Origin of the sequence: Blautia acetica (assembly GCF_038739805.1) — a bacterium.
Classification (GTDB): Bacteria; Bacillota; Clostridia; order Lachnospirales; family Lachnospiraceae; genus Blautia.
In genome coordinates this window covers 1-57671 of the sequence record NZ_JBBEWO010000010.1, presented here as the reverse complement: position 1 = coordinate 57671, position 57671 = coordinate 1, and the positions used below count along the sequence as shown (strand labels likewise).

58 protein-coding genes (1 of these 58 running past the window's edge) are annotated in these 57671 nt (G+C 44.5%); 46 read left to right on the top strand and 12 right to left on the bottom strand.

All coding sequences use genetic code 11. The features are described 5' to 3' along the window. Together WBS51_RS08430 and WBS51_RS08425 are read right to left on the bottom strand one after the other, a co-directional pair. On the bottom strand, positions 1-58 hold the 5' portion of the coding sequence (locus WBS51_RS08430; RefSeq protein ID WP_173749590.1) for a chorion class high-cysteine HCB protein 13. Its footprint begins 176 nt before the window's first position; the window shows 58 of its 234 coding nt (coding positions 1-58); the start codon lies at positions 56-58; its stop codon lies beyond the left edge, outside the window. Positions 59-134: 76 nt separating this feature from the next. Beyond that, the gene (locus WBS51_RS08425) at positions 135-1829 is read right to left on the bottom strand and encodes a S8 family peptidase (RefSeq protein WP_291683243.1); all 1695 of its coding nucleotides are present in this window, start codon (positions 1827-1829) and stop codon (positions 135-137) included. A 133-nt stretch (positions 1830-1962) separates the two neighbouring features. On the opposite strand from WBS51_RS08425, the gene WBS51_RS08420 reads away from it, so the two are divergent. From WBS51_RS08420 to WBS51_RS08405, 4 genes are all read left to right on the top strand, one after another. Continuing rightward, on the top strand, positions 1963-2799 hold the full coding sequence (locus tag WBS51_RS08420; RefSeq protein ID WP_294461118.1) for a S8 family peptidase: 837 nt from the start codon (positions 1963-1965) through the stop codon (positions 2797-2799). 94 nt (positions 2800-2893) lie between these two features. Further along, positions 2894-4282 (top strand): beta/alpha barrel domain-containing protein, encoded by a 1389-nt coding sequence (locus WBS51_RS08415; protein WP_291683244.1) that lies wholly within the window; start codon positions 2894-2896, stop codon positions 4280-4282. A gap of 19 nt (positions 4283-4301) precedes the next feature. Beyond that, entirely contained in the window at positions 4302-4967 is a 666-nt protein-coding gene (locus WBS51_RS08410) for a GntR family transcriptional regulator (protein WP_173749586.1), read from the top strand. A 21-nt stretch (positions 4968-4988) separates the two neighbouring features. After that, positions 4989-6197 carry an NADP-dependent isocitrate dehydrogenase gene (locus WBS51_RS08405; RefSeq protein ID WP_173749585.1) on the top strand — a complete coding sequence of 403 codons (1209 nt, stop codon included), beginning with the start codon at positions 4989-4991 and terminating at the stop codon, positions 6195-6197. Between the two features lie 43 nt (positions 6198-6240). Here WBS51_RS08405 and abc-f read toward each other — a convergent pair whose 3' ends face one another. Continuing rightward, positions 6241-8151 (bottom strand): ribosomal protection-like ABC-F family protein, encoded by a 1911-nt coding sequence (gene abc-f / locus WBS51_RS08400; RefSeq protein ID WP_173749584.1) that lies wholly within the window; start codon positions 8149-8151, stop codon positions 6241-6243. Between the two features lie 164 nt (positions 8152-8315). On the opposite strand from abc-f, the gene WBS51_RS08395 reads away from it, so the two are divergent. From WBS51_RS08395 to WBS51_RS08270, 26 genes are all read left to right on the top strand, one after another. Next, positions 8316-8963, top strand: coding sequence for a redox-sensing transcriptional repressor Rex (locus tag WBS51_RS08395; RefSeq protein WP_173749583.1), 648 nt, complete (start codon positions 8316-8318; stop codon positions 8961-8963). An 83-nt stretch (positions 8964-9046) separates the two neighbouring features. After that, positions 9047-10525 (top strand): NAD(P)H-hydrate dehydratase, encoded by a 1479-nt coding sequence (locus tag WBS51_RS08390; RefSeq protein ID WP_291683245.1) that lies wholly within the window; start codon positions 9047-9049, stop codon positions 10523-10525. An 18-nt stretch (positions 10526-10543) separates the two neighbouring features. Then, positions 10544-11692, top strand: coding sequence for an alanine racemase (alr, locus tag WBS51_RS08385; RefSeq protein WP_173749581.1), 1149 nt, complete (start codon positions 10544-10546; stop codon positions 11690-11692). A 41-nt stretch (positions 11693-11733) separates the two neighbouring features. Then, positions 11734-12123 (top strand): type II toxin-antitoxin system PemK/MazF family toxin, encoded by a 390-nt coding sequence (locus WBS51_RS08380; RefSeq protein WP_180211134.1) that lies wholly within the window; start codon positions 11734-11736, stop codon positions 12121-12123. A gap of 123 nt (positions 12124-12246) precedes the next feature. After that, positions 12247-13638 (top strand): hemolysin family protein, encoded by a 1392-nt coding sequence (locus WBS51_RS08375; protein ID WP_173749580.1) that lies wholly within the window; start codon positions 12247-12249, stop codon positions 13636-13638. Further along, positions 13608-14336 carry a YebC/PmpR family DNA-binding transcriptional regulator gene (locus WBS51_RS08370; protein WP_173749579.1) on the top strand — a complete coding sequence of 243 codons (729 nt, stop codon included), beginning with the start codon at positions 13608-13610 and terminating at the stop codon, positions 14334-14336. Before WBS51_RS08375 ends, WBS51_RS08370 begins: the two co-directional genes overlap by 31 nt. A gap of 54 nt (positions 14337-14390) precedes the next feature. Next, on the top strand, positions 14391-15092 hold the full coding sequence (locus WBS51_RS08365; protein WP_173749578.1) for a ClpP family protease: 702 nt from the start codon (positions 14391-14393) through the stop codon (positions 15090-15092). A 106-nt stretch (positions 15093-15198) separates the two neighbouring features. After that, positions 15199-16071 carry an undecaprenyl-diphosphate phosphatase gene (locus WBS51_RS08360; RefSeq protein WP_173749577.1) on the top strand — a complete coding sequence of 291 codons (873 nt, stop codon included), beginning with the start codon at positions 15199-15201 and terminating at the stop codon, positions 16069-16071. Between the two features lie 19 nt (positions 16072-16090). Then, positions 16091-18646, top strand: coding sequence for an FtsK/SpoIIIE family DNA translocase (locus tag WBS51_RS08355; RefSeq protein ID WP_173749576.1), 2556 nt, complete (start codon positions 16091-16093; stop codon positions 18644-18646). A gap of 19 nt (positions 18647-18665) precedes the next feature. Beyond that, a complete protein-coding gene (locus WBS51_RS08350) occupies positions 18666-19796 on the top strand; it encodes a chitobiase/beta-hexosaminidase C-terminal domain-containing protein (RefSeq protein WP_291683603.1) in 1131 nt (376 codons plus the stop codon). A 194-nt stretch (positions 19797-19990) separates the two neighbouring features. Next, complete coding sequence (locus tag WBS51_RS08345) at positions 19991-20878, top strand: sulfide/dihydroorotate dehydrogenase-like FAD/NAD-binding protein (RefSeq protein WP_173749574.1); 888 nt, start codon at positions 19991-19993, stop codon at positions 20876-20878. Beyond that, positions 20878-22272 (top strand): NADPH-dependent glutamate synthase, encoded by a 1395-nt coding sequence (gltA, locus tag WBS51_RS08340; protein ID WP_173749573.1) that lies wholly within the window; start codon positions 20878-20880, stop codon positions 22270-22272. The genes WBS51_RS08345 and gltA overlap by 1 nt, the downstream gene beginning before the upstream one ends. A gap of 94 nt (positions 22273-22366) precedes the next feature. Further along, positions 22367-23080 (top strand): DNA alkylation repair protein, encoded by a 714-nt coding sequence (locus WBS51_RS08335; protein WP_173749572.1) that lies wholly within the window; start codon positions 22367-22369, stop codon positions 23078-23080. Positions 23081-23096: 16 nt separating this feature from the next. Beyond that, complete coding sequence (locus tag WBS51_RS08330; RefSeq protein WP_173749571.1) at positions 23097-23642, top strand: DsrE family protein; 546 nt, start codon at positions 23097-23099, stop codon at positions 23640-23642. A 13-nt stretch (positions 23643-23655) separates the two neighbouring features. Next, positions 23656-24135, top strand: coding sequence for a 23S rRNA (pseudouridine(1915)-N(3))-methyltransferase RlmH (rlmH, locus tag WBS51_RS08325; RefSeq protein ID WP_173749570.1), 480 nt, complete (start codon positions 23656-23658; stop codon positions 24133-24135). Positions 24136-24415: 280 nt separating this feature from the next. Continuing rightward, complete coding sequence (locus WBS51_RS08320; protein ID WP_302702776.1) at positions 24416-24778, top strand: PD-(D/E)XK nuclease domain-containing protein; 363 nt, start codon at positions 24416-24418, stop codon at positions 24776-24778. A gap of 29 nt (positions 24779-24807) precedes the next feature. Then, positions 24808-25827 carry a sugar kinase gene (locus WBS51_RS08315; protein WP_173749569.1) on the top strand — a complete coding sequence of 340 codons (1020 nt, stop codon included), beginning with the start codon at positions 24808-24810 and terminating at the stop codon, positions 25825-25827. A gap of 26 nt (positions 25828-25853) precedes the next feature. Continuing rightward, complete coding sequence (rsmH, locus tag WBS51_RS08310; RefSeq protein ID WP_173749568.1) at positions 25854-26903, top strand: 16S rRNA (cytosine(1402)-N(4))-methyltransferase RsmH; 1050 nt, start codon at positions 25854-25856, stop codon at positions 26901-26903. Between the two features lie 24 nt (positions 26904-26927). Further along, entirely contained in the window at positions 26928-27536 is a 609-nt protein-coding gene (locus WBS51_RS08305; protein WP_173749567.1) for a peptidylprolyl isomerase, read from the top strand. A gap of 89 nt (positions 27537-27625) precedes the next feature. After that, positions 27626-28687, top strand: a complete 1062-nt coding sequence (locus WBS51_RS08300; RefSeq protein ID WP_173749566.1) for an FUSC family protein — start codon at positions 27626-27628, stop codon at positions 28685-28687. 82 nt (positions 28688-28769) lie between these two features. Beyond that, on the top strand, positions 28770-29069 hold the full coding sequence (locus WBS51_RS08295) for a Dabb family protein (protein WP_173749565.1): 300 nt from the start codon (positions 28770-28772) through the stop codon (positions 29067-29069). A gap of 33 nt (positions 29070-29102) precedes the next feature. Beyond that, positions 29103-30116: an aldo/keto reductase gene (locus tag WBS51_RS08290; protein ID WP_173749564.1), complete on the top strand. Its 1014-nt coding sequence runs from the start codon at positions 29103-29105 to the stop codon at positions 30114-30116. 187 nt (positions 30117-30303) lie between these two features. Next, entirely contained in the window at positions 30304-31476 is a 1173-nt protein-coding gene (locus tag WBS51_RS08285; RefSeq protein WP_173749563.1) for an MFS transporter, read from the top strand. A 14-nt stretch (positions 31477-31490) separates the two neighbouring features. After that, the gene (locus WBS51_RS08280) at positions 31491-33509 is read left to right on the top strand and encodes a HelD family protein (protein WP_294462016.1); all 2019 of its coding nucleotides are present in this window, start codon (positions 31491-31493) and stop codon (positions 33507-33509) included. A gap of 27 nt (positions 33510-33536) precedes the next feature. Further along, positions 33537-34007 carry a hypothetical protein gene (locus WBS51_RS08275; RefSeq protein WP_173749561.1) on the top strand — a complete coding sequence of 157 codons (471 nt, stop codon included), beginning with the start codon at positions 33537-33539 and terminating at the stop codon, positions 34005-34007. Positions 34008-34034: 27 nt separating this feature from the next. Continuing rightward, positions 34035-34697 (top strand): YkgJ family cysteine cluster protein, encoded by a 663-nt coding sequence (locus WBS51_RS08270; RefSeq protein ID WP_291683608.1) that lies wholly within the window; start codon positions 34035-34037, stop codon positions 34695-34697. Between the two features lie 249 nt (positions 34698-34946). Here WBS51_RS08270 and WBS51_RS08265 read toward each other — a convergent pair whose 3' ends face one another. Continuing rightward, entirely contained in the window at positions 34947-35696 is a 750-nt protein-coding gene (locus WBS51_RS08265; RefSeq protein WP_173749559.1) for a prolipoprotein diacylglyceryl transferase, read from the bottom strand. A 168-nt stretch (positions 35697-35864) separates the two neighbouring features. Between WBS51_RS08265 and WBS51_RS08260 the strand changes: the two genes are divergently transcribed. Both WBS51_RS08260 and WBS51_RS08255 read left to right on the top strand, forming a co-directional pair. Further along, positions 35865-37106, top strand: coding sequence for a metallophosphoesterase family protein (locus WBS51_RS08260; RefSeq protein ID WP_173749558.1), 1242 nt, complete (start codon positions 35865-35867; stop codon positions 37104-37106). Continuing rightward, the gene (locus tag WBS51_RS08255) at positions 37072-40545 is read left to right on the top strand and encodes an SbcC/MukB-like Walker B domain-containing protein (RefSeq protein WP_294580913.1); all 3474 of its coding nucleotides are present in this window, start codon (positions 37072-37074) and stop codon (positions 40543-40545) included. The genes WBS51_RS08260 and WBS51_RS08255 overlap by 35 nt, the downstream gene beginning before the upstream one ends. Here the strand turns inward: WBS51_RS08255 and WBS51_RS08250 are convergent. Next, the gene (locus WBS51_RS08250) at positions 40542-40889 is read right to left on the bottom strand and encodes a nucleotidyltransferase family protein (protein ID WP_294462009.1); all 348 of its coding nucleotides are present in this window, start codon (positions 40887-40889) and stop codon (positions 40542-40544) included. The two genes, WBS51_RS08255 and WBS51_RS08250, sit on opposite strands and share 4 nt — an antisense overlap. Positions 40890-40936: 47 nt before the next feature. Here WBS51_RS08250 and WBS51_RS08245 point away from each other — a divergent pair, with 47 nt between their 5' ends. Then, entirely contained in the window at positions 40937-41185 is a 249-nt protein-coding gene (locus WBS51_RS08245; RefSeq protein ID WP_302702774.1) for a hypothetical protein, read from the top strand. A gap of 89 nt (positions 41186-41274) precedes the next feature. Here the strand turns inward: WBS51_RS08245 and WBS51_RS08240 are convergent, their stop codons facing one another. Further along, positions 41275-41727 (bottom strand): DUF2726 domain-containing protein, encoded by a 453-nt coding sequence (locus WBS51_RS08240; protein WP_291683802.1) that lies wholly within the window; start codon positions 41725-41727, stop codon positions 41275-41277. A gap of 99 nt (positions 41728-41826) precedes the next feature. Between WBS51_RS08240 and WBS51_RS08235 the strand changes: the two genes are divergently transcribed. The 11 genes from WBS51_RS08235 to miaB all read left to right on the top strand — a co-directional run bounded on the left by WBS51_RS08235 (position 41827) and on the right by miaB (position 50051). Continuing rightward, positions 41827-42366: a DUF2284 domain-containing protein gene (locus WBS51_RS08235; protein ID WP_173749554.1), complete on the top strand. Its 540-nt coding sequence runs from the start codon at positions 41827-41829 to the stop codon at positions 42364-42366. A gap of 33 nt (positions 42367-42399) precedes the next feature. Further along, positions 42400-42681 carry a YabP/YqfC family sporulation protein gene (locus WBS51_RS08230; protein ID WP_180211132.1) on the top strand — a complete coding sequence of 94 codons (282 nt, stop codon included), beginning with the start codon at positions 42400-42402 and terminating at the stop codon, positions 42679-42681. Positions 42682-42694: 13 nt separating this feature from the next. After that, a complete protein-coding gene (locus tag WBS51_RS08225; protein ID WP_173749552.1) occupies positions 42695-43924 on the top strand; it encodes a sporulation protein YqfD in 1230 nt (409 codons plus the stop codon). Beyond that, positions 43917-44936, top strand: a complete 1020-nt coding sequence (locus tag WBS51_RS08220) for a PhoH family protein (protein WP_173749551.1) — start codon at positions 43917-43919, stop codon at positions 44934-44936. The genes WBS51_RS08225 and WBS51_RS08220 overlap by 8 nt, the downstream gene beginning before the upstream one ends. A 2-nt stretch (positions 44937-44938) precedes the next feature. After that, entirely contained in the window at positions 44939-45433 is a 495-nt protein-coding gene (gene ybeY / locus WBS51_RS08215) for an rRNA maturation RNase YbeY (RefSeq protein WP_173749550.1), read from the top strand. An 82-nt stretch (positions 45434-45515) separates the two neighbouring features. Next, a complete protein-coding gene (locus WBS51_RS08210) occupies positions 45516-46004 on the top strand; it encodes a hypothetical protein (protein ID WP_173749549.1) in 489 nt (162 codons plus the stop codon). An 81-nt stretch (positions 46005-46085) separates the two neighbouring features. After that, positions 46086-46940 (top strand): glutamate 5-kinase, encoded by an 855-nt coding sequence (gene proB, locus WBS51_RS08205; protein WP_173749548.1) that lies wholly within the window; start codon positions 46086-46088, stop codon positions 46938-46940. 15 nt (positions 46941-46955) lie between these two features. Further along, complete coding sequence (locus WBS51_RS08200; RefSeq protein ID WP_173749547.1) at positions 46956-47177, top strand: DUF896 domain-containing protein; 222 nt, start codon at positions 46956-46958, stop codon at positions 47175-47177. Between the two features lie 43 nt (positions 47178-47220). Then, positions 47221-47706: a 5-formyltetrahydrofolate cyclo-ligase gene (locus tag WBS51_RS08195; protein WP_342694066.1), complete on the top strand. Its 486-nt coding sequence runs from the start codon at positions 47221-47223 to the stop codon at positions 47704-47706. Positions 47707-48051: 345 nt separating this feature from the next. Continuing rightward, positions 48052-48498, top strand: a complete 447-nt coding sequence (locus WBS51_RS08190) for a GNAT family N-acetyltransferase (RefSeq protein WP_173749545.1) — start codon at positions 48052-48054, stop codon at positions 48496-48498. 77 nt (positions 48499-48575) lie between these two features. Continuing rightward, the gene (gene miaB / locus WBS51_RS08185; RefSeq protein ID WP_173749544.1) at positions 48576-50051 is read left to right on the top strand and encodes a tRNA (N6-isopentenyl adenosine(37)-C2)-methylthiotransferase MiaB; all 1476 of its coding nucleotides are present in this window, start codon (positions 48576-48578) and stop codon (positions 50049-50051) included. Between the two features lie 161 nt (positions 50052-50212). On the opposite strand, the gene WBS51_RS08180 is transcribed toward miaB, so the two are convergent. The 6 genes from WBS51_RS08180 to WBS51_RS08155 all read right to left on the bottom strand — a co-directional run bounded on the left by WBS51_RS08180 (position 50213) and on the right by WBS51_RS08155 (position 56189). Beyond that, on the bottom strand, positions 50213-50926 hold the full coding sequence (locus tag WBS51_RS08180) for a DUF4368 domain-containing protein (protein WP_294461985.1): 714 nt from the start codon (positions 50924-50926) through the stop codon (positions 50213-50215). A 407-nt stretch (positions 50927-51333) separates the two neighbouring features. Then, entirely contained in the window at positions 51334-52197 is an 864-nt protein-coding gene (locus WBS51_RS08175; RefSeq protein WP_294461982.1) for a helix-turn-helix domain-containing protein, read from the bottom strand. A 142-nt stretch (positions 52198-52339) separates the two neighbouring features. Beyond that, positions 52340-53131: a tyrosine-type recombinase/integrase gene (locus WBS51_RS08170; protein WP_294461979.1), complete on the bottom strand. Its 792-nt coding sequence runs from the start codon at positions 53129-53131 to the stop codon at positions 52340-52342. Further along, positions 53121-54074, bottom strand: coding sequence for a tyrosine-type recombinase/integrase (locus WBS51_RS08165; RefSeq protein WP_294461972.1), 954 nt, complete (start codon positions 54072-54074; stop codon positions 53121-53123). Before WBS51_RS08165 ends, WBS51_RS08170 begins: the two co-directional genes overlap by 11 nt. Then, complete coding sequence (locus tag WBS51_RS08160; protein WP_294461969.1) at positions 54071-55348, bottom strand: site-specific integrase; 1278 nt, start codon at positions 55346-55348, stop codon at positions 54071-54073. Before WBS51_RS08160 ends, WBS51_RS08165 begins: the two co-directional genes overlap by 4 nt. A gap of 112 nt (positions 55349-55460) precedes the next feature. Continuing rightward, complete coding sequence (locus tag WBS51_RS08155; protein WP_342694065.1) at positions 55461-56189, bottom strand: transposase; 729 nt, start codon at positions 56187-56189, stop codon at positions 55461-55463. 179 nt (positions 56190-56368) lie between these two features. Between WBS51_RS08155 and WBS51_RS08150 the strand changes: the two genes are divergently transcribed. Together WBS51_RS08150 and WBS51_RS08145 are read left to right on the top strand one after the other, a co-directional pair. Further along, on the top strand, positions 56369-56581 hold the full coding sequence (locus WBS51_RS08150) for a hypothetical protein (protein WP_298059699.1): 213 nt from the start codon (positions 56369-56371) through the stop codon (positions 56579-56581). Positions 56582-56675: 94 nt separating this feature from the next. Further along, positions 56676-57575 (top strand): DNA cytosine methyltransferase, encoded by a 900-nt coding sequence (locus WBS51_RS08145; RefSeq protein WP_302702772.1) that lies wholly within the window; start codon positions 56676-56678, stop codon positions 57573-57575. Positions 57576-57671 lie beyond the last annotated feature (96 nt).

The window sequence follows — 57671 nt, the reverse complement described above, 5'->3', positions numbered from 1 at the left end:
TACCTCCGCAGTTGTCATCACATCCGCAGCCACAGTTTGTAGCAGCCAAATCACTCATGTTTGTTCCTCCAAATATTTTGTTTACAATTTCATACTATGCCGGGAATAAAAAATGGTGCTGAAAAATTTTATTTTCAGGAAAGAATAAAGGAGGAGAACACCTGATAGATATTTAAAGTTCCATATCCCCATTCCCGGTTGGGGTAGAGTTTGTCGCCGGTTCGTCCGGCGCCTCGTATGAGCAGGGCCTTTAGTTCTGAGTTGTTGAAAATTCTGGGCGGCGTCCGTCCCATGCCCCATTCGATAAGCAGGGCACAGCCTCCGGCTGTGATGGCAGCAGCAGCAGAGGTTCCGGTGATGGTGGAGTAGCGGTCTTTCGGAGCAGGAGCCAGAATATTTACGCCGGGGGCTGTGATATCCGGTTTAATCTGTCCGGTACGGGTAAAGCCTCTGCTGGAATTTAAAAGCAGGCTGTTGTTGTAGGCGTTGTAAGCCGCTGTGGTAATCACGGAAGAGGCTGCAGCAGGGACAGTAAGAGTGGTATCCGGATTGGGACGCAGAAATTTCACATCGGGATTGGAAAAGCCGGTAATGGGCAGCCACATATGGTAATCTCCGCTGTTGAAGCTGCTGGTGTAGACACGGATTTTCCAGGGGCCGGGGGTAGGATTGGAAAACCGAATAAAAATCAGCTGCTGTCCGGAAAGCGTCTGTACAATCTCAGAGGTGACAAAAATCCTGGTTTCTTCCAGAATAAAAGAAATCTTTTCACTGTAGCTGATACGGGGAGGGATTTTGGGTATGACTTCGCCAAGGGGTGATTCAAAGCCAACTGCATATAATTCCGGCGGCTGTCCCCACAATTCTACACAGAATCCCTGGGTATCCGGTTCCACCAGAATCTCAACAGCGTCGAATTGGTCAGAGCTTACGGCAGTACCGTAGTAATGATGGCCCTTCCCAGCCTCGTTTCCTGCTGCCACTACTGCATGAAGTCCACGGTAATTGTCTGTAATGGACAGCATGAAATCCAGCGGAGAGGTGCCGGAATGGGAACCTTGATTGGACCCCACTCCAATGCAGATAACCACCGGTTTTTTCAGTTCGTCTGCCAGCCGCACCAGATAGCGGATACCCATCATAATATCCGAGGACTGGTAGGCCGGTGCCTCTCCTGTAACATAGAACAGTTCTTTTAAATAATTCTTCGCTTCTTTTAACTTCACCATGGCAATCATGGCTTCCGGAGCCGCGCCGATAAAATCGTCTTCTGCCAGTTCACTGCCGGCTGCAATACCTGCCAGTTGGGTTCCATGTCCGTTTTCATCCTGGCTTGGTACAATCTGGAAAGGGTTCTGAGCTTTCAGGGCCTGTTCAATATCTTCTCTGGTGTAACCGCTTCCGTACTGCAAATCATAAGGCGGCGTACCGCTTTGGATGGTCTGATCCCAGATACCGTAAATCCGGCTGGAGCCGTCTTTTTGGCGAAAGGCCTTATGCGTGTAGGATATCCCGGTGTCGATAAAACCCAGCAGCACATCCCGGCCTTTCAGATTCAGTACCGGCTGATTTTGTACTGCAGTAATACCGGAAGCATCCAGAGACACGCTGTTTAGAAGTGTAAACAATTTGGGAACCGTATTATAAAAGAAGCCGTAATCATAATAATTCTGAAAAAATTCTTCAGCCAGAGGGTAGTGGATGATGCCGTAATATTCGTTGAAGATTCTTGCCCCATATTCCTTATAGTCTTCCAGAAACCCCGTATACACCGGCAAAATCAGGTCTGCATATTCCTCTGACAGAATCATCTCTTTTACAGAAGGCATAAAAACTCCTGAAATTCGTTTTTCTTAAATCTATGAAAAAGAAAAGAAAAACTTGACTGGAATCTGTGCACAGTATCACTGGTTTACCGACATAGAATAAGATAATAAAAAGGAAAAAGGCAGGTGAAAGAAAATGGCATATGTGCTTCCTACCGGAAGGGGTGTAACGGCAGCAGTGCTGGATACCGGCGCCTGCCCTCACAGGGATTTTGACAGCCGGATTCTGGCTTTTGAGGATTTCGTCCATGGCCGTTCTCTTCCCTATGATGATAATGGACACGGCACACATGTACTGGGGATTCTGGGCGGCAGCGGGAGAGCGTCCAACGGAAAATTCCGCGGCGCAGCCCCCGGCTGCGGTCTGATTCCTCTAAAGGTACTGGATAAAAATGGAAACGGAAGTCAGGAAACCGTTATCGAAGCCATGCAGTGGATTTTAAAATACCGTGAAAAATATCATATCCGCATTGTAAATATTTCTGTGGGAACTACCCGCAGGGAGGGGCATGAACAACTGATTGAGGCTGTGGAGGAGGCTTGGGACGCGGGATTGATTGTGGTGGCAGCAGCAGGAAATCAGGGACCGGGGCAGGGCAGTGTCACCGCCCCCGGCTGCAGCCGGAAGATTATTACGGTAGGCTCCTCGGATATGATAGTCCATAATCTGGGACTTTCCGGACGGGGACCTACCAAAGACTGTGTAAGCAAACCGGATATTGTAGCGCCAGGCAATGCAGTAACCTCTTGTGCTAATTTCCCTGCAGCCTTTCCCTATACAGTAAAAAGTGGCACCTCCATGTCCACGCCTCTGGTTTCCGGCGGGATTGCCCTCTTTTTGGAACTGCACCCGGAATCTACCAATCTGGACATCAAAAAACGGCTCAGAAGCACTGCCATAGATTTGGGCTACCCTCACAACCTGCAGGGATGGGGACTTTTCCGACTGAAAAATTTTCTGGAGGGAAAATGAAAAACAGACTTGACATTCCGATTGTGATTGTATACAATGATACAAATGCTTTATTAATGCATAGTATTAAGTCGATAAACAAGGAGTGAGTACCATGATAAACAGAGCTGTCAGAATGAATTATCACACAAATTTACTGGAACTGGAAGAACACATGTATCCCCTGGTGGATGTAGAAACTCCCAATGTGTTCCATAACCTGTTTCCCTATTCTGAAGTTCCCAAAATTGCGTTCAATGACCGTATTGTTCCCCATCATATGCCGGATGATATCTGGATTACAGATACGACCTTCCGGGACGGTCAGCAGTCCAGAGCTCCCTATACCGCAGAGCAGATTGTGCGCATTTACGAGTATCTTCATCGTCTGGGCGGTCCGAACGGAAAAATCCGCCAGAGTGAATTTTTTCTTTACAGTAAAAAAGACCGGGACGCGGTAGATAAATGTATGGAAAAAGGGTATTCATTCCCGGAAATTACCGGCTGGATTCGGGCCAGTAAAAAGGATTTTGAACTGGTAAAAGAACTGGGATTAAAGGAATGTGGAATTCTGGTGAGCTGTTCAGACTACCATATTTTTTACAAAATGAAAATGACACGGCGAGAGGCCATGGAACATTACCTCAGTGTTATCCGGGACTGTCTGGAAATTGGTATCAGCCCCAGATGCCACCTGGAAGATATTACGAGGGCTGATATCTACGGCTATGTAATTCCTTTCTGCATGGAGCTGACGAGACTTATGGAAGAATATTCCATTCCCATTAAGGTTCGCTGCTGTGATACCATGGGCTACGGGGTCAATTATCCCGGCGCTGTGATACCGCGTTCTATTCCCGGTATCATTTACGGAATTATGACGCATGCCGGTTTTCCTTCGGAACTCATTGAGTTTCATGGGCACAATGACTTTTACAAAGCCGTGAGCAATTCCACTACAGCCTGGCTGTACGGCGCCAGCGGAGTAAACTGTTCTCTTTTTGGCATCGGGGAGCGGACAGGAAATACGCCGCTTGAGGCCATGGTTTTTGAGTATGCCCAGTTAAAAGGTACTTTAGACGGCATGGACACCACCGTCATTACCGAACTGGCTGAATATTACGAAAAGGAATTGGGATACCACATTCCGCCTCAGACACCTTTTGTAGGTTCTTCCTTTAATGTGACGAGAGCCGGAATTCATGCAGATGGCCTCTTGAAAAATGAAGAGATTTATAATATCTTTGATACAGAGAAATTTTTAAAGAAAGCACCTCAGGTAGCTGTTTCCAATACTTCCGGCCTGGCTGGCATTGCCCACTGGATAAACAACCATTTCCACCTGACCGGAGAAAAGCAGATTGACAAAAACAGTGAACTGGCTGTGATGGTAAAGGCCTGGGTGGATAAACAATATGAAGAAGGAAGAGTCACAGTTCTTACAGACGAAGAACTTCTGGCAGTGATCGCCGAAAGCTGCAACTGTCTGCAGATGGAACTGTGATAAGAAGGTGTAAAGCAATATGGCAGCAATATCTTTAAGAGGAAAAGTATTTGACAAAATCCGGGAGGATATTTTAAAAGGCAGGTATAAAAAGGGCGACGAGCTGGTGGAATGTACCATTGGAAAGGAACTGGGGGTCAGCCGTACGCCTGTCCGGGAGGCTATCCGCCAGCTGGAACTGGAAGGACTGGTACAGCTGATACCAAATAAAGGAGCCTTTGTCACCGGAATTTCCTCAAAAGACGTTATGGATATGTATCAAATCCGGGCAAAGCTGGAAGGACTGTGTGCAGCCATGGCGGCAGAGAACATTACCAAAGAACAGTTGGAAGAAATGGAAGAGGCGGTATATCTATCAGATTTCCACGCAGACAAGGGCAATTACGAACAGGTCTGCCAGCAGGACGGCAGGTTTCATCAGCTTTTATATCAGGCATCAGGAAGCCGGATTCTGGCGCATACCCTTTCCGATTTTCACGAATATCTGCAGAGAGTCCGAATGGCTTCTGTGAAGTTCCGTATGCGCGCCCGCCCTTCAAACAGCGAACACAAAACCATTTTAGAAGCCATTCGGACAAAAGATACAAAAAGGGCCGAGGAGGCTGCTTATCTGCATATCCGCAACACCATGGAAAACCTGAAGAATTTTGATATGGAAAAAGTTTTAAGGGAAGAAATCAAATAAGAGAAAAGGAGCGTAACCACTATGGGAAAAATAGCAATGACCACACCTTTGGTAGAAATGGATGGAGATGAAATGACCCGAATCCTCTGGAAAATCATCAAAGAGGAATTACTGGAGCCTTTTGTGGATTTGAAAACCGAGTATTATGACTTGGGCCTTACATACCGCAATGAAACCAATGACGCGGTAACAGTAGACGCAGCAAACGCAGTGAAAAAATACAAGGTTGGGGTAAAATGCGCGACGATTACCCCTAATGCAGCCCGTATGGAAGAATATCACTTAAAAGAAATGTACAAAAGTCCCAACGGAACCATTCGTTCTATGCTGGACGGCACTGTGTTCCGCGCGCCCATCGTTGTAAAAGGCATTGAACCCTGTGTGAAAAACTGGAAGAAGCCTATTACCCTGGCCAGACATGCCTATGGGGATGTGTACAAGAATACAGAAATGCGGATACCGGGCCCCGGCAAGGCAGAACTGGTCTTTACTGCTCAGGACGGCACCGAAACCCGGCAGATGATTCACGAATTTAAGGGCGCAGGTGTGCTGCAGGGTATGCACAATCTGGACGAGTCTATCGAAAGTTTTGCCAGAAGTTGTTTCTCTTATGCCCTGGATACTCAGCAGGATTTGTGGTTTGCCACTAAGGATACCATTTCCAAACAGTATGACCACACCTTTAAAGATATTTTCCAGGAAATCTATGATACTGAATATAAAGAAGCCTTTGAAAAAACAGGACTGACTTATTTCTATACCCTCATAGACGACGCAGTAGCCAGAGTGATGAAAGCAGAAGGCGGTTTTATCTGGGCCTGCAAAAATTATGACGGAGATGTTATGAGTGACATGGTTTCCTCTGCCTTTGGTTCTCTGGCTATGATGACTTCTGTGCTGGTATCGCCCAAGGGATATTTTGAATATGAGGCAGCGCACGGCACAGTACAGCGCCATTATTACAGACACTTAAAAGGGGAAGAAACCTCTACCAACTCGGTGGCAACGATTTTTGCCTGGAGCGGAGCTCTTAGAAAAAGAGGAGAACTGGATGACAACACGAAACTGCAGCATTTTGCAGACAAACTGGAAGCAGCTACAGTAAACGTCATTGAAAGCGGAAGAATGACCAAAGATTTGGCGCTGATTACCAGTATTCCTGCCCCTACGGTTTTGAACAGCCGGGACTTTATCTGTGAAATCCGAAAAGAGCTGGAAGCTGCACTTTAAATCTGCCTCTTTACGAAAAATTTTGAAAAATGGGAAGAGCCGCTTATTCAGCCAGCTCTTCCCATTTTTCATACAGCTTTTCCAGTTTTTCGGCAATTTCTGCCTTTTCTTTGGAAAGGCGGACACATTCTGCCACATTAGTGGCCACCTCCGGATTTGCCATTTCCTCATCAATTTCACTGTCTCTTTGCTCCAGTTCTTCAATGGCCTTTTCCGTTTTCTTTAAATCATTTTCCCGTTTCCGAAGACGGGCCTGCTCCTCTTTTTGCTGCTTCCAATCCATTTTCGTGGCAGATACGGTTTCTGTGTAAACTTCTTCCCGGACTTCGGGGGCATAGATGTCAGTCAGTTCTTCCTTTTTTTCCAGATAATAATCGTAATTGCCGATATAGTTTACCAGTTTGTGATTGGTCAAGTCCAGAATCCTGGTGGCTGTTTTATTGATAAAATAACGGTCATGGGACACATAGAGCACGGTACCTTCATAGTTATTTAAGGCTTCCTCCAGGATTTCTTTGGAAGTAATATCCAGATGGTTGGTAGGCTCATCCAGAATCAGGAAGTTGGCCTGGGAAAGCATAAGTTTGGCTAAAGACACACGCCCCCGTTCCCCGCCGCTTAAAGCAGAAATCGGCTTAAACACATCATCTCCGGTAAAGAGAAAGGCGGCCAGCAGGTTGCGGATTTCCGTATTCGTCAGCTTTGGATAATCATCGGAAATTTCCTCAAAAATGGTTTTCTCCATGTGGAGTACATGGTGTTCCTGGTCGTAGTATCCGATATGTACTTTGCTGCCCAGGCGGAAGCTGCCGTTGTCCGCAGGAATCACCTGATTTAAAATTTTTAAAATCGTGGTTTTTCCCGTCCCGTTGCTTCCGATAATAGCCACCCGCTCACCCCGCTTAATCTGAAAGTTTAAATCCTCAAAAAGCGGGAGAGAGGGAAAGGACTTGGTAAGGTGTTCTACAGTCAGCACATCGTTGCCGCTTATCACCCGAGGCTTTAAAGTAATCCGCATGGAATCGTCCACTTCCACAGGCTTTTCCAATACTTCTATTTTATCCAGCATTTTTTCCCGGCTTTCTGCCCGCCGTATGGATTTTTCCCGGTTAAAAGACTTTAATTTGGCAATGACGGCTTCCTGGTGTTTGATTTCCTGCTGCTGGTTTAAGTAAGCCTGATACGCGGCTCTTCGAAGCATAGCCTTTTTTTCACTGTAGGCGCTGTAGTTTCCTGTAAAAGACGTAACTTTTGTATTGTCAATTTCCACAATTTTCGTGGCGACCTTATCCAGGAAATAGCGGTCATGGGATACAATAAAGACAGCCCCCGGATAGTTCAAAAGATAGGTTTCCAGCCACGCAATGGAATCCATGTCCAAATGGTTGGTAGGCTCGTCCAGAAGGATGATATCCGGCTTGGATAAAAGAAGACGGCCAAGGGCCACACGGGTTTTCTGTCCCCCGGAAAGTGTGGAAATCATTTTGCCGAAATCTTCCTCTGCAAAGCCAAGTCCCTTTAAGACTCCGGTCAGTTCACTTTTGTAGGCATACCCGTTTTCCAGTTCAAACTCATGGGTCAGACGGGAATAGGCCTCCATAATCTTGTTCAATTCTTCTCCCTGGGTGTATTTCATCTCTTTCTCCAGCTGACGCATACGCACCTCCATATCCAGAATGTGCTGCTTTACCTGCAAAAGAGCGTCATAAATAGACAAGTCGCTGGTCAGCTCCTGGTGCTGAGCCAGATAGCCCATGGTTTTCCCTTTGGCTAAAATAACCTGCCCGCTGTCCGGGGGAAGTTCCCCCACAATGATTTTAAAAAGCGTGGATTTTCCTGCCCCGTTAATGCCCACCAAAGCGGCTTTTTCCCGCTCTTCAATATGGAAGCTGGCGTCTGCCAGCAGGGTAACGCCATCAAAAGATTTTTCTATATTCTGACATGCAAGTATCATGATAATTATCTCCTTTAAACTCCGTACAGCTACGAAAGCTGTCCTATTTATTATATCGAAAAATACAGGTTTGACAACAGAGAAACGAAAATTAATTGACTTTAATTTAACAATACACTATAATGGAGCGTAGAAATGTGTATTTTGAATACAGGAGGGTTGTTATGGAGGGAAAATCCATTTCAAAGGCAGTAATTAAAAGACTACCCCGATATTACAGATACTTAGGTGAGCTTATAGAAGAAGGCGTAGAACGAATATCCTCCAATGAGTTAAGCGAAAAGATGCGGGTAACCGCGTCTCAGATTCGTCAGGATTTGAATAATTTCGGCGGCTTCGGGCAACAGGGCTATGGATATAATGTTCCCTATTTATATGATGAAATCGGAAAAATTTTGGGACTGGACAAGACGTACCACATGATTATCATTGGTGCCGGCAATCTTGGACAGGCACTTGCCAACTATGTAAAATTTGAAAAAAGAGGCTTTAAAATTGTAGGTATCTTTGATGTGAATCCGGTACTGAAAGGAATTTCCATCAGAGGAAATGAAATCCGTATGATGGACGAGCTTCCAGAGTTTTTAAAAGAGCAGAATGTGGATATAGCCACGCTGACCCTGCCGAAAAACAACGCGGCAGAGACAGCTGATTTACTGGTAAAAAACGGAATTCGGGCTATCTGGAATTTTGCACATCTGGATTTGGATGTACCAGAGGATGTTATCGTAGAAAATGTACATCTTTCCGAAAGTTTAATGCGTCTGTCTTATAATCTGAATTGTTATGAAAACGAACATCCAAAAAAATAACAACGTAAAAAGCTGCTGTAAAATGTAAAAGAGATTTTGCGGCAGCCTTTTCGCTTTACGCAAGGAAAAAGGACGGGTGAAACATGGAGGAGATTGTAACCGGAAAGCAGATGAAGGAACTGGATGCCTACACCATAGAAACCATGGGAGTACCTTCTCTGGTACTTATGGAGCGGGCGGGACTGCAGGTCTTTGAGAGTATGAAAAAAGAGGGGCTTCCCCTTTCAAAAGTGCTGGTGCTGTGCGGTTCCGGAAATAACGGGGCGGACGGTGTGGTCATTGCCCGGCTTTTGTTTCTGGCAGGATATCAGGTACATGTCTGTATTTTGGGAAATCCGGAACATTTTACAAAAGAAATGAAAACGCAGATAGAAATTGGCAGAAATTATGGAATTTCCTTTGTCAAGACTTTCTGTGTACATGAATATACTACTATCGTGGATGCTCTTTTGGGTGTAGGGCTTTCCAGGGAAGTTTCGGGTCTTTACCGGGAAACCATAGAAAAACTACAGGATTTTTCAGGGAAAATCGCAGCCGTGGACATCCCTTCCGGTATTGACGCAGATACAGGAGCGGTATGGGGCTGTGCCGTCAGGGCAGACCTTACCGTTACCTTTGCCTATAAGAAAGCAGGGCTCTGCCTGTATCCCGGTGCAGCCTATGCCGGAAAACTGCTTACGGCAGATGTGGGCATTTACCGCAAAGACAAAAGGTCTCCAGAGCTTTTTGCCTGTACGGACAGGGAACTTAAAAAACTCACCAGAAAACCGGACGGCAATAAGGGCAGCTTCGGCAAGGTCTTTCTGGCCGCAGGCAGCCGGGAAATTTTCGGCGCAGCGTATCTTAGCGGACAGGCTGCTCTGCGAAGCGGCGCAGGTATGCTGAAACTCTGTACGCCAAAAGAAAACAGGGGGTTGTTTACTTGCTTCCCTGAAGCCATGCTGGCACTTTATGAGGACGCTGCGGATATGGAAAACCTGGTGAGAGAAAACCTATGCTGGGCTGATGTGGCCGGCATTGGTCCCGGTCTTGGTACTTCTCCTCAGGCGGAAAGACTTTTAGAGACTCTTTTGAAATACGCAGACAAACCGCTGGTTATTGACGCAGATGGCCTGAATCTGCTAAAGGGTAAGGAAAAGCTTTTAAAAAGCTGTAAAGCTCCGGTGATACTGACCCCTCATCTGGGAGAATTTGCCCGCATGACGGGAATCTCTGTAAAAGAATGGAAGAAAAATCCTCTGACGATTACCAAAGAAACGGCAAAGAAACTGGGTGTCCTGCTGGTGTGCAAAGATGCCAGAACGATTATCAGCCGGGGAACAGAGGAAACCTGTATCAATCTGTGCGGCAATGACGGTATGGCGACAGCCGGAAGCGGAGATGTGCTCACCGGACTGATTCTGGGGCTTCTGGCTCAGGGACTTTCTCCATGGGAGGCAGCCTGCACAGGTGTTTATCTCCATGGAAAGGCAGGAGATTTGGCAGCAGAGAAAAAGGGCAGAGCCGCTATGCTGGCGGGTGATATTTTAGAAGCTGCAGGAGAGATTCTGAAGGAACTTTAACAGGAAAGAAGGACAATTATGAAGATACAGAAAAGAATCCAGGCAAACATCAACCTGGACGCCATTGCATATAATCTGGAAAACATAAAGAAAAACCTGCAAAAAGACACACAGATTATAGCTGTGCTGAAAGCGGATGGCTATGGGCACGGTGCCATACCCCTGGCAAAAGAAATCGAATCTTATCCCTATATCTGGGGAATTGCGGTTGCGACTGTGGACGAGGGTATGGAGCTGCGCCGGGCAGGGATTCAAAAGCCCATTCTTATTTTAGGCTATACTTACGAAGAAGATTACGACCGGATTGTACAGGAGGACTTCCGTCCCACAGTATTTAAGCTGTCTATGGCCGAAAAACTGTCACAGGCTGCAAAAAAAGCCGGAAAAACTTTGAAAATACATATTAAAATTGATACCGGCATGACTCGTATCGGGTATCGCAGTCCGCAGGAGGACATTCCGGAGATTGTAAAGATTTCCAAACTTCCCGGACTTGAAGCAGAGGGAATTTTTACTCATTTTGCCAGGGCAGATGAAAACGATGTTTCTCCGGCAGCCCGCCAGTTGGAAAAGTTTCTGGCATTTCTGACAGGACTTGAAAAGGCCGGAGTCACGTTTCCTCTGCGCCACTGTTCCAACAGTGCAGGCATTATCCGGATGCCGGACGCAAATCTGGACGCGGTCCGGGCCGGAGTCATCCTCTATGGCCTGTATCCTTCTGAGGAAGTAGAGAAAGAGCCGGTGCCTTTAAAAGCGGTCATGGAGTTAAAAAGCCATATTGCATACATAAAAACCGTAGAACCGGGAGTAGAAATCAGTTATGGCGGTACTTTTACCACAACAGAGCCCACAAAAGTGGCAACCATTCCCGTAGGATATGCAGACGGATATTCCAGAGGCCTGTCAAACAAAGGCAGTGTCCTTATCCGGGGCAGACGGGCGCCTATTTTGGGCAGAGTCTGTATGGACCAGTTTATGGTGGATGTAACCCATATTCCGGAGGCAGAAGAACTGGATGAGGTAACCCTTCTGGGAAAAGACGGAGAGGATTGTATTACCATGGAAGAACTGGGGAACCTTTCCGGCAGATTCAACTATGAATTTGCCTGCTGTATCAGCAAACGTGTTCCGAGAGTTTATTATAAAAACGGACAGGTACAGGAATAAGTTTAGATAATACATGAATACACACAAAGAAACTGGGAAGAATGATAAGCAGATATGAGAAAACAAATCGGAGTGTGAAATGTGTGGTTATCAAACGCGGAGATATTTATTATGCCGACCTGCGGCCTGTAGTAGGCAGCGAACAGGGCGGAATCAGACCGGTTCTGATTATACAGAATGATATCGGAAATAAACACAGCCCCACGGTTATATGTGCGGCGATTACTTCCAGAATGAACAAGGCCAAGCTGCCTACGCATATTGAAATTGACGCAGCTTCCTATGCCATTGTCAAAGATTCCGTTATCCTGCTGGAGCAGCTTAGAACCATTGACAAAAGGCGGTTAAAAGATAAGGTATGCCACCTGGATGCGGAGATTTTGCAGAAAGTAAATCATGCTCTCTGTATCAGCCTGGAGCTTCCTACATAGCCGGACCCCTGGTTTTTATGTGCGGAAATCTTGACTAACGAAAGGGAAAATGGTATTTTATTCATGGCACGGTTAAAACATCCGTGAGAAAACGGAAGAAGAAAGAAGGAATGAAAGAGATTTATGGACGATGGGGGCAGCCCTATATGGGCTCTTACAGTTTTTATTTTATTTATTATGATAAACGGAATCCTGTACGGCTTTGGTGCGGCAGTACAGAAAATCAGTGAAAATGAATTGGAAAAGCGGACCAAAGAAGAGGGAGACAAAAAAGCACAGTGGATTTTAAAAATTATGGAAAATCCCAGCCCGATTATCCATACCATACTCACCATTGCAACGCTGCTCAGTATTATGACGGGATATACAGCTATCCATTCTATTACCCCTTATGTGTTTCGATGGCTTACGGAACTGGAGGCTTTTTGGGGAGCGGGTGTGCCGAACTGGATTTTGAAAGATACGGCGCTGATTCTGGTTGTGATTTTTTCTCTGATTGTGCTGTTGTCTTTTGGTGTGATTTCTGCCAAGAAAGTATTTAACAGCAATCCCGACGCCTGGGTATACCGAACAGCCGGAATTGTAAAATTTCTGGTGACGCTTTTTAAACCTGTGACTTTTCTGATTATGAAATTGTCCAACGTGATTGTGCGCCTTTTCGGTGTGGACCCGCATAAGCAGGAGGATGATGTGACCGAGGAAGAGATTATTTCCATGGTAGATGACGCCCACGAACAGGGCATCATCGAAGAGAGCGAAGCGGAAATGATTCAGAATATCATGGAGTTTTCTGAAACGGAGGCTCAGGATATTATGACCCATCGAAAGAATATCCATGCCATAGAGGAGAATGTTCTGTTAAAAGACGCTCTGCTTTATATGCTGGAAAACAGCAATTCCCGGTATCCCGTATACCGGGAGGACATTGACGATATTGTGGGAATCCTGCATTTAAAGGACGCTATGAAGCAGGTGACTCTGGGGCATTGTGAGTCTATGCCAATCTGTACCATCCCCAATCTCATTCGGGAGGCTGCGTATATTCCGGAAACCAGAAATATCAGTGATTTATTCCAGCGTATGCAGGCAAAAAAAATGCACATGGTGATAGTTGTGGATGAATATGGACAAACCTCCGGTATTGTTACCATGGAAGACATTCTGGAGGAAATCGTGGGAAACATTCTGGATGAATATGATGAAGAAGAACATTTTATCCAGGTGCAGACCGATGATTCTCTCGTTATGGAGGGACGCACACCCTTGGAACAGGTAGATGAGGTGCTGGATTCCGATTTTGATGAGGAAGAGTTTGATACCTTAAACGGCTTTCTGACCTCTGTGCTGGGACACGTACCCAATATGGCCGAGGACAAGGAAATCAGAACAAACGGATATTTATTTACTATCCTTGGGGTAGAAAATAATACAATACAAAAAGTTCGGGTGGAAAAGCTGCCCGAAGAAGAAAAAGGAGAAAAGAAATGTCAGGACATTCAAAATTTGCAAACATAAAGCATAAGAAAGAAAAAAATGATGCCAAAAAGGGTAAAATCTTTACTGTTATCGGAAGAGAAATCGTGGTTGCCGTAAAAGAGGGCGGCCCGGACCCGGCCAACAACAGCAAGCTGCGTGATGTTATCGCAAAGGCAAAAGCCAACAATATGCCAAACGATACCATTGAACGAGGAATTAAAAAGGCAGCCGGAGACGCTAATGCGGATAACTTTGAAGTGCTTACATACGAAGGTTACGGCCCAAGCGGTGTGGCTATTATTGTACAGACACTGACTGACAATAAAAACCGTACAGCCGGAAATGTAAGAAGCGCTTTCACAAAGGGCAGCGGAAATATCGGAACCCCCGGCTCTGTATCTTTTATGTTTGACAAAAAAGGTCAGATTATCATTGATAAAGAAGAATGCGAAATGGACGCAGACGACCTGATGATGATTGCTCTGGACGCCGGTGCGGAAGATTTTGCAGAAGAGGAAGACAGCTTTGAAGTGCTGACAGACCCGGATGAATTCAGCACAGTAAGAGAAGCCCTGGAAAAAGAAGGAATTCCTATGCTGGAAGCACAGGTTGCCATGATTCCTCAGAATTATGTCACACTGTCTGACGAACAGGATGTAAAGAATCTGCAGAAAACCCTGGATTTGCTTGATGACGATGACGATGTGACCGACGTGTGGCACAACTGGGAAGAATAAAATTTAACAAGATACACATAATACCTCCAGAAAAGAAAACTGGAGGTATTCTTAATGTCTGAGGAGAAAAAAGAAAAGCTGGAAACCGCAGAAAAGCAAAATGAGCAGATAGAAAACCTGGGAGAAGTCCTTCTGGATGAGAATCAGAAGCAGTATCATATTCAGCTTTTGTCCATTATCGGAGAGGTGGAAGGGCATGAATGTCTCCCTAATAACAGCAAAACCACAAAGTATGAGCACGTTTTGCCAAAACTGGCCATGATAGAGGACAGTCAGGAAACAGACGGCCTCTTAATCCTTTTGAACACGGTAGGCGGAGATGTGGAAGCAGGACTTGCCATTGCGGAGATGATTGCTTCCTTAAGCAAACCTACGGTTTCCCTGGTTCTGGGAGGCGGCCATTCCATCGGGGTTCCCATGGCTGTTTCTGCGGACTATTCCTTTATTGTGCCAAGCGCCACCATGGTGATTCATCCGGTGCGCAGCAGCGGTATGTTTATCGGTGTAATGCAGACTTACCGGAACATGGAAAAGATACAGGACCGTATCACAGGATTTATTGCGGCCCACTCAAAAATGAAGCAGGAGCGTATAGAAGAACTAATGCTGAATACGTCCCAGCTTGTGAAAGATGTGGGAACCATGCTGGAGGGAGAAGATGCAGTGAAAGAAGGATTGATTGATGAGACCGGAGGGATTCGGGAGGCCTTGAAAAAGCTGTATGAAATGATTGAACGTAAAAGACAAATTTCTTAATCAGAAAACTCCGAAGATTTTAAAGTTGTATGATATCCGGATTTATGGTAAAATAAACATTTGATAATATGATAAATTACGAAAGACAAAGGAAGAGGTTGAAGACATGTCATTGATAGAGGCACTGTTACTCGGACTGGTACAGGGACTTACTGAATTTTTGCCTGTAAGCAGTTCTGGTCATCTGGCCATTTTAAAAAATCTGCTGCAGATAAAAGAAACAGGAATTATCTTTTCCGTACTTTTGCATACAGGCACCCTTGCGGTACTTCTTGCGGCTTTTCGCCAGGACGTGAAAAAACTATTGTTGGAGGGTTGCAAGACCATCTACGATTTTGCGGGGAATTTTAAAATTTATTTTAAAAACCGACACGAACAGGAAGCTATCCGCTATAAAAAACTGATTTCAAATAATTACCGAAAACTGTTTTTACTCTTGCTGGTTTCCACACTTCCCACGGCTGTGGAAGGGATACTTCTTGAAGACTTGGTACTGCAGGCAGAGAGTAATCTGCTGGCACCGGCAATAGGACTGTTTATCACAGGTATTTTTCTGCTGGTGATTGATTTCTTTCCGGCAGGAAAAAAAATTCCAAAAGATGTAGGTTATGGTACGGCATTTTTCATTGGTATTTTTCAGGGAATTGCCGTATTTCCAGGAATTTCCAGGCTTGGTATTACTTTGGCCGTCTGTCTGATGTGCGGCTTTAACCGGAAATTTGCAATAAAATACGCTTTTCTGACCGCAATACCGGCTGTGCTGGGTGCAGCATTCTGGGAACTGATACAGGTTCCCGGTTCCGGAATTTCAGCGGGAACCTTTGGTATCTATCTGGCGGCAGCTGTTGTTGCGGGAATCACAGGCTATTTCTGTATCCGGCTTATGCTGCGGCTTATTCGGAAAAAGAAATTTTCTTTTTTTGCAGGATACTGTTTTCTGCTGGGTACAGCAGCGGCAGTCTGCAATTTTGTATTATAAGTAAGGGGAGAACATGATTATGGCGGCAGCGAGAAAAAGAAGCACCGGAAGCAGAAATACTTCCGCAAAGACTTCCAGCAGCAGAAAAAAGAATACGAAAACACAGGCAAAGAGGGGGGCAACTGAGCATACATCCAGTTCTGTAGAGTCTGAAATTACTCTGTGGATTGTACTGACAATCTCCATTGTCCTTCTAGTCAGCAACTTTGGTGTAGGCGGGGCTGTAGGAAATGCCATCAGCAGTTTCTTTTTTGGACTGGTAGGTCTGATTTGCTATCCTCTGCCCATCTTTCTGTTCCTGGGAGTGGCCTTTGTCATATCTAATAGCCGAAATCCCAGAGCTTACCGAAAAATGGTGGGATTTTTACTTTTATTCATTGCCATGTGTATGTTTATGCAGCTTCTGACAGAAGGGGCAGTATATGAAGATTCCATACTGACTTATTATCAGGTTTCAGCAGAATACAAGACCGGAGGAGGGATTCTGGGCGGTCTTTTGTGCAGGCTCTGTGTACAGGCCTTTGGAACAGTAGGTACCTATGCCATTACCGTTGCTGCTATTATGATTTCCTTGGTACTGATTACCCAAAAATCCATGTTTGACATGATTCGCAAATGCAGCCGATGGGCTTACCGTCACGCAGCGCAAAGCCGTGCCCGGAGAATCGAAGCAGCCAGAATCCGTCAGGAACAGGCAGAAGCTTTGCAGGCGGAGGCCGAAGAAGAACACTCTTCCCGCCGAAAAGAGCGCCGGGAGGAAAAACAGCAACAGCCGCATCATCAAAAACAGGGCAGGGAAATTCCTACTTTCTTCACTGCAGAACCGCCCAAAGAGGAACCTGCAAAAGAAAATCCTGTAGACGAGCCTTTTGTACCGGAAAAAGCTTTCCCTATTCAGAGGGCAGACCATCTGGTGCAGGATATTGAGGAAATTGCCGTCTTAGAGGACGGAGTCGAAGATACAGCTGAAGAAATACCGGCAAAAGAACAAAAATCAGAAAAAACGGAGGGCAGCCACGGGAAAAATCCTCGCTCTTCTAAGGAAGAGATTCAAAAAGGTGTGGATGATGTCAAAAACGAAATTGCCGCAAAGGAAGTACAAGAGAAAAAGGAATATACCTTCCCTCCGGTTTCCCTTTTGAAAAAAGGCACAAAAAGCAATGGGGATTCCAATGCACACCTGCGGGAAACAGCAGGAAAGCTCCAGGAAACCCTACATAACTTCGGTGTAAACGTTACGATTACGAATGTCAGCTGCGGCCCTACAGTTACCAGATATGAACTGCAGCCGGAACAAGGAGTAAAGGTCAGCAAAATTGTCAGTCTTACCGATGATATCAAGCTGAATCTGGCGGCGACAGACATTCGTATTGAAGCACCGATTCCCGGTAAAGCGGCTGTGGGAATTGAGGTTCCAAATGCCAACAACAGTACGGTTATGCTTCGGGAACTGATTCAGTCTGACGCATTTCAGAAAAGCGAATCCAGACTGGCTTTTGCAGCAGGAAAAGATATTGCCGGAAAACCGGTTATTGCCGACATTGCGAAAATGCCCCATTTACTCATCGCAGGTGCCACTGGTTCCGGTAAATCAGTATGTATCAACACACTGATTATGAGTATTCTATATAAATCCTCACCGGAAGAAGTGAAATTGATTATGATTGACCCCAAGGTGGTGGAACTGAGCGTTTACAATGGCATTCCGCACCTGTTTATTCCGGTGGTGACAGACCCGAAAAAAGCGGCTGGAGCCTTAAACTGGGCTGTAGCGGAAATGACCGAGCGATATAACAAATTTGCCCAGTACAATGTGCGGGATATCAAAGGATACAACGCAAAAGTGGATGCCCTGACGGATATCGAAGCAGACAAAAAACCGCCAAGGCTGCCGCAGATTGTCATTATTGTGGACGAGCTTGCAGACCTTATGATGGTGGCGCCGGGAGAGGTGGAAGATTCCATTTGCCGCCTGGCCCAGCTTGCAAGAGCGGCTGGAATTCACCTGATTATTGCTACTCAGCGTCCTTCCGTAAATGTTATTACAGGTCTGATTAAAGCAAATATGCCTTCCAGAATTGCTTTTTCTGTATCCTCTGGTGTGGATTCCAGAACCATTCTGGACATGAACGGTGCAGAGAAACTGCTTGGAAAGGGCGATATGCTCTTTTATCCCCAAGGCTATCAGAAACCGGCCAGGGTACAGGGCGCTTTCGTCAGCGATCAGGAGGTCAGCGCAGTAGTAGAATTTCTTGCAAGCCAGAATCCTTCGGCTGCTTACAGTCAGGAAATCCAGGAGAAAATCGAGGCAGTAAAAGAAGCTTCTTCATCAGCGACAGATACTGCCAACGAGCGAGACGCTTACTTTAAAGATGCGGGAAAATTTATTATTGAGAAAGACAAAGCTTCTATCGGCATGCTGCAGAGAATGTTTAAAATCGGTTTTAACCGGGCGGCCAGAATCATGGACCAACTGTGCGAAGCCGGAGTTGTAGGCGAAGAAGAAGGGACAAAGCCTAGAAAAGTCCTGATGTCTATGGAAGAATTCGAGCAGTTTATTGATGAGTATTTATAGAAAATGAGGATGAAAATACATGAAATGTAGAAACTGTGGAGCAGAGTATGAAGAAGGCACTCTGTTTTGTCCAAAATGCGGCAAAGAGATTCAATGGGTACCGGAATACAATACCTTAGAAACCCTGATACGGCAGAAGGAACTCCAGGAACAGGAGCAGCGAAAGAAAGAACTGGAAGCACATAAAGAGAGAGAACGTCTTCAACGAAAGGCCGAACAGGAGCGGAGAAAAAAAAGGAAAAAGAGAATGATTCTGGCAGGTACTGCAGCAGCGGTGGCAGTAGTCGTAGGTGCAGGTCTGTTTTTTGTGTATCAGACCCAAATAAATTCCTTTGATTTCCAGATGGCCCAGGCGGAAACAGAATTCAGCAATAAAGCTTACAGCGAAGCACTGAAATATGTAGAGCGGGCGCTGTCTTTAAATCCCGACAGCGCAGAGGCCAACATTCTGGAAGCGAAGATTTATCTGAAAGAGGGAAACGAGGAAGCGGCTCTTTCCATTCTCTTATCCGTTGTGGAAAACCACCCGGACAGCACCAATGCCTACGGTGAAGTGCTTCGTCTGTATGAAAAAAATAAGGAATATGATAAAATACGTGATTTGATGAGCACGGCGACAGACAGCATGAAGTCAAAATATCAGAGCTATGTCTGTGAACTTCCTTCCGTTTCTCCCGCAGGTGGCAGTTACAGTGAAGAAGTAAAAATACAGATGGGTACTCTGTCTTCGGGCACAAAAGTGTATTACACCCTGGATGGCACAGACCCGGACAGCAGTAGCCAGGAATATAACGGTTCGATTCTTCTGGACGAAGAAGGAGACTTCACTTTGAAATACATTGCCTATAACGAAAAGGGTATTTCCAGCGAAGTAGGAAAAGAGACTTACCACCTGACCTTTAAAGCACCGGAAAAGCCTCAGATTTCGCCACCTTCTGACAAATATGAGTATGCGGCAGAAATTATTGTAACAGCTCCTGACGGCTGTGATATTTATTATGCCTTCGACGCAGAACCCACCACAGAAAGCGAAAAGTACACCGGTCCCATTACGATGCCCGAAGGAGAACACACCTTTTCCGCGATTGCTGTAGATTCCAGAGGTAAGGTCAGCCAGATCAGCAGCGCCATCTATGTATTTTATGGATAAATCCGTAAAAATAATTAAATAATACAGCAATCTGCACAAATTCTGTGCGGTACTAAGAAATCGGATTGAATTTTCAGTCCGATTGTCTTATACTGGAGAATAGTAATCATAACAATATATCGACAAAAGATGCACCCACTGGGAAATGCAAAGCCAGAAAGCCGGTATTTTGGATGAAATATGAGGAGGACATTATGTATAAGATTCTAAAAGCAGAAAAGCTGAATGAGATTGTATATCTCATGGAAGTCGAAGCACCAATGGTCGCAAAACACTGCGAGCCGGGTCAGTTTATCATTGTGAAATTAGATGATGCGGGAGAGAGAATTCCCCTGACCATCTGTGATTATGACAGAGAGGCAGGCACAGTTACCATTGTATTTCAGCCGATTGGCGCCTCTACAGAAAAATTTGCAAAATTACAGGCAAAAGATGCATTTGAGGACTTTGTAGGTCCCCTGGGCTGTCCATCTGAATTTGTACATGAAGATTTAGAAGAGTTAAAGAAAGAAAAAATTCTGTTCGTTGCAGGCGGTGTAGGTACTGCACCTGTTTACCCGCAGGTAAAATGGCTGCATGAACACGGCATTGACGCAGACGTTATCGTAGGTGCCAAGACAAAAGACTTAATCATTCTGGAAAAAGAAATGGAAGCGGTTGCAGGAAACCTGTATATCACCACAGATGACGGTTCCTACGGACGCAGCGGTATGGTTACGAAGGTGATTGACGACCTGGTTGCGGAAGGTAAGAAATACACTCGCTGTGTAGCCATCGGACCTATGATTATGATGAAATTTTGCTGCCTGACCACAAAGAAATACGAAATTCCTACTATCGTATCCATGAACCCGATTATGGTAGACGGTACTGGTATGTGCGGTGCCTGTCGTGTCATCGTAGGCGGAGAAGTGAAATTTGCCTGCGTAGACGGTCCGGAATTTGACGGTCACTTAATTGACTGGGATTTGGCTATGAAAAGACAGCAGATGTACAAGACAGAAGAAGGAAGAGCATTGTTAAAAGAACGTGAAGGAGAGACTCATCACGGCGGATGCGGAAACTGCGGAGGTGACGAATAATGGGCAGCGTATTAGAAAAAGTTCCTGTAAGAGAACAGGACCCAAAGGTAAGAGCAACAAATTTTGAAGAAGTTTGTCTGGGATATAACAAAGAAGAAGCAATGGAAGAAGCAGCCCGCTGCTTGAACTGCAAGAATGCCAAATGTGTGAAAGGATGTCCGGTATCCATCAACATTCCTGCATTTATTCACGAAGTAAAAGAGGGCAACTTCGCAGAGGCATACAAAATCATCGGTCAGTCCAGCGCACTGCCGGCTGTCTGCGGACGTGTATGTCCTCAGGAATCCCAGTGTGAAGGCGTTTGTATCCGCGGTATCAAAGGAGAAGCCGTTTCCATCGGTAAGCTGGAACGTTTCGTAGCTGACTGGGCAAAAGAAAACGGTATCAAACCCGAAGCGCCTGCTGAAAAGAACGGTCATAAGGTAGCCGTTATCGGTTCCGGTCCTTCCGGACTTACCTGCGCCGGAGATTTGGCTAAAATGGGCTATGATGTAACTATCTTTGAAGCCCTGCACCAGCCGGGCGGCGTACTGGTATACGGAATTCCGGAATTCCGTCTTCCGAAAGACAAAGTAGTAAAAGAAGAAGTGGAAAACGTAAAATCTCTTGGCGTTAAAATTGAAACAAATGTCATCATCGGTAAATCCACTACAGTAGATGAATTAATGGAAAACGAAGGCTTTGAAGCTGTATTTATCGGCTCCGGTGCCGGCCTTCCAATGTTCATGGGTATTCCCGGAGAAGTATCAAACGGGGTATTCTCTGCAAACGAATACCTGACCAGAAGCAATCTGATGAAGGCTTTCCGTGAAGACTATGATACCCCTATTGTAACAGGTAAAAAAGTCGTTGTTGTAGGCGGCGGAAACGTAGCTATGGATGCTGCAAGAACAGCTCTTCGTCTGGGCGCAGAAGTACATGTTGTATACAGAAGAAGTGAAGAAGAGCTTCCGGCAAGAAAGGAAGAGGTTCATCACGCAAAAGAAGAAGGCATTATCTTTGACCTTCTCACAAATCCGGTAGAAATTCTGGCAGACGAAAACGGTTGGGTAAAAGGCATCAAATGCGTACGCATGGAATTAGGGGAACCGGATGCTTCCGGCAGAAGACGTCCGGTTGTTGTTGAAGGTTCTGAATTCGAGATGGATGTAGATACTGTTATCATGTCTCTGGGAACTTCACCTAACCCGCTGATTTCTTCCACTACCATTGGTCTGGATGTAAACAGAAGAAAATGTATCATTGCAGACGAAGAAAGCGGACAGACATCAAAAGAAGGTGTTTACGCAGGCGGTGATGCCGTAACCGGCGCAGCAACGGTTATCCTGGCTATGGGGGCAGGAAAAGCGGCAGCAAAAGGTATTGATGAGTTTATCAAAAACAAAGCAAAATAATTGCAGAAACAGATAAGATACATAGAGGGCATCGCATTAAGTACATAACAAGGGGCTTAAAGCGATGTCCCTTTTGTTATATGGAGATGGTGACATGGAAAAGAAAACAGAAGAATACACAGATATCACCGCCTGGGTGCGGGAAGAACTGCTTCGCCATGCAGAGGAAGCATATGGAGAATTTCACAAATCCCTGGTGCCAGGTCTGGAATCCATGCTGGGGGTCCGGGTGCCCAACATACGGAAAATCGCGAAAAAGGCGGCAAAAATAGATTATTACGCATATGCCAAAGAGGCAGACTTATCCGTGTATGAGGAATTAATGATAAGAGGCATGATGATCGGCTATGCCTGTCTGACTATGGAAGAACAGAAAACAGAACTGAGAAAATTTGTTCCTCATATCAATAACTGGGCTGTTTGCGATTGCTGCTGTGCCACCTATAAATTTATGAAAAAGAACCAGGAAGACTGGTTTTCTTTCCTGGAAGAATATGTATACAGCCATAGCGAATACCAGGTGCGCTTTGCCGTGGTGTGTATGCTGGATTTCTTTATCTGTGAAGCTTTTCTGGAGAGGGTACTGGATTTGCTTTCGCAGATTCGCCAGGAAGGTTATTATGTAAAAATGGCAGTGGCCTGGGCTGTTTCTATTTGCTACATCAAATTTCCCAGGGAGACAGAAAGACTCTTTACAGAGAATCTTCTGGATGACTTTACCCACAACAAAGCCATTCAGAAAATCCAGGAATCTTACCGGGTAGAAAAAGCAGACAAAGAACGGCTGAACACCTTAAAACGAAAGTGAGAAATGAGGATAAGACATGAAGGCAAAAGTAAAGGATAAAATCAGAATTATCAATAAAATGAATGACTGGTCCATGGATTACAAAGAAGGAGATATCTTTACTGTGGAAAGTACCTGGTACGGCGGTGTAAATGTCAAAAGCCCTGCAGGTATTCCCCTGTCCCTTGATGAGGTGGAATATGAAGTTTTGGAGGAAAACAGTGACGCAAAGCTTACACAAAAGCAAAGGGCAATCTTTCATGCAGACAGTGAATCCGGCGTCCAAAAAGCCCTTGATGATGCCGAAAATCTGCTGAAATACGGAAGAAGGAAGGGCCTCTGTGTGGAACTGGAAATTCTGGCAGAAGGAACGGGCATTTTTGTTTTTCGCGCATCTTCTAAGGAAAATGAAAAAATCCGGAGTCTGCAGTCAGAAGGCATAAAATTTGTAGTGTGTCAAAAAGCCATGGAACAGATACCACTTACCGGAGCAGAATTGATATCCGGCGTAAAACTGGCAGAACTCGGCATTGCAGAACTGGTGGAAAAAGAGAGCCAGGGATTTGCCTATATCAAAGCGTAAAGGGACAACGATTATGAAAATTACGGTTATTACAGTGGGAAAACTGAAGGAGAAATACTTAAAAGATGCCATTGCGGAATACAGCAAACGACTGAGCAAATACGGTAAGCTGGAAATATTAGAAGTGGCAGATGAAAAGACACCGGATATGGCCAGTGAGACCGTAGAACGGCAAATACGGCAAAAAGAAGGGGAACGGATTCTGCGGTATATAAAGGATGACGCCTATGTGCTTACTCTGGAAATTGGCGGCAAAATGCTGGATTCCGTGGAATTTGCAAAGAAAATCGAAACGCTGGGTGTACAGGGGAAAAGTCATCTGACTTTCGTTATCGGTGGTTCTATCGGCTTAGGTGAAGAAGTACTGAAACGGTCCGACTATGCGCTGAGTTTCTCTAAAATGACGTTTCCTCATCAGCTTATGCGGGTAATCTTGCTGGAGCAGATATACAGAGGATATCGGATTATAGAGGGCGCGCCATATCATAAATAGGGGCGGTTGTGTTTTCCTGCCGGGGTGTGTATAATAATGGAAACAGGAAGAAGGTGATTTCTATGGCAAAGACCGTCAGTATTGGTCTTCAGGATTTTGGCAAAATACAGGATTTGAATACTTTTTATATTGATAAAACGAAATTTATCAAAGGCAGATAATTTATGAACAACTGCAGGAAAAAGAAAGTGCCATTTGGAGTCTTTTTCTGGCCAGTGGTTATTTAAAAGTGGAGCAGGTAGAATTTCAGAAAACGGGACGAGTTCTCTATTCTCTTTCTTTGACAAATAGGGAAGTCCGCATGATGTTTGAAACCATTATACAGAGTTGGTTTGCTGACTATGACAGTGGCTATAATGATTTTGTGAAGGCATTATTGTCAGACGATGTCAAAGCAATGAATGTATATATGAACCGGGTTGCCGTGACGACCTTCCGTTTTTTTGACACTGGAAGAAAAATTTCCGTATCCCATGACCCGGACAGTGAGAGGCGTTTGGAAGATACGGCGAAGAATGCGCTGAAACAAATTGACGAGAAAAAATATGCAGCGATATTGGCTTCAAAGGGAATTCCACAGGAAAAAATCCGAAAGTATGGGTTTGCATTTTGTGGAAAAGAAATATTCATTGGAAAAGAATAAGAAAGTATATTTTGAATGGAGGCATTGACATGAAAGTAGTCACTTTTGGAGAAATTATGCTGCGTCTGAAGACGCCCGAACATTTGCGGATTCTGCAGACCAGAGATTTTGAAGCCAGCTACGGAGGAGCAGAAGCCAACGTGGCTGTGTCTCTAGCCATGCTGGAAGACCCGGTATCTTTTGTCACGAAGGTTCCGGATAATCCAATAGGGCGGGCAGCGGTAAACGAAGTACGCCATTACGGGGTGGATACTTCCTATATTTTAAAGGGAGGTTCTCGTCTGGGCATTTATTATTTTGAAAAAGGCAGCAACATCCGTCCTACGAATGTCGTATATGACCGGGAATACAGCGCACTTTCTCTTGCAGAGGCTTCTGAATTTCACTGGGAAGAAATTTTGGAAGAGGGAGATATTTTCTATTTTTCCGGTGTCACCCCGGCTATCAGTGCGCATATGAAAACCGCTGTGCTTAAGGCCCTGCAATATAGCCGAAACCACGGAGTGTTTGTTGTCTGTGATTTAAACTACCGGGCAAAAATGTGGAGCAGCCGGCAAGCTCAGACGGTTATGAAAGAATGTATGCAGTATGTGGACTTGTGCATTGCCAACGATGAAGATTTTGAAGCAACTTTAGGCATCCCTGCCTTTGATGGAAATATGCGTACAGGAATTCAGCAGATGGATACTTATAAAAAAGGAATGGAGGAAATTTTAAAGCAGTATCCGGGCTGCAAGTCCGTGGCCAGTGTTCTGCGGAATATGTATACGGTGGAAGACGGGGACTGGATGGGAATTTATTTGAAAGACGGAAAATTCTACGAAAGCCCGATTCACACCGTACACAGTCTGGAAGCAGTAGGGGCGGGAGACGCTTTTGCAGGGGGCTTGCTGCATGGTATTCTCAGGAATTTTGAGCCGCAGAAAACCATTGATTTTGCCATTACCGCCAGTGTAATGAAGCTAATGATACAGTATGATTTTAATATTGTCACAGAAGAGGATATTCTGCGGATTATGAAATCTTCCAATACAAATCTGCAAAGGTAGGAAAACAGAAGGAAATGGAGAGCATTATGGAAAATCAGGAACCAAAACATCAGCGCCGGGTACGCTATAAAGGCACACACCCGCGGACTTATAAAGAAAAATACAAGGAGCTGCAGCCGGAAAAATATGCGGATACCATTGAAAAAGTTATTCGCAAGGGTGGCACTCCGGCAGGTATGCACATTTCTATCTGTGTACAGGAAATTCTGGATTTTCTGCAGATACAGCCGGGACAGCAGGGTCTGGATGCCACCTTGGGATATGGCGGACACAGTTCCAAAATGCTGGAATGTCTGCAGCAGAAGGGACATCTCTACGCTCTGGATGTAGACCCCATTGAAATGAAAAAGACACAGGCCAGGCTGGAAGGCATGGGGTATGGTCCGGACATTCTGACTGTCAAACAGATGAATTTTGCAGACATTGACCTGCTGGTACAGGAGACAGGGAAATTTGACTTCGTACTGGCAGATTTGGGCGTTTCTTCCATGCAGATAGATAATCCGGAACGGGGATTTACTTATAAACAGGAGGGACCTTTGGATTTGCGCCTGAATCCTGAAAAAGGGATTTCCGCAGCAGAACGATTAAAAGACATTTCACAGGCAGAACTGGAAGGTATGCTCATGGAAAATTCCGATGAACCTTATGCCAGAGAAATCTCCATGGCTATTCTCTCAGAACAGAGAAAAGGGCATGTAATTGACACCACTACAAAGCTAAAAGAAGTCATTGAAAAGGCCCTTGTCCGTCTTCCAAAAGAAGAGCAAAAAGAAGCAGTGAAAAAGTCCTGTGCCAGAACCTTCCAGGCACTGCGCATTGATGTGAACAGTGAATTTGAAGTACTGGAAGCTTTTCTTGAAAAATTACCCCGGATTTTAAAACCACAGGGAAGAGTGGCGATTCTCACCTTCCATTCCGGGGAAGACCGTATGGTAAAAAAATCTTTCCAGAGTTTTTACCGGGAAGGTGTTTACCGGGATATTGCCAAAGAGGTTATCCGCCCTTCCAAAGAAGAGTGCAATCAAAACAGCCGGGCCCGTTCTACCAAAATGCGCTGGGCCATAAAAGCATAAATGTGACAGACAGGAGACAGAAAAATGAAGAAAACAGCAGCTTTGTTACTTGCAGGAATTTTTACCGCAGCACTTTTGGCAGGTTGCGGCACAAAAGGAGAGAGCAAAAAGGAAAACAGCAGTCAGACAGATAACAGTGATGATACAAAGGTACAAATCACAGTAAAAGAATATGGAACCATTGAGGTAGCCCTGGACGAGGAAGCAGCGCCTCTTACTGTGGAAAATTTTCTGAAACTGACAGAGGAAGGCTTTTATGACGGACTGACCTTTCACCGTATTATAGACGGCTTTATGATTCAAGGCGGCGACCCAAAAGGAAACGGAACCGGCGGCTCTGACGAAACCATCAAGGGAGAATTTTCTGAAAATGGAGTGGAAAATCCTCTTTCACATACCAGAGGTGCTATTTCCATGGCACGCTCCCAGGACTATGACAGCGCCAGCTCCCAGTTTTTTATTGTGCAGGAAGACAGCACCTATCTGGACGGACAATATGCGGCTTTCGGGTATGTCACAGAAGGTATGGATGTGGTAGATAAAATTTGCGAAGATGTGTCTGTGGAAGACCAGAACGGAACCGTTCTGCCAGAAAATCAGCCCGTAATCGAAAGTATCAAGGTAGTAAAATAGAAATTTCTGAATTGACAAGTCTGTGCCCAGATGGTATAATGCCTCCCCGATAACAAGAAGACAGAAGAAAGGGCTAGGTGTTATGAAGTATGACCATTTATCAGGAATTACAGTTAAATCAAGCGGGCTCTAAGGCGCTTATTAAAAGCAGCCAGAGCCGGAAAGAAAAGGTTCGTCACATTGCAGTATATCTGTTGAAAATTTTTATTACCATGGCGTTCTGCATGGCTTTTGTCATTGGCTACAGCACGATTTTCGGAGATGAAAACAGTGTAACCGGCGTGGTCGTGTTACTGTGCGTCATGGTGTTTCGTTTTGCGGATTTCGGAATTTACACACCGCATGCGTTAAGTTCCCTCATGGCTGTGTTTGCCATATTGGCGGTTGGCCCCAGACTGGCCAATATGGGAAATCTTTTTACAGAACTGCTGGTGAATCTGGCATGTATTTTTATACTTATGGTGTTAGGTTGTCATAATGTGGTTATGGCAAACCATTCTACTTTGGTGCTGGGATACCTGCTTTTGTACGGGTATGATGTAACCGGAATGGATTATGCTCTGCGTCTGGCAGGACTTGGTGCAGGCGCTCTGCTTACCGGTATTGTGTTCTACCGCAACCATAAAAACCAGACTTATAAAAGAGCGTTCAAACATTTAATTCTGGAATTTGATTTATCCTCTGTACGGACCAGATGGCAGCTGTCCATTACTTTTGGCGTATCCACCGCCATTTTTCTGGCAGGACTTCTTGGACTTCCCAGAAGCATGTGGGTAGGTATTGCAGTCATGTCCGTGCTGCTGCCATTTAGAAGAGACATGAAAGAGCGTGTGAAGGGAAGAATTCCCGGAAATCTGGCCGGAGGTATTGTATTCCTTCTGGTATATCCGCTTCTGCCAGAAAGTCTTTGTCCATATATTGGAGTCATCGGCGGCGTTGGTGTAGGACTTTCCGCAACTTATGGTTGGCAGGCTGTATTTAATTCCCTGGGTGCTATGGCCATTGCCGTCAGCTTCCTGGGCGTTCCCGGTGCTGTATTTTTCCGTATTTTCAACAATATTCTGGGTTCTGTGTATGGGCTGGTTTTTGATAAACTTTTTCACGGTTCCTTAAACCGGATGAGCCAGAAAAACACACTGGCAGATTCCTGAGGATTGCAGTTGACAGCAGGGATTTTAATGTATTAAAATAATGACGCAGAAAAAATCTTAACAAAAAAGGGAGATGGAAATTATGGTACATCACATTGTTATGTGGAAATTCAAACCGGAAATCGAAGAAAGTCAAAAACCACAGCTGAAACAGGCTATGGCAGAGCATTTAAAGGGACTGGTAGGAAAGGTTCCGGGGCTTTTAACCGTCGACTTTGTAGAACAGCCGCTGCCTTCCAGCACACATGATATGGCGCTGGTTACTACTCTGGAAAAAGCGGAGGATGTAGCTGTTTACGGTTCCCACCCGGAGCATGTAAAAGTGGCAGATACGTATGTCCGCCCTTATGTTACAGAGAGAGCTTGCCTGGATTACGAATAATTTCCCATTGATTTACATAGTAGGAGAAGCAAAATGCAGAAAGTAAGACTTGGAAAAACAGAACTTGAAGTGAGCAAAAACGGATTCGGAGCGCTTCCCATTCAGAGAATTACAAAAGCTGAGGCCGTATATCTGCTGCAGAAAGCCTTTTATCACGGCATTAATTATTTTGATACTGCAAGGGCTTATTCTGACAGCGAAGAAAAACTGGGAGCAGCTTTTTCCTATACACGGGAAAAGCTGGTTATCAGTACCAAAACAACGGCTCAGAATGAAAAGGATTTCTGGAAAGATTTAGATGAGAGCCTTTTAAAGCTGCAGACAGATTATATTGATATTTACCAGTTCCACAATCCGGCTTTTTGCCCCAGACCGGAAGACGGCACAGGACTTTATGAGGCCGCTTTAAAGGCAAAGGAACAAGGAAAAATCCGCCATATCGGTATTACCAATCACCGTTTGGCAGTAGCAGACGAGGCGATTGCCTCTGGTCTATATGAAACCCTGCAGTTTCCGTTTTCCTATCTGGCCGCTGAGGCAGATATCAAGCTGGCAGAACAGTGTAAGGACGCAGATATGGGCTTTATTGCCATGAAAGGACTTTCTGGCGGACTGATTCACAACTCTGCTGCCGCTTATGCCTTTATGGCCCAGCCGCAGTTTTCAAATGTAGCGCCTATCTGGGGTATCCAGAAGGAAAACGAACTGGACGAATTTCTTTCATATGAGGTCTGTCCCCCGCAGCTGACCAAAGAACTGCAGGAGGAAATTGCCAAAGACAGGGAACAGCTTTCCGGAGATTTCTGCCGTGGCTGTGGTTACTGTATGCCCTGTCCGGCCGGAATCGAAATCAATAACTGTGCCCGTATGAGTTTAATGCTCCGAAGAGCACCTCAGACGGCATGGCTGTCCTCGGAATGGCAGGCAAAAATGCAGAAAATTGACGGCTGTATGCACTGCAATAAGTGTATGAAAAAATGTCCATATGGATTGAATACGCCGGAACTTCTAGCCAAAAATTATGAGGACTACAAAACCTTTTTATAACTTTTAAAAGCATAACCAAGGAGCAAATTTATATGGATACAAAAAATCTTCCAATCTGAATATTATAAGAGGATACAATTCAGTAAGCCAGACTCGGGTGTGGTTTTATTATGTTGTCTTTTTATAATATACAGAAAAAGAGAGCTGCGCTGCAAATGCAGAGGCAGTTCCTTTATGGAGGATTTTTATGTATTTTAAACTAAATTTTAACAAAAATCTTGTGCTTATGTATGCCATTTCCCTGCTGCAGGGCATGGTTTTTTACGGTTCTGTTTCCACTTTGTACCGTCAGGCCGTGGGAGTCACGCTTTTTCAGATAACTCTTATGGAGAGTCTTTCCATGGTACTGACCATTGTACTGGAAATCCCCTGGGGAATTCTGGCGGATAAAATTGGGTATAAACGGACTTTTGTGATCTGTTCCTTTTTGTTTTTTGTCTCCAAGCTGGTTTTCTGGAGAGCAGACAGCTTCGCCGATTTCCTGACAGAGAGAATTCTTCTGGCCGCAGTGATTTCCGGTTTGTCCGGGGTGGACACCAGTATTTTATACCTTTCTGCAAAGGGAAAAGATACCCAGCGAATCTTTGGATTTTTTAATACTATGTCCGTTGCCGGGCTTTTTCTGGCTTCGGGTATGTATTCCCTTTTTATTGGGAAAGACTATCGAATGGCAGGACTTCTGACAGCTGTAAGCTATGGCATTGCCGCTTTTTTGTCTCTATGGCTTACAGAAGTCCGGGAAGAAACAAAAGAGACGGAACGAAAAAACAGCTGGCAGATTTTTTGTCAGACCCTTCCGGAACTGTTTGGCAGGAGAAACGTGACAGCCTTTCTTGTCAGCATGGCTCTGGTTTCAGAAGTGTACCAGATGACAACCGTAGTTTTAAATCAGCCGCAGTTTCAAAAATGCGGAGCCACAGACAAGCAGATTGGTCTGCTGTTTCTGCTTCTGACCATTTGTGAGATGACCGGCAGACTTTCTGCCCGGATTACCCAAAAAATCAGTGAAACGGCTATGTTTCTTGGGGCTTTTCTGATTCCCGGTATTTGCTGCCTTATTTTAGCAGGGACAAACAGTCTGGCAATTTCTGCTTTTGCTGTTATGCTGATTCAAGTCAGCTTTTCTCTTTTGCAGCCTTTGCAGACAGAAATGCAAAATCGTATGGTTGTGCCGGGACATCGGGCTGCCATGCTGAGCGTCTATGCGGTCTTTATGGATGGCACAGCTGCCGTAGTGGATTTGCTCTTTGGGAAGGCAGCAGATTTTCATTTGCCTTTGGCTATGCTTTTAGGGACATTGGCCTGCACTCTGGGGCTCTTTTTATACTGCCGGGGAAGCCGGAAAAAGAATACTATCTAAAACAGGAGAACATTATGCGTGACGGAAAAAGCTATCTGACCTTTATCATAGAAAAGCTGGAGCAGCGGCTAAAAGAGGTAGACTCCTCCATTTCCCAGGGACAAAAGGAAATCGAGGGAATGCATGAATACTACTGGGAAAACTATACGGAAATGGACCAGTACGGCTATGAAAATTTTGACAATCAGCAGGCTCTTCTCCAACAGGTAAATGCCAATCAGGAACAGCTTGCCTTAAAGCATCGTCTGGAGAGAATGTTGAACGCACCTTTTTTCGGCAGAGTGGATTTCTGCTATGAAGATGAAGACACTCCGGAGTCCTTTTATATCGGTATCGGGAACTTTTCGGAACAAACGGGACAGGTTCCCTATATCTATGACTGGCGGGCGCCTGTCAGCAGTCTTTTCTACGATTTTGACAAGGGTCCTGCCAGCTATGAAGCTCCGGCCGGCGTTCTGGAGGGAGAGATTCATTCCAAATGGCAGTATAAAATCCGCTGCGGAAAGATGATTTATGCGTTTGAAAGCGACATCAAAATTGATGATGACATTCTTAAGGCTGAACTGGGAAGCAATGGAGACGTACAGTTAAAAAACATTGTGCGCACCATTCAGAAAGAACAAAACGCCATTATCCGCAACACCAAGGATAAGATACTGGTGATTCAGGGGGCGGCTGGCAGCGGCAAAACTTCCATTGCCCTTCACCGGATTGCTTATCTGCTTTACCATGACCGGAAGCATATGAAATCCTCCAACATTTTAATTCTGTCTCCCAACAGTGTATTTTCCGACTATATTTCCCATATTTTGCCGGAACTGGGAGAGGAGAATATTCAGGAAATGAGTTTTGATTTATTTGCCTACCGGGAACTGCGGGACACAGTCATAGACTGTGAGGACCGTTATGACCAGATTGAAAGAGAACTCTCATGTCCGGACGCAGAGGCACAGGACCGTCTGCACCGGAAACAGTCGGAGGAATTTCTGGGGCTTACAGAAGTTTTTCTGGCAAATCTGGAAGACAGTCTCATGGACTTCCACGAAGTTTCTTTTAAGGGGATTGTGAAAACAGAAGCAGAACTGGTAAATCTCTTTTATTTCAAATTTCAGGATCTTCCTCTGCTGTCCCGTATGGAGGCTATTTTGGAACATTTTACAGACGAATATGAAACCTTATACAACCGCCGCCTTTCCGAAGAAGAGGAGGAAAAACTCAGCCAGGAATTTATGGGAATGTATGCGACCAGAGACTTGTATGTGCTGTACAGCCAGCTTTTAGAGGAATCCGGATTTGCACCTTTGCCCCATGTCTCCTATGAAAAGAGAGTGCTGGCCTATGAAGACGTTTATCCCATGCTGTATCTGAAATACCGCTTGTATCAGAAAAAGGGACAGAAAAACATCAAGCATCTGGTGATTGATGAAATGCAGGATTATTCTTTTCTGCAGTATACCATTCTGGCAGAACTGTTCCCCTGCAAAATGACCATTCTGGGGGATTGTGCCCAGACCATGGAGGAGCAGCAGCAGGACGTCTTAAAATTCCTTCCTGGTATTTTAGGACGCCATACCAGAACCATTGTGATGAATAAAAGTTACCGAAATACCGTGGAGATTGCCCGGTATGCCAACAGGCTGGCAGGGCTTACGGATATGGAACTTTTGGAACGACACGGAAAAGAAGTTGAAGAGCAGAAGTTTGCCTGTCAGGAAGAGGCGCTTAAAAAGGTGCTTTCCCATCTGCAGCAGGAGAGCCCTTATGAAACAACAGCTGTTCTGACCATGACAGAACAGGAAGCCCTCATGGCGTATCAGTATCTGAAAGAGTATTTTCAGGACATTTCTTATATTGACCGCAACAGTTCCGCTTTTCAAAAAGGCATTACCGTAACCACCTTTTATCTGGCAAAAGGGCTGGAGTTTGACCGGGTCTTTGCCCTTGGACGAAAAGAAAAAAACGGACTGCTTTTGCAGGCAGAATACATCTGCGCTACCAGGGCGCTGCATGAACTTTATATGTATGAAAGCTGACAGATATCTGATAAGAGGAGTATGCGCATGAATAGAAGTGAACAACTAAGTCTTTTGTTTACAGAAGATTACCGGATTATAGATTTTCTGCCAAGAGCTGTTTCTACAGGAGAAGACAGCTTTTATGAAGAGGCGGAGCAGTATTTTCTGCAGGATCGACACCTGCAGGAATTTTGTGATAAAACCATAGCCATTGTACTGAAAATACTTTGCTATTTTCCTTTTGAAATTTATGTGGAAGAGTACAAACCCCTGGTCAATAAGCGGGAAGGATGGCTGAAAGACAAACGGTGTGAAATGATAGTAAAACTGCTGAAAAAAGTGATTTTGAAAAAACGGGGACAGATAGATATTCTGCTCGGAGGAGAAGATTCTATTATCAGTATCAGCGGCGGTGTGTTAAGCATTGCCGTGTACCACGAAAGTGAAGCGCTGAGAGAACTTCTGGAAAAAATCGTAACCACAGAGGGCCTTTATTACTGGAAATACCGGGTCTGAGTGATTCGTAAAACAAAGGAGAAAAATATGCGGAGAGAACTGGATTTAAATGCTGTCTCAGACGGAAAACTGTACCGCCAAAGTGACATGGTAAAGGCGGGCTGCAACGACTGCAAAGGCTGCTCAGACTGCTGCCGCGGAATGGGGGATTCTATTGTTCTGGATCCTTTCGATGTCTATCAGCTTTGCAGTCATCTGGAACAAAATTTTGAAACACTTTTGTCTTATGCTTTAGAACTTCGAATGGCAGACGGACTGATTCTGCCCAATCTGAAAATGGCAGAAAAAGAAGAACAGTGCCCCTTTTTAAAAAACCAGGGACGGTGCAGTATTCATGCTTTCCGTCCTGGTTTTTGCAGAATGTTTCCTCTGGGACGCATTTATGAGGAGGATTGTTTTCACTATTTCCTACAGGTACATGAATGCAGACAAAACCCAAAAACAAAGGTGAAAATCAGCAAATGGCTGGGGATATCAAGGATACAGGAGTACGAAAGATTTGTGCTTCAATGGCACACCTTTCTGAAAAAAGCAGAAAAAATCGCTGCACAATTTCAGGAGGAAAGTGCTGTGAAAAATGTCTGTATGTTTATTTTGAAAACTTTTTATCTGACGCCGTATAAAGCAGAAGCTGATTTTTATGAACAGTTTGAAGAACGGCTGAAAAAGGCGGAAATATATTTTTTTTGAAATCAGAATACGAAAAAAGGAGTTGTCACATGGCGTAACAGACTCCTTTTTTCAATATCTATTTTAGGATTCTTACTTATTCTGCAGAATAGGTATATCCTGTTACAGAAGTCTGTACACCAGAACCCTCTGCTGCAACTTCATCAACAATAACTGCAGGTTTTTCATAAACTTTATTCATAATCGTAGCCCTCCTAAAGTCATAGCTGTGCTGTGTTTTGTTTCGGCTAGATTATATACAAAAATTTGTTAAGTGTACTTTTTCCGCTGCTTCTTATTGAACATTCCCACTGCAATCAGTACAATTCCAATAGAAATAAACTGAGAGGTAGACAGCATTCCTACGGTTCCTCTGTCATCAGAACGGAGAAATTCTATGAGGAAACGGCCTATTCCGTAAAGCAACAGGTACAAGGCTCCTGTGTTTCCGGTCTTTTTGCTGTGCCTACTGTAAATCAGAAGCACCGCCATAATCAGAAAATCTCCCGCAGAAGACAACAACTGTGTGGGAATCAGAGGAACACCTGCCGGGGCAAAGCTGCCCTCAGGAAAGGTCACACCCCAGAAAGCATCGGTTTCTCTGCCATAGCAGCATCCTGCCAGGAAACAGCCGATTCTTCCAAATCCCTGGGCCACAGCAATGGAGGGGGCCAGCAAATCAAAATATTCCAAGAAAGAAAGTTTTTTTCTGTGACAATACAAAATCGCGGCTAGTACACCTGCAATGATTCCTCCGTACACAACAAAGCCTTCTGTTCCCAGCACCTGCATAGGGTCTTCCAAAAAGCGGTCAAATTCCACCAGCACAAATAACAGCTTTGCACCTATAAATCCTGCAAGAATACTGAAAATAGCAATATCCAGAACCGCATCCTCTTTCAAATGGTGCTTTTTTGCACGGTACGTTCCCATGAAGATACATACCAGAATCCCCAGCGCAATCATCAGCCCATATCCATGTATGGTAAGCGGTCCCACGGAAAATAATTCATTTTTCATACTTTTCTGCTCACTTTCCTATGTTGAATTTTTTATGTGTCTGTTTCATTATAACATCTTTTTTTGTAAAAAGCATCATTGTCTTTTTCTATAAGATAATGCTATACTTACAGACAGAAACTGCTGTCATTTTTCATTTAATTTAAACTTATCAGAAAGAGAATACCTATGAAAATATTACACACTGCTGACTGGCACATCGGAAAACTTTTAGAAGGCAAAAGCCGTTTGCAGGAACAGGAAATGGTTCTGGAACAGTTTGTCCGCATTGCCGACGAAACACAGGCTGACGTAGTCTGCATTGCCGGAGACATTTTTGATAACGGTCATCCGTCAGCCGGGGCAGAGGCCCTTCTATACCGGACTTTAAAAGATTTAACTGCACAGGGAGAGCGACTGGTAGTCATGATTGCCGGCAATCATGACCAGCCCTCTCGTCTGGAAGCCATTGCGCCGCTGGTTCGGGAGCATGGCATTATCCTTTACGGAACACCGCAGACCCGTATTGCTTCCGGGTTTTATGGCCACTTTGAAATTACATCTTTGGATGCCTGTACTTTTTCGTTTTCTCATAAAGGAGAAAAGGCCGTATTTGTCTGCGTCCCGTATTTGAGTGAAAAATCTTTAAATGAAGTGTTATACCAGGCAGGGGAGGAGGAAGAAAAAAAGGCACAGGACTATGCCCGAAAAGTAGGTGCTTTTTTCAAAGAAAAAGCCCGCTGGTATCAAGAGGATACTATCAATCTGCTGATGAGCCATGTATTTACTCTGGGAAGCATTAAAGACGGTTCTGAGCAAGGGATGGTGCTGGGAAATAGTTATCTGCTGCCGCCTGAGGTATTTCCACCGGCTGTCCAGTACGCGGCTCTGGGGCATATACACAGGCCACAAAAAGCTGTCGGAAGTCAGGGACGGATTCGTTACAGCGGCTCTATTCTTCCCTATCGCCTGCAGGAAACTGTTATAGCCAAACAGTGCTGTCTGGCAGAGCTGCATCCCAGACAGCCGGTACAGGTACGGGAAATTTATTTGGATAATCCGAAGCCCATCGAAAAATGGGTGTGCCAAAGCTACGAAGAAGCACTGGAAAAATGCAGGGAAAATCAGAACCGTCCCTGCTATGTGTATCTGCAGATTTATACAGAAACTTATATACGGGAAGAACAGCTAAAAGAACTGAAAAAGTACAAAGATGACATTTTAGAGGTTCTTCCCCTATTTCCTGAGCAACAGGCAGAACAAAACATGGAACGGTTTGCAGAAAAAAGCTTTGAAGAATTATTTTTAGGATACTATTTGGAGAAAAAAGGAACACAGCCGGAGCAGGAAGTCCTGGATATGCTTCGGGACATTCTGGAAAAGGAGGTACAGCCATATGCGACCAATCAGGATGAAGCTGAAAGGACTTAACAGTTTTTTGGAACCTCAGGAAATTGATTTTGAACTTTTAACCAGCCGTGGGCTTTTCGGTATCTTTGGTCCTACCGGAAGCGGAAAAAGCAGTATTCTGGACGGTATGACACTGGCGCTTTACGGAACCACAGCCAGAAACAGCGCCAATTTTATCCATGTGAGTACAGATAAGGCTTTCGTGGAATATACTTTTTCTGTAAAAGAGAAAAAGGAGCGGATTTACCAGGTGTTCAGAAGCTTTAAACGCTCCAAAGAGGGAACTATCCGCAGTGACAGCGCCCGTTTTGCAGAACTGACAGAAGGAAAGGCCGAAATTCTGGCAGATCGCGTAGGAACTGTAAATGAAAAGTGCAGAGATGTACTGGGGCTGTCCAGAGAAGATTTTTTCCGCACCGTAGTTCTTCCCCAGGGAAAGTTTTCAGAATTTCTAAAGCTGGAAGGTATGGAGCGCAATAAAATGCTGGAGCGGCTGTTCCATCTGGAAAAATACGGAGAACAGCTGGCAGGTCTGGTAAAAGACCGGGCTTTACAATGGAATGGAAAGATGCAGGAAAATGAGGGTGCACTTTCCCGTTACAAAGAAATCCGGCCAGAGGATGTACAGGATTTACAGGAAAAAACAAAGCAAATCCGGATTCTGTCAGAAGAAAAAGCCGCGGCGCTTAAAATAGCCAGGGTACAGCTGGAACAGGGGCAGAAATTTGCCGCCCTGGAACAGGAATCTCTGGAACTGGCGTCTCAGGCAGCCAAGCTGAAAGCGCAAAAAGAAGAAATGGATTTTCTTCAGGAAGAAGAAAAACAGGCACAAACGGCCAATCAGCTTTGGATATATCTGCAGGAAGCCCGCAATACAAAAGCAGCCTGGACATCGTCCCAGACGAAACAGGAATTGCTGAAATCCACTTTGACCGAAAAACAGACAGAAAGCGAGAAACTCCGAAACGCAAGAGAAAAGATCCAGCTTCAGGTGCAAGAAGAATTGCCGCTTTTCAGGCTGGAGCAGGCAAGACTACAGGAAGCCGTATTGCTTTTAAACCGCAGGCAAAAGACAGAAGCACAATGGACAGAAGCAAAAAATGCGGCTCAAAAAACAGATAGCATTTTAGAAGATTCCGGTCAGAAGATGGAAAAGCTGCTACGGGATATGGAACAGCTGAAATCTCAGAAGGAAGCTTTGACTCTGGAAATAGAAGCAGTAACCATGACGGCAAAGCAGCAGCAGGAAACGGAAGAAGGATACCGCCTTACCATGGAACAACAGGCTCTGTTGGAACGCAAAAAGGGTATAACTGCCCAACAAACAGAACTAGCAGAAAAAGAGCAAAAGGCCAAAGCAGAAAAAATACAGACCCTTCAGCAGTTGGCCAAGAAAGAAGCGGATTTACAGAAACAAACAGACAAAGCGACGTACATCCTGGAAAGGCAGAAAGCACTTCCCGAGGCAGAAGCCCAAAAAGAACATCTCTTGCTGGTAAAGACTGAGCAGGAAAAAGCCGCCATTTTGCAGCAGAGTATGAAAGAACAGGAAACACTGTGCACAGATTTCCGTCAGAAAATCGCTGAAAAAACCGCTGAAAAAGAAAAAGCGTTTGAAAAAAGAGCGATGTTAGAAAAACAGTACCTGGATAATCTGTCAGCCATACTGGCCTCAGAACTGAGAGAAGGACAGCCTTGCCCTGTATGCGGCAGTATTCACCATGAAAAAACAGTTTCCCAGACAGAACAGGGCAGCCTGACACAGTTTGCCGAAAAAAGACAGCTGACAGAACAGCATTTTCAGAAGCTGTCAGCAGAACTTTCCCGTTTGGAACTGCAATTGGAAAACAGCCGGAACATGAGACAGAGCGCTTGGGAAAATTTACAGAACTTAAATGCCGCTTTCCTGAACGAAAATCTGCAGGAACTGGAAACAAAGCTGGAGACTCAAAGAACAAAAAGAACGGCCCTTGAGCAGGCATTTGCCCAATCCCAGGAACAGCGCTCTCTTCTGGAAACAGAGATTCTGACGCTTCAGACACAAAAGGCCAGAGCCGAAACAGAACAGATTCACCACAATACCCGGCAAAAAGAATTGCAAAATGAACTGCTGGCACTTACACAAAGCGAAGTGCAACAGCAGAAGCGGATTTTGGAATTAAAAAAGCGAAATCAGACAGAGGATTTTCTTCAGGCCTACAAGGAACTGCAAAATAAAAATCGTCTCCGGGAAGAAAAACAAAAACAGCTTTTTCTTTTAGAAACTGCCATCCAGGCCCGTATACAAAATAAAGAAAAAGGTGATCTGCTGATTCAGAAAACCAGAGAAGACAAGGCACGGCTGGAAATGCAGATGAGTCAATATGAACAGAAGCTGAAAGAACTGACCGAACAGATTACAGAAAAATCCGGTTCCTGCAAAGATCCCCAAAAGCGCTGCCACGAACTGGAAACCATCATGGAAGAAATCCAACAGTCCTGTACCAGGATAACTGCACAGGCGGAAAAAGCACAAAAAGAAGAAGAACAGCTCTGTCGGGAATATGCGGCCAACGAAGCGCTTACCCAGGCTTTGCTGACTGACTGCCGCCAAAAGCAGAACCTTTTGCTGGAAAAAATGGAGGAGTATCAGATAGCAGAAGAGAACTGGATAGAAACTCATCAACGGGCAGAGACAGAACTTCTTGCTATGCGGGAAAAAGCAGAAAATTATCGGGAATCCTGTCTCCGGGTACAGCTGTGTCTGGAAACAGTGAAGCAGCAGAAATCAGCGCTTCCCCAGCCAAAAGAACCCCTGTCTGTTCTGGAAACAGCCGTCTCTGTTCTGGAAAAAGAAAGTTCCGATACCGTCCGGGAACTTGGCGGTCTAAAACAGCAGCTGCAGCAGCTAAAACAGGCTCTAAAAGAAAAAGAAAAACTGGAGGCAAAGAAAAAAGAGATTACTCACACACTGGACATTCTCTCTGAACTGGAAGGTCTGTTCCGGGGCAAACGGTTTGTAGAATACGTTTCCAGGTACTATCTGGAATACGTCTCCAGAGAAGCCGATGCCCAGTTAAAAGAAATGACTGGCAGCAGCTACGGCCTGGAAACCGACGGCAGCGGTATGTTTATTATCCGGGATTATAAAAACGGCGGGGTTTCCAGACCCGCCTCTACGCTCTCTGGCGGAGAAACTTTTATGGCTTCTTTGGCGCTGGCCCTTGCCTTATCTTCTCAGATTCAGATGAAAGGCGCCGCCCCTCTGGAATTTTTCTTCCTGGACGAAGGCTTCGGCACACTGGATGAAACTTGTCTGGATGTGGTTATGGAATCTCTGGAAAAAATCAGAAACCGGCAGAGAAGCGTGGGAATCATCACCCATGTGGAAGACATTAAGGCGAGAATTCCCATGCATCTGCTTGTAGAACCGGCCCGCATGGGCGAAGGGGGCAGCCGGGTTCATATTGAAGAAGCTTAGGCTGCAAAAGAAGACAGCCTAGCGCTCATCCTTACTATTTTCAAAAATCGGGGCGATTCTGGTAGAGTGATTGTGTTTCCGGAAATCTCCCAGAGTCTGCCGGAAAGTAGTTCTGCGCAGACGATAGGTATTGTGAAGAAAATACACAAAAGAGGACATTTGCTCAGCTTGGGAAACCGTACTTTCATTTGCAGATGTCCTTCTTTCAGATAAGTCAGGTGATGTCCGCTGACTTCCTCCTCCTGTTTATAACCATGGTGTTCCAGTATCTTTTGGGCTTTTGCCAGTTCTTCCCGTGCAGGGATGTAAAGGTCCACATCTCCCAGCTTTCGCTGTTCCGGCATGTGAACATTTCAACTATGATTATGCCTGGCACTCGCTCCTGTACCGCATGTTCCGGAAAGGGATTTCCCGCTTTACTTCCAGATATGCGGACTATCTTGTGACGTTGACGGAACGGGATACGAAAAACTACAGAATGCGCCGGGAGCAGATACTGATTACCGTAGGCCGTCTCACGCATGTAAAAGGTATCGATATGCTGGCAGAACTTGCACCCAAAGTTTTAAGCCGTCATGAATACTGCATGCAAGACTTTGCGGGAAGCTTTTTCCAAAAACACAGGAAAAGTCCAGGATAAATTTGCACCCGCCTGTATTTTCAGGCAATGGGAAATCCTTCTCCAGCAGCTTTCCGCACTTTCGGATGAATGACTTGGACCGCAGCCGCTTATGGAAAGAGCCTGCGTATCTGCCGCTTATCAATATCCGTGATTCTCTTTAAGGGAATCCCCGCGGCGGCAAAGGCCTTATTCTTTAAGCGGTCCCGCTTTTTCGCATCTCTGGTTTCATGAGTGCTGTCATCTAATTCAATGACAAAAAGTACATATAAATCCCTATCACAAATAACAAAATCCACATGCTTCTGGGCAATTTTATGAAAATATTTCATGTACTGTTTTTTATCCGTTACAGAAAGCAAATCTTTTACACCAACCTTGGGACATATGATATAATGATACTCATCAGCCACTTCTTTTAAGAGAAGATAAAAGCGGTATTCTCTTTTGGTGAGCAGATGTCTGGCTGCATAGGGATAATAATTCTTTTTGCGATACAGCACCAAGGTCAGCACCAAAAGCAGGAGAATACCCACGCATGGTATATATAAAAGATGATTCAACTGTCTGTACCTCCGTAAAATGAATATACGAAGCGAATGTATGTTCGCCTTTCTTCCATTTTAAATCATTTCAACCAAAATTGCAAGGAGAAAACAAAAATGATTACACATGAGGAAATCGAAGAATTTATCTGCCAGTATCCGGTCTATCAATACGCCTTTTTCCCGCCAGAAGAAATTGAATTTTCCTTCCGGGTACGCTGGATTTGTGAAAAAGAGTGTGAACGGTACAATTCCACCTGGGCCTGTCCGCCTGCTGTGGGAAGCGTAGAAGAGTGCCGGAAGCGCTGTCTTGGCTATCGGGAATGTTTCTTATTTTCCACCATTGCAGAAGTTTCTGATGTCATTAATTTTGAGGAAACGCTGGCTACCCGGAAAGAGCACGAAGCCATTACCGCTGCCATTGAAAGTTTTATACGACAGCAGGGCAGTGCGTGCATGGCCCTTTCCACAGAATCCTGCGACATCTGCGAATCCTGCACCTTTCCCCAGGGGCTTCCCTGCCGTTTTCCGGAAAAAATGCACCCCTGTGTGGAAAGTCACGGAATCATCGTTTCTGAGCTGGCAGAAAAATATGATATGGAATTTACCTTAAGCGCCAATCAGATTCTGTGGTTTGGTATTCTTTTCATCAACTAGACATATGCTGTAAGGAGAAGACGTTCCAGGGGCATGAAGGTGAAAGGAAAACTGAACGAATTCACAGGCCGGTTAGGGGACTCCCTGCAGATTCCCAAAGACCTTTCCTACAGAGAATCTGTACTGACTCTCACCGGTTCACGGGAACTGTATATTGAAAATTATAAATGTATCCGCCAGTATCAGGACACCTGTATTATCCTGCTGTCCAGACAAAATAAAATTCAGATAGAAGGCAGCCATCTGGTGATTGCTTACTACACAGATGTAGAAATGAAGATAACCGGCAATATCTGCAGAATTTTATTTTTATAAGGGAGGTTGCACCTTGCAGGACTGGAAATACTACCGCAAAGGGTATGTGCGCATTCAGGTACAGGCGGACAGCCCGGAGCGGTTTTTGAATTTGTGCGCTTATCACAAAATCCGTGTCTGGAATCTGCTGCAGAACCATAACAGCTATGAAATGAATCTGACGGTAAAAGATTTTTACAAACTGAAAAATATTTGCAGGAAGACCCATACACGGGTGAAAATTACAGGAAAATACGGACTGCCCTTCTTTTTTTACCGCAGCAAAAAAAGAAAGGCGTTTTTTATCGGCATTTGTCTCAGTCTTTTCCTGGTAGCTGCCCTTTCCCGCCATATCTGGAACATTCATGTGGAAGGAAATGTACATAACAGCACCCAGACCATTCTGCGTTATTTAGAAGAGCTTCAGATAGAACACGGCGTTCTGAAAAAAGACCTGGACTGCGCCTGGATTGCCCAAAAGCTGCGGGCAGAATTTCCCGATATCACCTGGGTATCTGCCCGGATTTCCGGCAGCAGACTGATTCTGGAAATTCAGGAAAATGACAACATCTATGAAAAAAAACAGCAGAAACCATCTGCATGCGACCTGATTTCCACCAAAACGGGGCAGATTGTTTCTATGATAACCCGCACCGGCACACCCGTAAAAAAAACAGGAGAGACCTGTGTAAAAGGGGAAGTTCTGGTCCGGGGAACTCTGGATATTCAAAATGACAGCAAAGAAATTATCCGCCAGGAATATACCCTGGCAGACGCTGACGTTCTGGTGGAATATCCGCTGCAATATTATCACGCCTTTTCCATGAAATACGAAAAACCGGTCTATACCGGCAAAGAAAATAAAGGCTATCTGCTGCAGCTGGGAAATTACTGTCTGAATACAAAGAAAAACGTTTCCTGGCAGGAATTTGACACCGTGACGGATTTAAAGCAGGTTCGCCTGACCGAAAATTTCAGACTTCCCATTTACTATGGAACCAGCACAGACTGTGCCTATGAAACCCGTATTTTCACTTATTCGGAACAGGAAGCCAAAGAACGGGCCACCCTGCATTTAAACACGGTTTTACAAAGTTTAACGGAAAAGGGGGTTCAAATATCTGCAAATCATGTTAAAATAGGAATACAGAATGGAATCTGCACTGCCAAAGGGACCGTGTCGGTAATTGAAGAAGCAGGACAGCAAATCCCTGTACAGATTCCAGAGCAGCCGACAGAAAGGAATACAGACTTAAATGAGTAATATTTGTGAAGAAAAAATGGAATTGCCTGCAGAGCATGAGAGAAATGTGTTTGGTCAGTTTGATGAGCATGTAAAAAAACTGGAGAGAACCCTGGGCGTCACTGTGATTTCCAGAGACGGGCAGATTAAAATTCTGGGTCCAAAGCCATCCTGTGACCAGGCCGTTAAAATACTAAAAGAATTTCTGGAATTGTCCCAGAGAGGAAATACCATTACCCAGCAGAATGTGAATTACGCCCTGTCATTAGCCATGGAAGAGAAAACCTCTGCCATCACGGAAATTGACCGGGACTGCATCTGCCATACTTTAAACGGAAGACCTATTAAGCCCAAAACCCTGGGTCAGAAAGCCTATGTAGACGAGATACGAAAAAAGATGATTGTATTCGGCATGGGCCCTGCAGGAACGGGAAAAACGTATCTGGCTATGGCTATGGCTATTACCGCTTTTAAAAATGACGAAGTGGGCAGAATTATTCTCACCCGTCCCGCCATTGAAGCCGGGGAGAAGCTGGGCTTTCTGCCGGGGGATTTGCAGAGCAAGGTTGACCCTTACCTGCGTCCTCTCTATGACGCCCTGTACGAAATCATGGGAGCCGAAAGCTTTGCCAAAAACATGGAAAAGGGGTTGATTGAAGTCGCTCCTCTGGCTTATATGAGAGGACGTACCCTGGACAATGCCTTTATCATTCTGGACGAAGCCCAGAACACCACACCGGCCCAGATGAAAATGTTCCTGACCCGTATCGGCTTCGGCTCTAAGGTCATTGTCACAGGAGACCTTTCCCAGAAGGATTTGCCCTCCGGTACCCGTTCCGGTCTTGATGTGGCCCTGCGTGTTCTTCGCAAAGTAGAAGATATTGCCTTCTGCGAACTGACCAACAAAGACGTGGTGCGTCATCCGCTGGTGCAGAAAATCGTACAGGCTTATGACGATTACGAGAAAAAAGAAAAGCCGGAAAAGAAAGAAACACGAAAAGAAAAATTCGGCAGAACTGACAGGAGAAGATGAGTATGACTTTAAATATTGAGATGGAATACGAAACCCCTCTGGAATTTGACTGGGAAGACATTGCCCGCAAAGTTACAGAGGCAGCCCTGGACTATGAACACTGCCCTTATGAGACAGAAATCAATCTGGTTTTGACCGGAAATGAAGAAATTCAGCGTACCAACCGGGAATTTCGGGACATAGACCGCATTACCGATGTGCTGTCTTTCCCCATGCTGGACTTTGATGCACCGGGGGATTTTTCCCATGCAGAAGAAGACGATTCCTGTTTTCACCCGGATACCGGGGAACTGCTGCTTGGTGACATTATGATTTGTATTCCCAGAATGCAGGAGCAGGCCCAAAGCTACGGTCACGGACAGATTCGGGAATTTGCCTTTCTCATTGCCCACAGTATGCTACATCTCATGGGCTACGACCACATGACGCCGGAAGAAGCGGCCGTTATGGAAAAGAAGCAGGCAGAAATACTGGAAAACCTGGGAATTACCCGGTAAGAAAGTGAATAAAGAAAAAAAATCAGCCGATACTATATTCTGAAAAGATATGGAAACAACGATTCAGATAAAGGAGGTTCTTATGAAAAGAATAATCTATAGTGTCGGCTTTTTTCTTATTGTGTTGTTCCTCTGCACTGGTTTTATGCTCAGTTATCAGGTAGCGGATTTAAAAGACCGGATTTACGACCTGGAGGAAAGCAGCGCCCAGGTACAGCAGCAGGTGTCCGCGGTTTCAGCAAATCCTAAAGGACAGGATTTTATTTTTCAGCGCTATGAGGAGGGAATCTTAAAGCAGGAGTGCTACCGCATCACCGCTTATGGAGAACAGCGGGTGATTCTGCGCCGGGAAAATACAGAAACAGTATCCGAAAATGCCAAAGAAGGGTATCAGCTCCGGCTGGAAAACGGCTGCGTAGTCGTATATGAAAAAGCAGACAACACGGTTTTTGAATATACGGATATTCCGCTGGAGGCTCTGCCAAAAGATTTGCAGGCAGAAGTTCTTCTTGGAAAAGACCTAAAGACACTGGACGAACTGTACAGCTTCCTGGAAAACTATTCCAGCTGAAAAATCACCGTCTGGACGAATGGGTAAAAATAGTGTACTATTAGAACAATACGAAAAGAAACAAATGAGGTACCGTATAAGATGAATGTTCGAGAAAAACTAAAAGACAAAAAGCGCATTGTCATTAAAATCGGTTCTTCCTCCCTGACCCATCAGGAAACCGGAAGACTGGATTTGATAAAAATGGAAATTCTGGTAAGGGAACTGGCCGACCTGCACAATCAGGGAAAAGACGTGATTGTGGTATCCTCCGGAGCCATTGCCGTGGGGCGGGCTGTTATGGGCCTACATGAAAAACCCACCAAGCTGGCACAAAAGCAGGCATGCGCCTCTATTGGACAGGCCCGTCTGATGATGATTTACCAGAAACTGTTTGCGGAATATAACCAGACCGCCGCACAGGTGCTGATGACGAAATATACCATGATTAATGATACCACAAGAGAAAATGCCAGAAACACGTTCAACAGTCTGCTGGAAATGGGGGCCATTCCTGTGGTAAACGAAAACGATACGGTTTCCACCGATGAAATCCAATATGTCAATACCTTTGGGGACAACGATACCCTGTCCGCTCTGGTGGCAGCTCTTACCGGAGCGGATATGCTGATTCTGCTCTCAGATATTGACGGACTGTTTACCGATGACCCTAATGTAAATCCAGATGCCCGTTTTATTGACGTGGTAGAAGAACTGGATAAGCATTTTCTGGAAATGGGAAAAGGCTCTTCCGGCAGCAGTGTGGGAACCGGAGGCATGGCAACAAAGCTGGCGGCAGCACAGATTGCGGCAGCAGCAGGTACGGATATGGTGATTGCCAATGGCTGTGATTTCCATGTCATTCACAAAATTATGCAGGGCCGAAACCACGGCACCTTGTTCCTTTCCCGTGACCGGGATGAGACAGGGCTGCAGGAAATGTTTGAAAATTTATAAAGGAGTACTACATATATGAATCAGGAAAAAATCAACAGAATCAATGAGCTGGCGAGAAAGTCTAAAAGCCAAGGACTGACACCGGCAGAGAAGGAAGAACAGAAAAAACTTCGTACCGAATATGTTGCCACCATCCGCATGAACTTAAGAGCACAGCTGGACAACATCAGCGTACAGGAAGAAGACGGCAGCATTACGAATTTAGGTGAAAAATATGGTCTCAAAAAAGGAAATTAGAAAATACATTTTCGCTCAAAGGAAAGAAATTTCCATAGAAGAAGTGGAAAAAAACAGCCGGCTTATCTGTGATACCGTGACTTCTCTGCCGGAATTTCTGGCAGCAGAGTGTGTCTATGCCTATGCGGATTATAACAAAGAGGTGAGCACCAGAGGCATTATAGAAGAGGCTTGGAAAGCAGGAAAGAGAGTGGCTGTACCGAAAGTGACGGGCGCTCACGAAATGAAATATTATTATATCACCTCCTTTGACCAGTTATCTCCCGGATATTTCCAGATTCCGGAACCGGAGGAAGGAGCGGAAGCTCAGGAAGAAAATGCTTTTCTCATTGTCCCGGGTGTCGCTTTTGACAAAAACCGCCACCGGGCCGGATATGGACAGGGATTTTATGACCGGTATTTAAGTATGCATCCAAAGCATAAGACAGCGGCCATTGCGTTTGAATTTCAGATAGTAGAGGAAATCCCGGCAGAAGCCACAGATATCTTTCCGGACAAAGTTGTGACGGAAAAGCGAGTGATAGAATAGCGGAAGAGTAAAACGGTTGTAAATAGATGGGATAGACAAAGCTGCCGGTTCCCTGTCACTGCCTCGTCTCCATCATAAGCAGAAACAATTTCATGTCCCGTTGGTTTCAGATACTCGCAAATAGCTTCATTCGTTCCTTTATCGTCTTCAACAATCAATATTTTAGCCATATACACACCTCCAGGTTTCCGTTTATACCCTCCATATGAAAAGAGTATGAAATTCAAAACTTAATTTTACTATATAGCATAAATGGGCAAATCAAAACAGCAAAAAATGTGATACACTTGCTGAAAAAGAACGTATTGATGATATTATCCGAAATGTAGAGAAGGAGTACACTATATGCATATAAGAAAAGCTGAAAGAAAAGATTTATCAAGAATCGCTGAAATTTTTGTTTTCAATAACCGCACAAACTTTTTCCCGATTTTTAAGGACCCTGAATTTTCTTTTAAAGAGCTGCAGGTAGTTCCCTTGGTTGACCATTATTTCGGAAAAGAAGAAATTCTAAACACAATTTACGTTTATGATGACGGACTGATAAAGGGCTTTATTCAAATCAGCGGATTAGAAATCTGTAAATTGTATATAGATACTTTTTTTCAAAGCGCAGGAATCGGCAGTGCGCTGATAGAATATGCAATCCGAGAGCACAGAGTTCGCACCCTATGGGCCTTGGAAAAAAATAAACGGGCTGTTTCTTTTTATCAAAGACATGGATTTCTTTTGAACGGGCAGAAAAAATTGGAAGAGGGAACGATAGAATATCTGGTGCAGTTAGAGCGATAAACGTCAGAAAAATCGGTTGAAAAATTCAAAACGATACTATATACTTATAAAATAATGCCCTGAAAGGACTTAGGAAAATGGAAAACAAAGAACTGATTTTTGACAGTAACATAGATAAATTAATTGAAAGTGCAGATTTGACAAAGGAGGCTCCCACAGAAGAACCTTACCGCCAGTACTGGTTTATGAAGAAAGCAAGACAGCTTGTAAACGAAAAATCGAAAGAACTGAACCGGGATTTAACTTTCTGTGTCAATACGTTCGGCTGCCAGATGAACGCCAGAGATTCTGAAAAACTGGTAGGAGTACTGGAGCGTATCGGCTACGTGGAAGCCCCGGACGAAAATGCAGACTTTGTCATTTACAACACCTGTACCGTGCGGGAAAATGCCAATTTGCGTGTTTATGGACGCCTTGGTTATCTCCACAGTCTGAAAAAGAAAAATCCACATATGCTGATAGGGTTGTGCGGCTGTATGATGCAGGAAACCCAGGTAGTGGAAAAGCTGAAAAAGAGCTATTCCTTTGTAAATCTGATTTTCGGTACCCATAACATCTACAAATTCGCCGAACTGGTGGTATCTGCCCTTACAAATGACCGCATGGTCATTGACATCTGGAAGGATACGGATAAAATTGTGGAAGACCTGCCAAGCGAGCGGAAATACCCCTTTAAATCAGGGGTGAACATTATGTTTGGCTGTAACAATTTCTGCAGCTACTGCATTGTTCCTTATGTGCGCGGACGGGAACGCAGCCGGAATCCGAAGGATATTGTAAGAGAGATTGAACATCTGGTGGCCGACGGCGTGGTAGAAGTTATGCTTCTCGGTCAGAACGTAAATTCCTACGGCAAAACTCTGGAAGAGCCTATGACATTTGCGCAGCTTTTACAGGAGGTTGAAAAAATCGAAGGATTGGAACGTATTCGCTTTATGACCTCTCATCCCAAGGATTTATCCGACGAATTAATTGAAGTCATGAAAAACAGTAAAAAAATCTGCCGCCACCTGCACCTGCCGCTTCAGTCCGGCAGCAGTGAGATTCTAAAGAAAATGAATCGGAAATATACCAAAAACCAGTATTTGGAGTTGGTGGAAAAAATCCGCAAAGCCATGCCGGATATTTCTCTGACTACGGATATTATTGTGGGATTCCCCGGGGAAACAGAAGAAGATTTTCTGGAAACGGTAGACGTGGTGGAAAAAGTGCGCTATGACAGTGCTTTTACTTTTATTTATTCCAAGAGAACCGGTACTCCGGCTGCAGCTATGGAAAATCAGATATCAGAAGATGTGGTAAAAGACCGTTTTGACCGTCTTCTTTCCCGGGTTCAGGAGATTGGAAGAACCATGTCGGCCCGGTATACGGGAACAGTACAGGAAGTTCTTGTAGAAGAACAGAACAGCCAGGACACACATCTGATGACCGGAAGGATGTCTAACAATCTGTTGGTGCATTTTGAAGGGGATACTTCCCTTGTGGGAACCATTTGCCAGGTACGATTAGATGAATGCAGAGGCTTCTATTACATGGGTACGAAAGTAGGATAAAGACAGAATGGGAATTTCGATAAAAGATGTAGATGTATCATCTCTGTCACCGATGATGTAGTATCTATTTTACGGAGAAGCTAAGAAATCCAGTAACCACAAGGGTTTTCGGTTACAAGGAAGTATATTTTTCAATTAGGCGGTATAGCCCCGTTCAAGGGCTATGCCGTCTTTTCCTGTTTATCAGTTTCTTTCTGTTCCGTCTGCGGGTCAGTCGGCAAATGAATTTCTCCCACGAAGTTAAAGATAATATCCACTTTCTGAAAACGCTTGCCGTCTATCTTCTCCGGCGCATGGACAACAATTTTTTTGATAAATTCATTAACGATAGTGGGCGTTAATTCTGTTATCCCCACATACTTGCGGATAATGGCAGCGAAGCTGTCAAAGTCGCTTTTATTCTGTTCGTAGGTATCGACTTCCTGTTGTTCTGCATTTACCTTTTCCGTCAGTTCTTTCTGCTCAGTTTCATACTCTGCGGACAGCTTCAAAAATCGCTCATGGCTGATTGTGCCGTTGATGTCGTCCTCATAAATCCGCTTGAAAATCCGGTCAAGTTCTGCAATCCGTTTTCTTGCCTGTTCGACCTCACGCCGCTTGCGTTTCATGTCCTTTTCCGCTTCATCAAACCGCTGTTTCTGTATCAGTTCCATAAATGCGGTAATGTCCTCATAGAACATGGCAGTTACGGCAAATATCCGATTGAGAACGATTTTCCGTAAGACTTCTTCTCTGATGAAGTGCGCCGTACAATCTCCTGTATTGCTTTTATATCTTGCACAGCGGTAGTTGTCTTGTGAACCGTCAAAACTTTTGCAGGTAGCGAAGTGCAGTTTACTTCCACAATCCGCACAGAATACCAAGCCGGAAAACATTCCCTGTCGCTCTGCCTTTGTGGGGCGGCGTTTATTTGCCCTTAATTCCTGTACCCGTTCAAAGACAGCTTCCTCAACGATTGCGTCATGTGTATTGCGGAAAATCGCCTGCTGTTCCTTTGTGGTGGGAATACGCTTTTTCAGCTATTATCAAGCACACTATAACAAACTTATTTTTCATCTTTAAGGCATAATAAAAGAGGTCTTGGAATAAAGGAATCTGACGTATTTTCCATCAGATTGTTTTATCCTGAGGCCTCTTGTGTTATCATATGGTTTTAGGTCATTCTGATTTTATCTTTGAATAAGGGTGGTTCTGAATAGATACAAAAGAGATTAAAAAAAGCAGAAGGGGATATATGGGTAGTTATATACGCCCTCTACTTTTTGGATGGCAACATTTTATTTTATATGAAAAACATTGTTTCTGTATTCCGGAACTCAGATGGTGGGAGTCCCGTTTGCTTTTTGAACAGTCTGCTGAAATATAGTGGGTTATCATACCCAACAATTGACGCAACTTCAGCAACAGAATACGTGGTGGTTCGGAGCAGTGTCTTTGCATTTGTAATCCGTAGATTTAATATATACTGCATGGGAGTTACACCGTTGTAGCGTTTAAAGCTGCGGATAAACCAGCTCGTACTAAGGTGTTTGTCCATGGCGTATTGTTCAATGGAGATTTCTTCTGTAAAATGTTCGCTGAAATACTGTGTTGCCTCCTCCATTTCTTTTTGCAGCATCCGGTTCTGGGAGGAGATGCCGATAGGAGCCTGCCGGCTGATCAGAAGGAACAGTTCACGGAGCAGGAGGGATAAATATTCCTCATAATGCGGGCGGGTAAGCTGGAGTTCCTGGATCATTTTTCGGAAAAGCTGGTGGTATTCGGTAGAGTTGCCAGTTTGCATAATCCGTCCGGACTCAAATAAATGATACTCTTTTAAAATATTTTTTACATTGCTCCCGGTAAAATGAACCCAATACACTTCTGTCTGGTCTGAACCGTAGTAAACATATTTTTGCATCTCCCTGGGGCGGTACAAAAGCATGTGACCCGCCTCAATAATCTCCTCTTTACCGTCAAGAAAAAAATGCCCTTTTCCGGCTACAATATATAATAGTTGATAGTCAATCCTTCCTCTGGGGCGGTAGGTGGGCAGTTTGGGCTGGTGGATCAGCCGGTAAGTGCCGCAGCTACCCACAACCAAAGGTCTGCTCTTATCCTTGAAATCCAGTAATGAATTATGCAGATAACCGGAATTTATATACATGATATTCCACTTCCTTTGAAATCATTGGTTTGTTTCTAACAGTAAGTGTATCATTATGTATATATTTTGTGCAATAGTGTTCATAGATAAATTGATAAAAAAAGCGTAGAATAAGCAGTGGAACAAGGGGAAACAAAGAAAGTTAAGAGACTAGATCCGGATTGCTTTTGCGAACCTCTGCTTCACATCCTACAAGTATACGGCTGACATTATCACTGGACATTTTGTTTTTCTGGCCATTTCGGAAAGAATAAAACACCAGATTCTCCGAAGTCTTGTCTGGATGATATTTTTCGCAGTAATCTCCAAACTGGCTCCATATTTCCTTGGATAAGGGTGTAATCCTATGTTTCTTTCCTTTTCTGTAGAAATGGACATCAGCCTCCCCGTTGAATGTCGCTTTAATATCAAGGAGTTTTAGTGACAATACCTCATTTATCCGTGCACCGCTTTCATACAGAAGCGACAGGAGAAAACGATCTCTTACAGCTTCACGGTTGCTATCTGTACTTTTAAGAACCAGGTACACATCATTAACTGAAAGCCATGTAAAATCGAGAATCCTTTCATCATCAACATCGCTTATCTCGCGGATTGCCTCATACGCATCAAGGGAGATAGCGTTCTTTTTATAAAGGTACTTGCAGAATCCCCGCAGGTCTGACAGGCGATGGTTTATGGTCGGTGCCACGTTATTGCGTTCAGATTTCAGCCAAGCCATGAATTCTACTATGTTTTTCTGGCTGAAGTCAGATGACTGCATCGTTAGGACAGTCACCTTTTGTTCTGATTCAAGGTATGTCACAAACAGATTTATGCTATATCTGTACGAGTCAATTGTGTCTTTATCGCGATTCCTGACACCCGGAAGGTAGATTCTCATAAATTCACCCATAAGCGATACAAGGCGTGGATCCTTAGCTTTAATCCTCATCTTCCAGAACCCCCTTTCCATAAACCTGGGAAAGGAGAGCCCAGTCTACAGCTTTGGACTTGCGCAGATTCTCTGGAAGAAGGTGGATATAATAAAGCGTTGATGTGAGTTCTGAATGCCCCATATATGCCGAAAGGTACGGCAATAATTCCATCACGTCCTTCCCATTGTTTATCCAGCGGATTATATTACGCGAAGCAAAAGCGTGCCGCAGATCATAAGGTCTTGGAGCCCCCTTCCATGAAATGCCACTCTTTGAGATCAGGTTCCTCCATACCTGGTTGTACCACGATGTTTCATATGGTGTGCCGTCCCATTTTTGAAAGAACCATTGCCTCTTTCCTGCTACGGAATCGTATTTCTGACAGAGCGCGCGCATATCCTCTGACATAATGATGTGCCGATCCTTGTGCCTCTTGGACTGTCGTATATAAACGTCTCCTGTAATCAGGTTTACATCCTCTGTTCGTATCGCAGGTGGTTCCTGTGGGCGAAGACCACAGCAGTAAAGCAACCGGCTATACACAGGAAGCACAATCTCTGGCAGATATCTTTTCCCACAGGTTTTGCCAACATATGAGTCAATCGTTTTAAATAACCCGGAGAGTTCATCATCCGTAAACAGGTACGGATTGAAAGCTATGCGCTTTACTACATAATCGTCATCCGGTATATAATCATCATATCCAAGGAAGTTCAGGTATTTCGTGTACTCCCGCAGGAGAGAGAGGAAGGCGGCTTTGCTGTTGACAGTATAAGGATAATAAATGAGCCACTCGTCTACCATTTCCTGGGTAATGCGGGCAGACAGGGGATGGTTTTTTACACAAAAGTTTATAAATGGAGGAACCGAACTCCTATATGTAGCGGTGGCGTATCCAATGGACTGGCGATATTTCATCATCTCCTCAAATGCGTCATTGAGTTCTTTGTCAAGGGTCATGCTCCAGCACCTCCCTCCAGGGATCCGGCACTTTCTGTATGTCCAAAATAGAACCCGCTGGTAATAGGCACATCCGAAAAATCCATTGCCACGAATGATATCTGGTGTGTATCGTGTGTGATGTACGGTTTATCCTCAATAATGGATTTATGTCCCATCATCTGAGACACGGTTTCAATGGGAACTCCTCTTGACACCATAACCGTTTCAAAGGAACGCCGTAAACTATGGAATCCTCTAAATGCGATTTTGGATACGCCTGCTTTTTCGCAATACTTGTCAATCATACTGCCAAATCCCTTTGACAGTCTTCGATACGGAGCCTTTACTGTTACGAAAACCTCAGGAATATCGCATTTAGGACGCCAGTCGAGGATATAATCAGCAAGGGCGTTCAAGGTGGCACCGTTTAGTTCAGATACGATTGGCGTATGAGTTTTTGACTGCACTACTGACACTTTGTGATTGTGCCAGTCTATATCTGATAACTTAATGCCTATGATGTCGATTCCGCGAAGCCCTGTGCAGTATGCAACAAGTATGATCGCAAGATCCCTCTTTCCAATGGTGCTATCTGTATCAGCTGCCTGGGCTATTCCCGAAATCTCTTCTTCAGAATAGGCCGGGATAATACGCCGGTGATCATTTTTCAGCTTCAGAAGAGTATAATCACGGTGCAGGCAATCATTCCCATGAGCCCGAAGGTATTCCGTGGCGTACTTTACACACCTTAACGTACGTCCGGTACTGCCGCTGTTCGAAACCAGTACTTCATCAATTAGGAATGACATGACTATAGTGTCATCAATACGTTGCGGCTTTATCCCGAACTGTTCAACGTACCACAAAAAATGTCTGGTAGGGGCTCGAAGATCCTTTTTTGTTGCATTGCTGATAGGGTAACTGTTGAGAATTATTTCCACGAGGCTGCTTGTCTCGTCGGATACAATGTACTTGAGCGGATGAGATTTAGTGCTCGAAAAATCAACAATGCCGCTTTCCGCAAGTGAAGATAGCATACGCATAACACGCAGTTGGAATCGATGATATTCCTTGCATATCTCACCGGAAGAACACCTGGTATCAAGATTGTCCTTGTAGGAATCCATCAACTCCGGACTGTAGGAATCAACCTGTGATGACTGCGCAAAGCGTACTATCGAGTTACAAACAATCTGATACTGTTCTAAAGACACTTCCAGTATCCCGTAGGCTCTCACCTCCTTCATGAGCTGATCAGTTAATGGTTTTAGTAACGGGTAGGATTTTATCATACACGGTCTCCTTTCTATAGCGATGACTGGTTACATCTCTATAGTAAGAAATGCCGATATATTTATAAAGTCCTGTAAATCCAATATTTCAGAAAGGCAAAAATCGGCATTTCTAAAATATCGGCATAATCCCCCATCTCCATTCATACAGTTTTTTGATTTCTTTCATTGGAAAATCTTCTTCCTCTAGATTCGTAATGATACATTCCATCGTGCTTTCTGTAATCGGAAACCGTAAGACACGAAAATGAAGTGTATAAAAAGGATTTTCGATTGGATCCAGAAAATCACATACAGTTTTGTTTGTGAGGAAGCGATATTTATGGGGCTGGCTTTTTATTTCTTTTGTTTGCTTCCTGGTAAGGATTAAGGACAAAGTACAATCAAAAGTTCCATCTTCCGGTATCGGTAAATGTGTAAGAATACCGCGGCTTCCCAGATCTTTTGCACGGATCAGAAATTTCCACCCTTTTTCCTGTGCGTTAGCCATGATGTTATAACTTTCATATCCTCTGTCTGCAATCAGCAGAACCGGCTCCTGCACCTTAGAGTGTTTCAACATTTCAATAAGCGCCTGTGCCTCGTTTGGATGACGGCCGGGTTGTATGACAGCATCTATATAAATGCGGTTTTTCAGATCATACAGTGCATTTAAATGAAGTTGGTTATACCCCTTTTCACCTCGCTCGATAGAATTATGCCGTCTATTGGTCTCTTTGTCTTTCGGATTGCAGGCGATAGCAAGGTCGGAACCGTCACAGGCAATTAAACGAAATCCCCGGTAAGTACTCAGAGTTGAGAAGGAATCATCTATTTCCCGATAGCCCCTTTTTTGAAGCAAAGTTTTGCATTCTTCCATATTTTTCATGTAACAAAGGAAAGAGATTCCCTGGTGGAGTCTCTTTTTGTGCCTGGCAATATTGTTTTCTTTCTACTGGTACTCCTAAAGTACTGATTTTAATTTTTTCTGTAATTTTTCTCATATTAAAAACGAGAAGTGAAAAATAGGAGGAAGAAAACATGAGCAAATATACAGAAATGACGGAAGAAGAACTGAAAATATTGTCAAATAAAAAAAAGAAAGATGGTTGCTATACACAGCAGGCATTAGCGGCACAAAAAGAATTGTGGAACCGCATACACTATGAAATTGATAATACTCTGGAAGAGCATTATGATGGTTGTTATGACGATGGTTATAAAGAAATTGATGTATTGTCTCAGCAATATTAAGAGAGACCTTTAGGGTATCTCTTTTTTTTGATGCACAAAAATCTTTATATCGCCTCAATTTTGTATGATATGGGAAATGAAGGAGGAAAATATTATGGGATTAATCATTGATTTTTTTGCTGGAGGCGGCGGCGCCAGTGTAGGAATAGAAATGGCTTTGGGAAGGGAAATTGATATTGCAATCAATCATGACCCAGAAGCAATAAGAATGCACAAAGTAAATCATCCCAATACTCTACATCTCACAGAAGATATATTTGCGGTAGACCTACAAAAATATGTTAAAGATGAAACTGTCGATTTACTTTGGGCAAGTCCTGACTGCACTTCGCATAGCAAAGCAAAAGGCGGGCAACCTCGAAAACAAGGATTACGAGTTCTTCCCTGGGCTGTGTATAAGCATGTAAAAAAATTTTTACCTTCTGTGATTATCATGGAAAATGTAGAAGAAATTCAGCAATGGGGTCCTCTGGACGAAAACGGAAAGCCCATTTCCGCTAGAAAAGGAGAGGATTATAAAAAATTTATAATAGCAATGTGTTTATTGGGATATCGTTATGAATCAAGAGAACTGGTGGCAGCTGATTACGGAGCGCCGACGACACGGAAACGGTGGTACGCAATATTCCGCAGAGACGGGAAGAAAATTGTCTGGCCAGAACAAACACATAGCAAAAACGGTGAGGAGGGTTATCTATCATGGGAACCTATATGGAAATATCTGGATTTGCAGGATTTTGGAAAATCCATTTTCGGGAGAAAAAAACCCTTAGCTGAAAAAACAATGAACCGTATTGCAAAGGGATTAGAAAAATTTGTTTTTCATTCTCCAGAGCCGTTTATTGTACAGGTGAATCATGGAGGAGACTGCTTCCGTGATCAGAGTATTCATGACCCGCTTCCAACGATTACCTCAAAACATGGATATGGCATTGCAACTCCGCTGTTGATTCAATATCATTCCGAAACAACTAGTACAACGAATAATAAATAATTGCTATATTAAACAGAGGCCGCTTCATCTTCACTGATTTCATCCATTTTGTACTTCCAGTGATAAACCACAGGTTCACGGTTCACTTCGTCAAAG

Bases quoted from the DNA above. Each gene is read 5' to 3' on its own strand.
- WBS51_RS08250 (WP_294462009.1), bottom strand. From the start codon at position 40,889: ATGCCGGAACAGCGAAAGCTGGGAGATGTGGACCTTTACATCCCTGCA.
- alr (WP_173749581.1), top strand. From the start codon at position 10,544: ATGAAGATACAGAAAAGAATCCAGGCAAACATCAACCTGGACGCCATT.
- WBS51_RS08300 (WP_173749566.1), top strand. From the start codon at position 27,626: ATGACCATTTATCAGGAATTACAGTTAAATCAAGCGGGCTCTAAGGCG.
- proB (WP_173749548.1), top strand. From the start codon at position 46,086: ATGAATGTTCGAGAAAAACTAAAAGACAAAAAGCGCATTGTCATTAAA.
- WBS51_RS08420 (WP_294461118.1), top strand. From the start codon at position 1,963: ATGGCATATGTGCTTCCTACCGGAAGGGGTGTAACGGCAGCAGTGCTG.
- WBS51_RS08295 (WP_173749565.1), top strand. From the start codon at position 28,770: ATGGTACATCACATTGTTATGTGGAAATTCAAACCGGAAATCGAAGAA.
- WBS51_RS08380 (WP_180211134.1), top strand. From the start codon at position 11,734: ATGATAAGCAGATATGAGAAAACAAATCGGAGTGTGAAATGTGTGGTT.
- WBS51_RS08145 (WP_302702772.1), top strand. From the start codon at position 56,676: ATGGGATTAATCATTGATTTTTTTGCTGGAGGCGGCGGCGCCAGTGTA.
- WBS51_RS08345 (WP_173749574.1), top strand. From the start codon at position 19,991: ATGTATAAGATTCTAAAAGCAGAAAAGCTGAATGAGATTGTATATCTC.
- ybeY (WP_173749550.1), top strand. From the start codon at position 44,939: ATGACTTTAAATATTGAGATGGAATACGAAACCCCTCTGGAATTTGAC.
- WBS51_RS08280 (WP_294462016.1), top strand. From the start codon at position 31,491: ATGCGTGACGGAAAAAGCTATCTGACCTTTATCATAGAAAAGCTGGAG.
- WBS51_RS08305 (WP_173749567.1), top strand. From the start codon at position 26,928: ATGAAGAAAACAGCAGCTTTGTTACTTGCAGGAATTTTTACCGCAGCA.
- miaB (WP_173749544.1), top strand. From the start codon at position 48,576: ATGGAAAACAAAGAACTGATTTTTGACAGTAACATAGATAAATTAATT.
- WBS51_RS08270 (WP_291683608.1), top strand. From the start codon at position 34,035: ATGCGGAGAGAACTGGATTTAAATGCTGTCTCAGACGGAAAACTGTAC.
- WBS51_RS08170 (WP_294461979.1), bottom strand. From the start codon at position 53,131: ATGAGGATTAAAGCTAAGGATCCACGCCTTGTATCGCTTATGGGTGAA.
- WBS51_RS08180 (WP_294461985.1), bottom strand. From the start codon at position 50,926: ATGTTTTCCGGCTTGGTATTCTGTGCGGATTGTGGAAGTAAACTGCAC.
- WBS51_RS08235 (WP_173749554.1), top strand. From the start codon at position 41,827: ATGATTACACATGAGGAAATCGAAGAATTTATCTGCCAGTATCCGGTC.
- WBS51_RS08365 (WP_173749578.1), top strand. From the start codon at position 14,391: ATGTCTGAGGAGAAAAAAGAAAAGCTGGAAACCGCAGAAAAGCAAAAT.
- WBS51_RS08175 (WP_294461982.1), bottom strand. From the start codon at position 52,197: ATGTATATAAATTCCGGTTATCTGCATAATTCATTACTGGATTTCAAG.
- WBS51_RS08425 (WP_291683243.1), bottom strand. From the start codon at position 1,829: ATGCCTTCTGTAAAAGAGATGATTCTGTCAGAGGAATATGCAGACCTG.
- WBS51_RS08230 (WP_180211132.1), top strand. From the start codon at position 42,400: ATGAAGGTGAAAGGAAAACTGAACGAATTCACAGGCCGGTTAGGGGAC.
- WBS51_RS08335 (WP_173749572.1), top strand. From the start codon at position 22,367: ATGGAAAAGAAAACAGAAGAATACACAGATATCACCGCCTGGGTGCGG.
- WBS51_RS08265 (WP_173749559.1), bottom strand. From the start codon at position 35,696: ATGAAAAATGAATTATTTTCCGTGGGACCGCTTACCATACATGGATAT.
- WBS51_RS08410 (WP_173749586.1), top strand. From the start codon at position 4,302: ATGGCAGCAATATCTTTAAGAGGAAAAGTATTTGACAAAATCCGGGAG.
- WBS51_RS08160 (WP_294461969.1), bottom strand. From the start codon at position 55,348: ATGATAAAATCCTACCCGTTACTAAAACCATTAACTGATCAGCTCATG.
- WBS51_RS08355 (WP_173749576.1), top strand. From the start codon at position 16,091: ATGGCGGCAGCGAGAAAAAGAAGCACCGGAAGCAGAAATACTTCCGCA.
- WBS51_RS08275 (WP_173749561.1), top strand. From the start codon at position 33,537: ATGAATAGAAGTGAACAACTAAGTCTTTTGTTTACAGAAGATTACCGG.
- WBS51_RS08415 (WP_291683244.1), top strand. From the start codon at position 2,894: ATGATAAACAGAGCTGTCAGAATGAATTATCACACAAATTTACTGGAA.
- WBS51_RS08200 (WP_173749547.1), top strand. From the start codon at position 46,956: ATGAATCAGGAAAAAATCAACAGAATCAATGAGCTGGCGAGAAAGTCT.
- WBS51_RS08350 (WP_291683603.1), top strand. From the start codon at position 18,666: ATGAAATGTAGAAACTGTGGAGCAGAGTATGAAGAAGGCACTCTGTTT.
- WBS51_RS08150 (WP_298059699.1), top strand. From the start codon at position 56,369: ATGAGCAAATATACAGAAATGACGGAAGAAGAACTGAAAATATTGTCA.
- WBS51_RS08390 (WP_291683245.1), top strand. From the start codon at position 9,047: ATGGAGGAGATTGTAACCGGAAAGCAGATGAAGGAACTGGATGCCTAC.
- WBS51_RS08315 (WP_173749569.1), top strand. From the start codon at position 24,808: ATGAAAGTAGTCACTTTTGGAGAAATTATGCTGCGTCTGAAGACGCCC.
- gltA (WP_173749573.1), top strand. From the start codon at position 20,878: ATGGGCAGCGTATTAGAAAAAGTTCCTGTAAGAGAACAGGACCCAAAG.
- abc-f (WP_173749584.1), bottom strand. From the start codon at position 8,151: ATGATACTTGCATGTCAGAATATAGAAAAATCTTTTGATGGCGTTACC.
- rsmH (WP_173749568.1), top strand. From the start codon at position 25,854: ATGGAAAATCAGGAACCAAAACATCAGCGCCGGGTACGCTATAAAGGC.
- WBS51_RS08370 (WP_173749579.1), top strand. From the start codon at position 13,608: ATGTCAGGACATTCAAAATTTGCAAACATAAAGCATAAGAAAGAAAAA.
- WBS51_RS08395 (WP_173749583.1), top strand. From the start codon at position 8,316: ATGGAGGGAAAATCCATTTCAAAGGCAGTAATTAAAAGACTACCCCGA.
- WBS51_RS08220 (WP_173749551.1), top strand. From the start codon at position 43,917: ATGAGTAATATTTGTGAAGAAAAAATGGAATTGCCTGCAGAGCATGAG.
- WBS51_RS08165 (WP_294461972.1), bottom strand. From the start codon at position 54,074: ATGACCCTTGACAAAGAACTCAATGACGCATTTGAGGAGATGATGAAA.
- WBS51_RS08255 (WP_294580913.1), top strand. From the start codon at position 37,072: ATGCGACCAATCAGGATGAAGCTGAAAGGACTTAACAGTTTTTTGGAA.
- WBS51_RS08285 (WP_173749563.1), top strand. From the start codon at position 30,304: ATGTATTTTAAACTAAATTTTAACAAAAATCTTGTGCTTATGTATGCC.
- WBS51_RS08375 (WP_173749580.1), top strand. From the start codon at position 12,247: ATGGACGATGGGGGCAGCCCTATATGGGCTCTTACAGTTTTTATTTTA.
- WBS51_RS08405 (WP_173749585.1), top strand. From the start codon at position 4,989: ATGGGAAAAATAGCAATGACCACACCTTTGGTAGAAATGGATGGAGAT.
- WBS51_RS08360 (WP_173749577.1), top strand. From the start codon at position 15,199: ATGTCATTGATAGAGGCACTGTTACTCGGACTGGTACAGGGACTTACT.
- WBS51_RS08190 (WP_173749545.1), top strand. From the start codon at position 48,052: ATGCATATAAGAAAAGCTGAAAGAAAAGATTTATCAAGAATCGCTGAA.
- WBS51_RS08245 (WP_302702774.1), top strand. From the start codon at position 40,937: ATGTTCCGGAAAGGGATTTCCCGCTTTACTTCCAGATATGCGGACTAT.
- WBS51_RS08210 (WP_173749549.1), top strand. From the start codon at position 45,516: ATGAAAAGAATAATCTATAGTGTCGGCTTTTTTCTTATTGTGTTGTTC.
- rlmH (WP_173749570.1), top strand. From the start codon at position 23,656: ATGAAAATTACGGTTATTACAGTGGGAAAACTGAAGGAGAAATACTTA.
- WBS51_RS08290 (WP_173749564.1), top strand. From the start codon at position 29,103: ATGCAGAAAGTAAGACTTGGAAAAACAGAACTTGAAGTGAGCAAAAAC.
- WBS51_RS08260 (WP_173749558.1), top strand. From the start codon at position 35,865: ATGAAAATATTACACACTGCTGACTGGCACATCGGAAAACTTTTAGAA.
- WBS51_RS08330 (WP_173749571.1), top strand. From the start codon at position 23,097: ATGAAGGCAAAAGTAAAGGATAAAATCAGAATTATCAATAAAATGAAT.